The following is a 57671-nucleotide window of genomic DNA, read 5'->3' as shown; positions in this document are numbered from 1 at the left end:
GGCCGGGATTGTCCAAAACAAGTAAACGGATACGTACACTGAGGGACGCGTCTCTCACTTCGATAAACTCCCGGTATCCGCTGTGTTCTAATGCCAGCGCCAGTCCCAGTAAAGACTGATTAAATATAATGGAATCGGACATCACGGGATCTACTGCCAGTACCGAAAGAAAATTCCATAACATCACCAGGGGTGGCAGAATTTTGCCGGATGAAACCGGGGCGAATTTATCTCCCGCCCGGTAGAGTTCTAAATTACGCATTGATTTGCCTCTGAGCACCTGTTTTTATATTTATGTGAACCGGTCATTCAGAGATCCATTCAACATCCGTTGCGGTCTCTGGTTATTATTACCCGTTCGCTATCACCTGTTTTCCCTGATTGAAAAGGGGTGAGTGTTTAGGTACTTCAGAACCACTCTTTCCAAAAAAATAACGTCTTTATAATTGCTTTCTACTATTTCACCGTGTGGCGGGTCATCTTCTGATTAAACGCTGATCTTCTCCCTGACGTCGTGACTGAAATCCTTTGCCAGAAAACACAACATCTCACCCAAGATTTCCCCGGATTTTTCAAAAAGCGGGATATGTGCGGCATTGCGCAGTACAACGAGTTCGCCATGACGAGCGGTTGCCATTTCCTGTGCGGCGGCGGGCGTGGCGACCATATCGTGTTCGCCAACCAGTACCCGTAGCGGCACCTGCGTATTGCGGGGCTGTTTCGGCTCAATCTGAGACAGGACATCCGCGCATTTCGCATACCCTTCATCAGAAGTACGGTTGAGCATCTGCTTCATGCCGAGCGCCGCCGGAGTATCCCGAAATTCCGCCGTGACCCAGCGGCCGAAAATTTCCGGAGCCAGGGAATCTAAACCGTTTTGGCGAATATTGTCGGCCATGGTGCGCCAGAATGACGATGACGCCGGGGCGAGATAAGTGTCGATAAGCACCATTGAGCGCAGGCGCTGAGGTGCGGTATCGGCAATATGCTGTGCGATCAGCCCGCCGATGGACACCCCTGCGACGGAAAACGTACTGATATCAAAATAGTCGGCGATGCGGAGGACATCGTCAGCCAGATCTTCCAGTGAGAAAGGCGCTTGCCCGGTTTCACTCAGACCATGCCCGCGCATATCCAGACGCAGTACGCGATAGTGACGGGTCAGCGCCGGAACCTGCGCATCCCAGATATGAAAGTTCGTTCCCAGAGAATGCAGTAATACCAGAACCGGCGCATCAGTCGGGCCTTGCAAATCTACGTGCATGATCAGGTCGTTGCATTTCACAAACATAATGTAAAAGTCCTTGTTAAACAGATGAATAAATCCCGTGTGTGCAGTAAAAACTCTCAGTTATTGCGCACAGGGACGCCCATGCTTTTCTGTGTGCGATAGCGCAGATAGAGATTGTTGAGGATCAGCGCAGAACCGGTGATACAGGCACCCGCGATTTCCGGGGCGCTGGGTTCGACACCGGTCATAGCGGAGATAGAGAACGCGGTGATCGGGACGATATCCATAAACAACACCCCGTTAAGTGGTGTCAGGATTTTATTGCCGATATTCCAGCACAGGATGCCGATAAAACTGGCCACGAAGGCGGTGTAAAAGACATGCGGGATCACATACACGAAGTCGCTGACGGCGGGCACGGCCACGAAGCCAGTGATATACAGCAGCGCGTTTAATACCAGTACGCTGGTCATCCCGAGAACGCTGGTTAATGCGGTGTATTTAAGCGGCGACCAGGTCGGGAAAAACGACGCGCCCACGGTGTAAAATACCCAACACAGTGCGCCGAAAATAATCAGGGCGTTGGCTTTGTAGCTGGAAGGTGAATCAAACAGGCTGGCATAGTGCCCTTTGGTGATCACGGTCATCACCCCAAAAAAAGACATCATAATCAGGCCAACGGAAACCGCGGGCGGGACGATTTTGCGCAATACGCCGTTTACCAGAATACCCAGCATCGGCATGGTCGCCATCATGATCGACGTGGTTAACGCGCCGTTTTCTCCTGCCATTTGCTGGCCAAGAAAAACAAAAAAACCAAAACCCACAAAAGCCGCTGAACCTAATAACCACGCCAGTCCGACGCGTTCACCTTTCAGGTTCAGCCCCTGTTTTCCTTCGCGTAATCTCAGCGCGATCACTAACGCGATCGCCGCGAAACCATAGCGCAGGGTGGTGAAAGTATAGGGGTCAAGATGTCTCAGCGCGCTGGTCATCATCGGGAATGTCGCGCCCCAGGATAAGGTCGCTATCAGACAGCAGATAACGCCCGCAGAGTAAGAATTTTTCATTTCTCTATTTCTCGGTTAAGTGGCAATCATAATGAAATCATTCAGTCATCCGGCACAGGGAACATGTGCCGGGTGGTCAGTCTTCTTTCGCCTGAGAATTATTCCCCCAGCAGTTTCCCGCCTTTTGCCCAATGCGTTTTAGGGACTTCAGTAATCACCACATCAAGGCTTTCAGGCTTGCAGTTGAGGGTTTCTGCCGCGACACGGGTGACTTCCCGGGCGAAATCGCTTTTTTGCTCAGGCGTACGGCCCGGCACCAGTTCTAAACGGATAATTGGCATCATGGTTCCTTATTTTTCAGCCCCCCGGCTGAGGGGCTGAATCTGATTTTTACTGAAGCGCGTTAAATGATAAATATGTGTTAAGTTGAATGAATTGAAACCTGCAGGTTCATAATCATGAGCAAATTGTCCGGAATGGAAATGTTCGTCAGAGTGGTGGAATGTGGCAGTTTCACCGCGGCAGCAGTGGCCAGCGGCGTCTCACCCACGATGGTGGGCAAGCAGATCCGGGAGATTGAACAACGGCTCGGTGCGCGCTTATTGCACCGCACGACGCGGCGTCAGCAACTGACAGAAGTCGGCCAGCTCTATTTTGACCGCTGTCGCCGGGTGCTGTCGGAAGTGGAGCTGGCGGAGAGCAGCGCCATGGAATTGCAGGCCGCGCCGAAAGGGCTGGTACGAATGATTGCCCCGGTCAGTTTCGGCTGTCAGTGTCTGGTGCCGGAACTGAGTGCCTACATGGCGCAGCATCCCGATGTGGACGTGATGCTGAATCTGGATAACCGCGTGCCGAATCTGAGTCAGGAAAATTACGAATTAGGCATTCAGATCGGGGAAGTGTGTGAGCCGGGCGTGGTGGCGCGTCCGTTACGCCCGTATCGCCGGATACTGGCCGCGTCGCCGGACTATATCCGTCAGCACGGAATGCCGGAACATCCCGATCAGCTCGGCAATTACAGCTGTCTCGGCCTGTCCTACTGGCTGCATCAGGACCGCTGGGATCTGATGGGGCCGGAAGGGGAAACCTTTAAGGCGTTTATCAGTGGCCGGTTCATGTCTAATCAGGGCAATTCCCTCAGGATTGCTGCACTGAATGGCTGCGGGATTGTCCTGCAACCCGACTATGTGTTGATGGACGATATCGCGCAAGGCCGTCTGGTTCCTGTATTACCGGCATGGTCGTATAAGCCAACGCCCTTGTACCTGATATATCATCAGGATAGTCGTCCCTCTGCCAAATTACGCAGTGTCATTGATTTTCTTATGGAACGTCTGGGCGCATGAAATCCCAGAATGAGAATTATGCTTACCAATAATCCTAATCGCGAATGAGGGGCATTTCTTTTTTAACGGAAAGCGTTAATTTATTATTTCCGCCTCCGCTTTGGCCGGTTAAAATTCTGGATGACATAGCACAATTTTGACGCGCTATCGGGTCATCTGACGCAGAAAAAGGTGTTTTTGCAGGCTTGCGGAGACCGGGTTTTGGCACTAAATTTACTTTTTTTATCCTCTAATGCCATGATTAACCGTCTTTTATAAGTTGTTTTGGGTTGGCTACATATTCATTTAAGTGAAAGTGGGTGTTCCACGGGCGATTTTGCTGGGAAAATAATGTGTTCCATCAGTAAAACCCTACAGGATAACTTCCATGAATAAGCCCGGCTTAACGTCTTTGGCACTCCTGGCGTTAATCGCTTTGAGCGCATGCAGTACGAAAAATAATGTGGCGACAACAAAAGAGACACCGACAAATAAAACGTCGAATAATACCTGTGTTAATGAATTCAAAGCATTACAGCGTCTCTCTCCTCACGATTTTGAAATTTACCAGCAACAGTTTAATCAGCTGACGAAATCTTATGATGTGTATAAAGCGAATAATGGTCTGATTAATAAAGATGCTCAGGAAATCCTGAACATCGAGCTGGATTCAAAATTAAAACTTATCTGCGCAAGAGTTAAAGGTGCGACCTTTAAGAGCATGGACGAGCGCTCTCAGGAAGTGAATAAAATATGATGGCGCGAGTGAAGTCTTTCTTCTTAATTCTGCTCCTGATCAATATACAGGGAGCCCATGCTGAAGAGCCGGTGGATGCTAACCTGAGTCTTTTGGATCAGTTGCAAAGTGAAAATTTAATTTCTGCTCCAGAACCTTCTGTTTTTGCGGAAAAAGATAAGACTTCCTCTCCGCTGATCCAGCCTCCAAAAAATATTGTCGTGCCGAAAGCCCCTGTTGAAAAACCCGTCGCTGTCGAAAAACCGGTAGCGCCAAAACCGCGGCCTAAACCGACGCCAGCGCCAGCCAGGAAAACCCCCAAAGCGCCTCAGCCTGCGAGCACTCAATCGGTACCGGCGGTGCCTGCCACTGCGGATGTCAGCGACACCCAGAAAAAGGCCAACGATCAGCTCAAAAAATCCCTTGAGGCAGCAAAATCCACCGCAGAAAAATCCCGTGACCAATACGCGGCGTTGCAAAAATCTTATGCGGATACTCAAAAAGAAAACCAACAGCTACAAACGCAGATTGCGGCGTTAAAAGCCAAACCTGTGGTGACCCCGCCGTCGGCAGACCAGAAACTTGCGCAGAAAAAAGCGCAGGATGAACTGAAACAACTGCAAAATTCGCTGAAAAATACACAACAAGAAAATCAGCAGATCAAATCGCAGTTACAGACGCTGCAGGTCAGCAAGAAACAAGCCGAAAGCCTGACGGAAAAATTGTCCGTTGCGCAGACCGCGTCTAAAAAATCTCAGGACGAAGTGGCCGGTATCCAGCAGTCGTTGAAAAAGACCAAAGCTGAAAATGATCAACTGAAAGCGCAGCTTACCGCGCTGAAAACCAATCAAGTCGGGGTCGCGAAAAAATCCTCTGAGCAGGTGGCGACGTCGCAGCTGGCAGCCAAAAAAGCCCAGAAAGAGATTGCCACCCTTGAGGCGAGCTTTAAGAAATTAACCAGTGAAAATACGCAACTCAAAACACAACTCGATACCGTGAAAAAGCAATCCTCCGTGCGAATTGAGCAGCTCAGCTCATCCGCGCATGCTAACGGTAAATCGCTGGCTGAATTCGCGGTACTGAATGCGACATTGCAGCAGGCGACAGAAGAAAATCATCAGCTCAAAACCCGGCTCGAGACGCTGCAAAAGCAGTCGACGGAACAGGCTGATAAGTTGCAGGCTTTACAAAGCAATGGCTCTAAATCCCAGGCGAATGTCGCTGAGTTGCAGACGACGGCAAAACAAGCCGCCGCTGAAAATGCACAGCTGAAAGCGCAACTGGCCGATCTGCAAAAACAGGGAGACAGCCAGAACGAGAAGATTGCGTTTGCCGTGGCCGCCAATAACAAGTCTCTCGGTGAAAATCAGGTTCTGCAGAAAACCCTTAAACAGGCCACTGATGAGAATGCGCAGTTGAAAACTCAGCTGGCAGGTCTGAAAAAACAGGGCACCGCGCAGAATGGCAAACTGTCCGAATCTGAAGCCGCCAACAAAAAGTCACAGGCTGACTATCTGGCCGTGCAGAAAACCCTTAAACAGGCCGCTGATGAAAATGCACAGCTGAAAACCCAGCTGGCAGATTTACAAAAACAGAGTGCCGCGCAGAACGACAAACTGTCTGTGTCAGAGACGGCCAATAAAAAGTCGCAGGTCGATTATCAGACCTTGCAGAAAACCCTTAAACACGCTGCTGATGAGAATGCACAGCTGAAAACCCAGCTGGCAGACCTGCATAAACAGGGCACCTCGCAGAATGGCAAACTGTCCGACTCTGAAGCTGCCAATAAGAAATCTCAGGCAGATTATCTGGCCTTGCAGAACAGCGTGAAACAGGCTGCGGATGAAAATGCGCAGATGAAAACTCAGCTGGCAGCGTTGCAGAAACAAGGCGCGGCGCAAAATGAAAAGTTGTCTGCGTCTGAAGCCGCCAATAAGAAATCTCAGGCGGATTATCTGGCCTTGCAGAAAACCCTGAAACAAGCCACCGATGATAAAACGCAACTGAATACCCAACTGGCAGCGTTGCAGAAACAAAGCGCCGCGCAGGCTGAAAAACTGTCTGCGTCTGAAGCCGCCAATAAGAAATCTCAGGCGGATTATCTGGCCCTGCAGAAACCCCTGAAACAAGCCACGGATGACAACGCGCAACTGAATACCCAGCTGGCAGCGTTGCAGAAACAAAGCGCCGCGCAGGCTGAAAAACTGGCTGCGTCTGTGGCTGCGAATCAAAAATCGCAGAATGAGTATCAGGCGTCGCAAACGGCATTATCAACCTCTTCTGAGGATGTGAAACGCCTGACCACCCAGCTCAGCGAGAGTCAGCTGGCGGCGACCAAAGTTACGGAAGAAAAAAATAAACTGATAGCCGAACTTGATAAAACGAAGAAAGACCTCGCCTCACACAGTATCGCTGCCGTGACAAAATCTGGCGGAGAGCTGATCAGTGATGCCGAACTGAAAGCGTTGCAGGCGAAAGAAAGCAAGAAAACCGGCCGTTCTTATTCTGTCGGGTATTTGCTGGGGCAGGCCGCGAATTCAAAAATCGAGCAGGTGGTATCCGCCGGTGAGAAAATTGATCGCAATGTGATTATCAAAGGCTTTGTTGACCGCATGAATGAGCTGTCCAGCATGTCGACAGAAGACATGCGGGAGTCGCTGAACAGTCTGGACAGTGATATCCGCTCTCGTCAGGAAAAGCAAAAGACGTCCAATGTAGAGAATAACCAGAAAATTCTCGATAAAGCGGGCAAAACGAAAGGTGCGGTGAAAGCCAAATCGGGCTTCATTTACCAGATCACTAAGCCAGGTTCTGCCCCTAAAGTGACGATGGAGAAAAGCATTCGTCTGCGGATTATTGAGAAACTGGGCGACGGTAAAGTCATTGCCAGCGAAAAAGACGATAATGTGATCAGCGCGGCCGTCACGGAAATCCCGGCAGTGCTTCAGGAAGTCGTGCTGAATCTGGGTTTGCAAGGTGAAGCCACATTGTATATTCCGCCTGAACTGGCGTATGGCAAAGACGGCATTCCGGGTAAAATCCCGCCGAATTCACTTTCGATCATGAATATCAAAATATTAGGTGTGAAAGACAAGTAACAGTGGCCGGATAAAAAAAGGCAGGCGATCGTCAGATCACCTGCCTTTTTTATTTCTGCGCCCTGATTTATTTACCGCTCAGGAACGCCAGTAAATCTTCATTCAGCTGATCCTGATGGGTAACCGCAAACCCGTGCGGTGCGCCTTCATAAACTTTCAGCTCTGAATTCTTAATCATTTCTGCGGCCAGTTTGCCGGTGGCTTCAAACGGCACGATCTGGTCGGCGCTGCCGTGGATCACCAGCGTCGGCACGGTGATTTTCGCCATGTCCGGGCGGAAATCCGTCTCGGAGAATGCGGTCACACAATCAACGGTGCCTTTGAGCGATGCCATCAGCGCGATGTTCAGCGTCTGGGTCATTATGCCGTCAGAAACGGTCATGCCCTGATTGGTGCCGTAGAACGGCGTCGCAAAGTCACTGATAAATTGTGCGCGGTCTTTCAGCAGACCGGTTTTGATGCCGTCGAACACCGATTTATCCACGCCCTGCGGATGATCTTCCGTCTTAATAAACAGCGGCGTCACCGCGCCTAACAACACCAGACTGGTGACACGTTCTGAGCCGTAACGGCTGATATAACGCGTCACATCGCCGCCACCCATTGAGAAACCGACCAGCGTGACATCATGCAGATCGAGATGTTCGATCAGGTCGTTGATATCGGACGCGAAAGTGTCGTAGTTGTAACCTTCCCACGGCTGTTCTGAACGGCCAAACCCGCGACGGTCAAAGGCGATAACGCGATAACCGCGATCAGCCAGGAAATTCATCTGGCTGTCCCACATATCGGCGTCCAGCGGCCAGCCGTGGCTGAATAATACCGGCTTACCTTTGCCCCAGTCTTTAAAATAAATTTGAGTGCCGTCTTGGGTATTGAATGTGCTCATGTTTATTTCCTCAGCGATTGTTTTTGCAGGTTTTGCGTATTGTGTGTTGTGTTGCAATCAACATTAGGCGTGGCGGGGAAATATTGCTAACAGGTTATTTTTGACAAGTCGTTAAAAGATTTTGGTGTTCCTATCATTATGAAAAATAGGCGTATTCATGACTGTTTATATAGGGAATACCCTGTCAAAAAAATCTGAACAAGTTGCCAAATTCTTTCCGCTATCTGCTTTTCGACTCCTGACCTATTGTTAATTCCAGCAGCACAACAACACAACGTTAAATACAAACACACAACCCAACAATGCACTCTGAGAGGAAATGAAAATGTCTAAATTCGATTTGCTGGACCCACAGAATTCCACCCTGATTTTCATCGACCATCAGCCACAAATGTCTTTCGGCGTCGCCAATATCGATCGCCAGCAGCTTAAAAATAATACAGTCGCTCTGGCTAAAGCGGGCAAAGTTTTTAACGTGCAGGTGATTTACACCTCGGTGGAAACGGAAAGCTTCAGCGGCTACATCTGGCCGGAACTGCTGGCGGTTCACCCTGACGTGAAACCGATTGAGCGCACATCAATGAATTCCTGGGAAGACGCGGCATTCGTCAAAGCCGTTGAAGCCACAGGCCGCAAAAAACTGATTATCTCTGCCTTGTGGACAGAAGTCTGTCTGACATTCCCGGCGCTGATGGCGATGAAAGAAGGCTACGAAGTGTATGTGGTGACCGACACTTCCGGCGGCACCAGCGTGGATGCCCACGAACGTTCCATCGACCGTATGGTGCAGGCCGGTGCCATCCCGGTGACCTGGCAGCAGGTTCTGCTTGAGTACCAGCGCGACTGGTCCCGTAAAGAAACCTACGACGCGGTTATGGATCTGGTTCGTGAGCACAGCGGTGCCTACGGTATGGGCGTCGATTATGCCTACACCATGGTTCACAAAGCGCCACAGCGCCAGGGTTAATACCGGCATCCTTCGCTTGCCGCCTTCCTGCCGCGCGAATGATGAGGTATTAAAATTAACAGGCCGGAACCGCGCCTTGAGCAGGTTCCGGCAGGAGAGAAATCATGCGTCACGCCCCTGTTTCCAGTCTGTCGGCTCCGGTTGTCCCTTTCCCGGTTATCCGCTGGTTTGCCCTGCTGGCCCTGTGTGCCGCGTATTTGCAGGGCGGTATCGTCAAGTTGTTCGATTTTTCCGGTGCCATCGCTGAAATGCAGCACTTCGGATTATCGCCTGCCGCGCCAATGGCTGCCGCAGTCATTGTGCTGGAACTGGGAGCCTCTGCGCTGATCCTCTCCGGGCGATATCGGTGGGCTGGCGCGCTGGCGCTGGCACTGTTTACCTTCTGCGCCAATTTTATGGCGAATGCGTACTGGCAGGTTTCCGGCCATGAACGCGCGATGATGATGAACGGATTCTTCGAACATATCGGGCTGGCCGGTGCGTTTGTCTATGTCGCATGGAATGATATTAAGGGGCGGGTATGAGCCAGAACAGTGTCGCGGGCGGGGCGTTTTCACCGCTGAAACAGGGATTATTCGCCACGATCTGGGTGGCGACCATCCCCGGCAATACCGGCAGCTGTCGCGCTGATGCAAACCGCCGCCACGCTGATGGGGCCCGCCTGGCAGGCGATTGTGCCGGAACTGGTGAAGTCCTGGCACGAACATTTGCGTCAGCATCAGCGTGTGTCGCATGCGGATGCCGATCTGCAAAGCGAGGTAACGCGTTATCATCGCGGTGAGAACAAACCGCAGATGCATCACTATCTGTCGGTGCGTTAGCCAGAGTAAAAAGCCGCATGATGCGGCTTTTGTTTTTCAGTCCTGGCTGTACACCGCCGCAATGCCCTCGAAATCCTGCAAATTTTCGCGCCACCACATCGCCGCATTGCCGGTGGCATTTTCGTTCCAGGCCATAAATGCCTGATCGCGGCGGGTTTCGGTATCGAGACGGCGCTCAACCAGCGCACCGCTTGCCAGATGTGGCGCGGCCAGATAACGCGGCAGATAGCCGCAGCCCAGCCCGGCAATCTGTGCATGAACTTTGGCGTTAAAGTCATGAACGCTGAGCATCTTCTGCTCATCCAGCACCCGCAAATCCGCACCTGTCCCGTGACGCGACGTGTCATGAACCACCACGGCGCGGTACTGACGGATTTGCTCGCGCACCAGCGGTTCCGGCATTGCGGCGAGCGGGTGATGCGGCGCAACCGCAAACACATATTCCAGCCAGCCGATCGGGCGGTATTCGATGCCACTGCGGGTGACCGGTTCCTGCACGGCACCGAAAACAATGTCGGCCTCGCCATAACTCAGGGCTTCCCAGCACCCGGCGAGCACGTCGTGGCGGAACAATAACTGTGTGTGCTGATGCTCGGCGTAAAAACGGTCAATCAGCGGCGCCAGCAGGGCGAACGGCACTGAGGCATCGACGCTGATGGTCAGTTTGCTTTCCCAGCCGCTTTCCACGTATTGCGCCTGTTGTTCCAGTTCGCTGACGGCGCGCAGCAGCACGCGGCCCTTTTCCAGCATCAGGCGACCGGTCGGCGTGAAGGTCGCGCGATGTCCGGAGCGGTCCAGCAGTTTAATGCTCAGATCACTTTCCATTTTCTGCACGGTATAACTCAGTGCCGACGCGGTTTTAAACAGTCTGGCGGCGGCTGCGGCAAAGGTGCCGTGTCTGTCCAGCGCATCCAGGATCAGCAGCGCTTCAAGGCTTAATCGCATTATTCTTCCCCACCCCAAAATTGTTTAACAACAACCCAAAATATTTCCGTTATCAATAGCCGTGCGGATTTCGTATCGTTTATGAATATAACGCAACATTCAGTTAACCAGAATACCGGTTACTCAGAAGGAATATCCCATGGCTTATCCACATCAACCTGAACAGATCACCCTGGTGATCACCCACGGCGTACGGCGGGATAAGCTGGCGGAATACGAAAGCTGGCTGGAACAGCTGAAGACGGATGCGGCACGGTTTCCCGGTTATCAGAATGTGAATATCCTGCGTCCGGTGCACGGTGAAACCACCTACACCGTGCTGGTGCGGTTTGATAACGTCGATAATCTGTATCTGTGGATACAATCCGATCAGCGCGACACCCGCGAGGCGGCGTTAGGTAACCTGCTGAGCGGACAGGAATATATCGGGATGCGTACGCAGGCGTGAGTTCCGCCGTGCAATATTTACACACTGATTATTTCGCAAAGGTTGAAGGCTGTATAAAACGCCAGTATTATCTGACCGTTTTCTATACGACATTTATCCGGTTAAAGCAGGTCAGCTATTTTGTGGAATCCCGAAAAAGAGCTTTTTACGGAGCTTTATCAGTACCCTGAACACCTTCGCCATACCTTAGAAAATTTACCCGGCAGCAGCGGCGTCTATATTTTTTACGGCGACGACAACGCCTTTCCGCTGTATATCGGCAAAAGTGTGAATATCCGCAGCCGCGTAATGTCGCACTTCCGCAATCCTGCCGAAGCCAAACTTCTGCACATGACCCGCGATATTGAATTCATCAAAACGATCGGTGAAGTGGGGGCGTTGTTGCTGGAATCGGATCTGATTAAAACCCGGCGACCGCTGTTTAATAAGCGTCTGCGCACCGCCCGCAAACTGTGCTCTATCCGCCTTCAGGCGCTGACGGCCAGCATTGTGTTCAGTGATGACGTGGATTTTTCGCACAGTGAAGATCTGTTTGGCCTGTTCAAAACGAAGATGTCGGCACTGGAAAAGCTCCGTGATATCGCCGATCAGGAAAAACTCTGTTACGGCGCACTGGGGCTGGAAAAAGGGGCAAAAAACCGCGCCTGTTTCCGCTTCTCACTGGGAAAATGTGCCGGAGTCTGTTGCGGTAAAGAATCGCCGGAGGCCCATCAGGCGCGCCTGCGGGAAGCGCTCAGCGCGTTAAAAATCCGCAGCTGGCCGTATCCGGGCCGCATCGCCATCGCCGAAGAAGCCAACGGGCTGACGGATTATCATGTCATCAATCACTGGTTCTATCTGGGCACCGTCAGCACACTGGAAGCCGCTAAAGCATTCGATATCGCCGTGCCCCATTTTGACCGCGACAGTTATAAAATTCTCTGTAAGCCACTGTTCGAGGCGGACAGTTCGAAAGTGATTTTGCTGGACTGAAGGTAATAAAAAAGGCTGCCGGTGGCAGCCTTTCAATTCATCGCGCTTTCAGCGCAATGCCCGCGAATTAACGCATGGTCACAAACTCTTCCGCGCCGGTCGGGTGGATAGCGACGGTGTTGTCGAAGTCTTTCTTGGTTGCGCCCATTTTCAGTGCGACCGCGAAGCCCTGCAACATTTCGTCCATGCCATAACCGATACCGTGGATGCCGACGATTTTCTCTTCAGCACCGACGCACACCAGTTTCATGCGGCATGGCTGGCGGTGCTGCGTGACGGCGGTGTACATGGCGGTGAATGCGGATTTATAGACTTTCACGTTCTCTTCGCCGAATTGCTCTTTCGCCTGCGGTTCGGTCAGGCCGACCGTACCGATTGGCGGGTGGCTGAACACCACAGTGGCGATGTTGCTGTAATCCAGATGCTCATCAGGTTTGTTGTTAAACAGACGCTCAGACAAACGACGGCCTGCGGCAACCGCAACCGGCGTCAGTTCAACGGCACCGGTGTTATCGCCCACCGCGTAAATACCTTTTACGCTGGTGTTCTGGAACTTATCGACGACGATGTAACCTTTATCGTTTGTTTTCACGCCGGTGGCTTTCAGGTTGAAATTGTCCGTTTCCGGTTCGCGGCCAATCGCCCACACCAGACTGTCCACTTCAAATTCCTGGCCGTTTTCCAGTTTCAGCGTCAGGCTGCCATTGGCATTTTTCACCACTTCTTTCGGAATGGATTCTTTATGCAGCGCCGGGCCTTCGGTTTCCATCACTTCCACCAGCGTCTCGACGATCAGTGGATCGAAAGTACGCAGCGGCGCGTGTTTACGCACGAACAGATGCGTTTCGGCACCCAGCGCGTTCATCACACCGGCGATTTCCACCGCGATGTAACCTGCGCCAACGACGGCAACACGTTTTGGCATTTCGGTCAGATCAAAGAAACCGTCTGAATCGATGCCGTATTCCGCACCCGGAATATCCGGATGGCTCGGACGGCCACCGGTGGCGATCAGGATGTGATCCGCTGTGATCTTCTCGCCGTTCACTTCAACGGTATGATCGTCAACGAAACGTGCGAAACCTTTAATCACGTCAACGTTGTTTTTGCCCAGCACGTTGTCGTAAGAAGTGTGGATGCGGTCGATATAGGCGGTACGGTTGGCGACCAGCGTTTTCCAGTTAAAGCTGTTCACGGTGGTGTCAAAGCCGTAATCCGGGCCGTAATTGCGGATCGCTTCCGCGATTTGCGCAGCGTGCCACATCACTTTTTTCGGGACACAACCCACGTTGACGCATGTGCCGCCCAGCTCTTTAGCTTCGATCAGCGCGCATTTTTTCCCATACATGGCTGCACGGTTGATTGATGCGATACCGCCGCTGCCGCCGCCAATTGCCAGATAGTCATAATGTTTGGTCATCGTTTTATCCGTAAGTTGTGAAAAATGGAGACACTGATTCAGCGTCGTTAATCTCAAAATTTGGTTAAGAGTTTAACGTGTTGTGGAAAAGATTGGATCAATGATTGCGATAGGTTTGATAGCTGAGACCTTTGAAAAAGGCCTCAGCGAGGGGAAAAGCTTTACTTACTCAGGCACAACCCAGTTAACCGTAGTATGACCGGTACCGGAAGGCACCAGCACTTTGAGCAACCACGGCAGCACGTTGTTCATCTGCTGCTCGAGTTTCCACGGCGGGTTAATCACGATCATGCCGGAAGCGGTCATGCCGCGCTGATCGCTGTCCGGGCGCACGCCCAGTTCGATTTGCAGGATGCGGCGGATGCCGGTCGCTTCGAGGTCACGCAGCATTTTCTTGATTTGCTGACGCATGACGACCGGATACCACAGCGCGTAAGTGCCGGTGGCAAAACGCTTGTAGCCTTCCTGAATACCTTTTACCACGTCCTGATAATCGGTTTTCATTTCGTACGGCGGGTCCATCAGGATCAGGCCACGGCGTGAAGGCGGTGGCAACTGGGCTTTCAGCTGCTGATAACCGTCAGCGCGCGCAACGCGGGTGCGGTCATCTTTCTGGAATTCACTGCGCAGCAGCGGGAAATCGCTCGGGTGCAGTTCGGTCAGGTGCAGCTTGTCGTCTTCGCGCAGCAACTGACGGGCAATCAGCGGCGAACCCGGGTAATAACGCAGATTTTCATTGCGGTTGAAGTGATTGACGACCGACATGTAGGCCGCCAGTTCTTCAGGAATATCATCACGCTGCCAGATGCGCGCGATGCCTTCCAGATATTCGCCCGTGCGTTCGGCGTGTTCGCCGCTCAGCTGATAGCGCCCGGCACCCGCGTGGGTGTCGAGATAAAGGAAGGGTTTTTCTTTTTCTTTCAGAGATTCAATGATCAGGCTCTGAACGGTGTGTTTCAGGACGTCGGCATGGTTGCCGGCGTGAAAACTGTGGCGGTAACTCAACATAACTTTATTGTTCCGGAGTGGCGTATTGCCGACAGTATAAACTGTTTGCCCCCTTCATACTTCACGTTGCAGGGTTGATCTTACTTTCCCACCCAGCTGTTCTTGATTTTAAATTTGTCTGCGCGGTTATAACCGATTGAGTAGTTGAAGGTTTTTCCGTCTTCCAGTTTGGTAATACCCGACACTTTCAGCATCGGCAGACCGGTTTCAATCTCAAGCAGTGCGGAAAGCGTGTCGTCAAACAGCGAGGCTTCGATCACCGAGTTGTAGAATTTAATTTTCCGGCCGGTTTTATTTTCAATGAATTCATATAAAGAGGCATGTTGTAAAACCGATTCAGGAATAGTGTCGATCACTTTGCAGGGAATATAGGAGTCTTCGATCAGGACCGGCATATTATCCACCAGCCGGATGCGGCGGATATAATGGACCTCATCATTTATATCAATATCTAACTGGCTGGCGATTGCGTCACCGGCTTTGATGGTCTGCAAACTGATTAAGCGGCTGGAGACTTTAACGTTATCTTTAAATTCACGCGAAAAACCGAGAATAGAATCGCTGGTGCCGTTATTGAGCAAATAAACGTTGTCTTCAATCACTTTGGTGACATACATCCCTTTGCCATGAATACGTTCGATAAAGCCTTCCTGCTCCAGCATGTGCATGGCTTTTTGCAGCGTCACGCGTGTCACTTCATAATGGACGGCCAGCTCCCGCTCGGAAGGGATTTTGTCCCCGACCCGATATTCTTTATTGAGGATCGCCTGCTTCAGGCTGTTTTTAATATCAATGTAACGGGCGGCCATGGGCGTAACTTCTTCATGTCAGGGTTTATTTTTGAGCAGTATAGACACATGCCCTGCTGACCGGAAGCTTCCGCTCCCGGCCTGCGGGGTTTTAGCGAAGCCTGATCAGCGCGGGCGCGGGTTGTTCAAATGCCCGGTGCAGAATTTCCATTGTGGTCATTACCTCAGCGGCTGGCACATATGGCGCACGTCCCTGACATATCGTGGCACAGACGGCGTCATAAACGCGGCCATAATCGCCGTTGCCCGCATCGACATGTTCGGTAAGGGTGTGGCCGTTGTCATCAATGTATTTCAGCACGCCATATTCCATTTCCTGACCAAAATCCGGTGTGCCCGGTAATTTCCCGGCTTTCAGACAGGTTTCCTGCTGATCGATATTCAGTTTAATAAAGGAGCCTTTTTCCCCGTGAAGAATAAATTTCGGGTAAGGCTGCATCACCAGATGGCTGCATTTAATTATGGCTTTGGTTTCACCGTAATAAAGTTGCAGTTCAAAAGTATCGTCAGGATTGTTTTTATTTCTCACCGAACGGATGTCGTAATGCACATGTTCTGGCCGTCCGAACAGGCTGACGACCTGATCGACAAGATGCACGCCCAGCCCGTAAAAAGCGCCATGAGTATAATCTGCCGGGGCATCAGGCGCGTCAGGACGGAAGTAATCGAAATGACTTTCGAACTCGACAATGTTACCCAGCACGCCGCTGCTGATGACTTTTTTAGCCGCTAAGAAGCAACTGTCGAAGCGCCGGTTCTGATACGGCGTGACCGTCAGCCCTTTTTCGGCGGCAAGCGCGAATAACGATTGTGCCTCGGCCAGCGTCCGGGTAAAGGGCTTTTCGACAATGACGTTTTTCCCGTGCTCAAGGCACAGTTTTGCGTAATCGTAATGGGTTTGCGGCGGCGTACACAGCGTGACCAGCGTAATGCTTTTATCATGCAGGATATCGTTCAGGTCATCGGTAAACCGGATCCCCTGATAAGCCTCTTCTTTTTCACTCTCCGGGCGACGGGCGATATCGAAAATCGTTTTAACCTGAAACGTCTCGCGTCGCTGCAAAACGTAAGGCAAATGGTAGCGCATCGCGCTTTTTCCAAATCCCACAAAAGCACAGTTTATTTTCATGATGTCTCCTTCCGTTTTTGCCTGCATTTATGCGCTGACCTGCGCAGCATTAACCGGGACTGCGGCTTCTTCCTGAGCCAGCTGTTTCTTTTCCATCAGCCGGAAGAAGGGATAATAAATGATTGTCGAAATAATAATCATGACGCCTGACCACAAAGCCGCCGGAATATTGCCGCCGGTGGCGAAATAACCGTTCAGCAAAGGCGGCATCGTCCAGGGGATTTGTAATACCGGGCGACCGATAATATTAAAGGTCATCAGAAAATATGACATGGTGCATAACAGCATCGGCGTGATAATTAACGGCAACATCATCAGCGGGTTAAATACCATCGGAACGCCGAAAATCACCGGCTCATTGATACAAAACAGCGAAGGCGCAAATGACATCCGGCCCAGCGATTTGTAATAACGACTTTTCGACACCATCATCGCCAGCACCAGTCCCATTGTCGCGCCGGACCCGCCGGTACAGATGAAGAAGTTATAGAAGCCTTCGGCGAAGATATGCGGTATCGGCTGGTGGCTGAGATAGGCCTGGGTATTTTCCACAATAAACTTCAGGAATATCGGCGCGGTAATGCCTGACAGCACGTTGGTGCCGTGAATGCCGCAGCACCAGAGCAGTGAGATCAGAAAGACCAGTATTAACATGCCGGGCAGCGTGCCTAAGCCGATAACCAGCGGGCTGAGGATCAGCGTGAAGAATGCGTTGATATCAAAATGCAAAATTACCCGCACAAACCACACCAGCGCCAGACAGACAATCGCCGGTATGACGCTGACAAAGGATTGCAGCACGGCGGGTGGCACGTTGTCCGGGAGCCGGATATAGATCTTATGCTGGATAAAAAAGCGAATGATATAGACGGTGAGGATGGAAAGAATAATGGCGGAGAATAACCCCGCCGCGCCGAGATTATCGACGTTCAGCGTGTAGTCATCATTTAGTTGCGCCATCAGGAACACGGCGACGGTAATCGCACAGCAGGTCAGCCCGTCGAGCTTATAATGTTTCGCCAGATTATAACTGATACCCATTGCCGAAATTAAACCAATAATTCCGAAGGTGACCAGCACCGGGGCATTTAATGCCTCACCAAAAGTGCCTAAATATTCCGTCCATCCGGGAATAGGCAGGTTGGCGATAATTAAGAAAATACTGCCGGAAATAATAAACGGCAGTGTCAGCGTAATGCCGTTACGCACCGCGACCAGAATAACGTTATCCCCGACCCTGACCAGACACGGCACCAGCCGTGATTCTATGAATTTCATCATAATGATTTATGCCCGTTATTGTGGATATTGCGGCAGAAAAGGCCGGTTAACCGCCAGGTATTCGTCGAGAATTTTTTCGGCGATATTCACCGATGGCATCAGCGGATGCACCGAAAGCGCCATTAATGCCGTGGAATAATCGCCGGTCACGGCGGCTTCGATGGTGAGTTCCTCAAAGGCTTTTACGCTCTGGATCAGGCCACGGATTTTCACCGGCAAACGCCCGTAAGCCAGCGGATGCGCGCCCTGACGGTCAATCATGGCGTTGGTTTCTACCACACTGTTTTCGTCGAGATCCGGCGTTGCACCGCGATTGAGCGTATTGACGACGTGGATCTCCTGCTTGTTGTTATAAATTGCGCTGATGATTGAACAGGCGGTATCCGAGTAATATGCGCCGCCCCGGCTTTCCAGTTCTTTGGGTTTGCTCTCAAGTTGCGGGTTCTTATAGATTTCAAAAAGCTGGCGTTCAATTTCCCGCGTCTGTTCACCGCGGGTGCCGTGCGTCTGACTGTCTTTCACGCTGTGCGCCACCATTTCCCGGCGCAGATAGAAATATTTCAGGTAGGAAAGGGGATAAAGCCCGAGCGCGCGGAGAAAGGCCGGCGGCAGGCCGGTTTCGGGAATGTTTTTCAGTTGATTCTGGCCGTTGCCTTGTGCCAGTTTTTCAATAAATTCGGCCGTGACGTCATGACCGCTGACGGCGATCTGATCGGCAAAAATCAGATGATTCAGCCCCATCACGCGGGCATACACGTCTTCACGCCGGACGTCATACACCTTCGCGATATCCATCATCATGCTGTTCGCACCGCTGCAAATGCCCAGCGTTTTGATGGACGAATATTTTTCGATGGCTTCAGTAACAATCCCTGCCGGATTGGTGAAATTAATCAGCCACGCATCCGGGCACAGTCTTTCCATATCGCGGCACAAATCTAACAGCACGGGGATGGTGCGCTGCGCCTTCATAAAGCCGCCCGCGCCGGTGGTTTCCTGCCCGAGAACGCCGTATTTCAGCGGGATCGCTTCATCGTGAATACGGGCTTCCTGCTGGCCGACGCGCAGCTGAGTGGTGACGAAATCCGCATCACGCAACGCGGCATCACGGTCGGTGGTCAGATGCACCGTCATCGGCAGCCCGGCTTTTTTGACCATCCGCTGTGCCAGCGCACCGACGATTTTCAGCTTTTCCTCTCCGGCGGCGATATCCACCAGCCAGAACTCTGAGACCGGTAATTCGGCGTAGCGGCGGATAAAGCCGTCGATCAGTTCCGGGGTGTAACCTGAGCCGCCGCCCAGCGTGACGATTTTGAGTGTTTTCATTCCCTGCCAACTCCCTGTTTTGTAGAAAAACCATACTGGCGTATGCCAGATGACAGAAAGCTAGCACGAATAACCTTTCTGTAAACAGGGTTTACCGCGCGGGCACAGACAAAGATGAAAATTGCGAGGCAGGTCTTGCTGCAACCTGATAATTCGAGCGTGAGTGATTGATAACGTGAATATCTGTGGCGGCCGGGGGAAATCGCCGTCAGCCATTGATTTCCCCGCAACTTGACCGCATGTTAGAAGTTACGTCATCTTTAAGACGACCCGAATTCACGGCGTGGTGCGCCACCGGCGCATCAGCCCCAAACGCTATTACGAAGGACTGGCCCTATGACTGAACAGCAAAACGCGTCGAATCCGCTCTTACAACCGTTCTCCCTGCCTCCTTTCTCTGCGATCAAGCCTGAACATATTGTCCCTGCGATGAAATCCGCGATCGAAGAAAGCCGTCAGACTATTGAACGTGTGGTCGCGCAGGGCGCGCCTTATACCTGGGAAAATCTGTGTCAGCCGCTGGCCGAAAGCGACGATCGCCTGAGCCGCATCTGGTCGCCAGTCGGGCATCTCAATGCCGTCAAAAACAGCCCGGAACTGCGTGAAGCCTACGAGCAGTGCCTGCCTATTTTGTCTGAATTCAGCACCTGGACCGGGCAGCATGCCGGTTTGTATCAGGCATACCGCGATTTAAAAGACAGCGAACATTTCAGTACGCTGTCCCTGGCGCAGAAAAAAGCCATTGATAACGCGCTGCGTGATTTCGAGTTATCCGGCATTGGTTTGCCGATGGAAAAACAAAAACGCTATGGCGAAATTTCCGCGCGTCTGTCTGAGCTGGGTTCGACCTACAGCAACAACGTGCTCGATGCCACTATGGGTTGGAGCAAATTAATCACTGATGAAAACGACCTGAAAGGTCTGCCGGAAAGCGCACTGGCGGCGGCGAAAGCGCTGGCAGAATCGAAAGAGCAGGAAGGCTGGCTGTTAACGCTGGATATCCCGAGCTATCTGCCGGTGATCACTTACGGCGAAAACCGTGAGCTGCGCGAAGAAATGTACCGCGCGTTTGCGACCCGCGCTTCCGATCAGGGGCCGAATGCCGGTAAGTGGGATAACAGCGAAGTGATGGCCGAAGAACTGGCGCTGCGCCACGAACTGGCCCAGCTGTTAGGTTTTGAATCCTACGCGGATATGTCTCTGGCCACCAAAATGGCCGAAAGCCCGAAACAGGTGATCGACTTCCTGAGCGGTCTGGCAAAACGTGCGCGTCCGCAGGGCGAGCAGGAGCTGGCGCAACTGCGTGCCTTCGCCAAAGAACATTTCGGCGTGGATGAGATGGAAGCCTGGGATTTGCCGTTCTACGGTGAAAAACAGAAACAGCATCTGTTCTCCATCAACGACGAGCAGTTACGCCCTTATTTTCCTGAGCAGCGTGCGCTGGAAGGGTTGTTCGAAGTGGTGAAACGCATTTACGGCATCACCGCCAAAGAACGTAAAGACGTCGAAACCTGGCATAAAGACGTGCGTTTCTTCGACCTGTTCGATGAAACCGGCGACCTGCGCGGCAGCTTCTATCTCGACCTGTACGCCCGCGAACACAAACGCGGTGGCGCATGGATGAACGACTGCGTCGGCAGTATGCGTAAAGCCGACGGCGAACTGCAAAAACCGGTCGCGTACCTGACCTGTAACTTTAACGGCCCGGTGGGCAACAAACCGGCGCTGTTCACGCATAACGAAGTCACCACGCTGTTCCATGAGTTCGGTCACGGCCTGCATCATATGCTGACCCGCATCGACACCCCGGGAGTGGCCGGTATTTCCGGTGTGCCGTGGGATGCCGTCGAACTGCCAAGCCAGTTTATGGAAAACTGGTGCTGGGAGCCGGACGCACTGGCGTTCATCTCCGGTCATTTCGAAACCGGCGAACCGCTGCCGAAAGAAATGCTGGATAAAATGCTGGCGGCGAAAAACTATCAGGCGGCGCTGTTTATCCTGCGTCAGCTGGAGTTCGGCCTGTTCGATTTCCGCATGCACGCGGAATACGATCCGGCGAAAGGCGCGCAAATCCTGCAAACTTTGGCAGAAATCAAGAAACAGGTTGCCGTGGTGCCGTCACCGTCATGGGGACGCTTCCCGCACGCCTTCAGCCACATTTTTGCAGGCGGTTATGCGGCCGGTTACTACAGTTATCTGTGGGCAGAAGTGCTGTCTGCCGACGCCTATTCCCGCTTCGAAGAAGAAGGGATTTTCAACCGCGAAACCGGTCAGTCGTTCCTGGATAACATCCTGTCGCGTGGTGGTTCCGAAGAGCCGATGGCGCTGTTCAAACGCTTCCGCGGGCGTGAGCCGCAGCTGGATGCTATGCTGCGCCACTACGGAATCAAAGGATAACCTCTGCCTGTGAGTGTGTGTTTACTGTGTGAAGAAGGCGCCGATGAAGGCGCCTTATCTGTTCTGGCGCAGCGCTGGAGCCTGACGTCTGACCCGGATGCCGTGATGGCGCTGGTGCTGACGCCTGAACGTCTGGAATTACGCAAACGTGACGAGCCAAAACTCGGCGCGATCTATGTCGATTTCGTCGGCGGCACCATGGCGCACCGCCGAAAATTCGGCGGCGGGCGAGGTGAGGCGGTAGCCAAAGCCGTCGGCATCAAAGGCAGCTATCTGCCGGATGTGGTCGATGCGACCGCCGGACTGGGTCGTGATGCGTTTGTGCTGGCGTCGCTGGGCTGCAAGGTGCGGATGCTGGAACGCAATCCGGTTGTCGCGGCATTGCTCGATGACGGGCTGGCGCGTGGCTATCGTGATGCAGAAATCGGCCCGTGGCTGCGTGAGCGCATGACGCTGCTGCACGCCTCCAGCCTGACCGCGCTGGCGGAACTGTCGCCTAAACCGGAAGTGGTGTATCTCGACCCGATGTATCCGCACAAACAGAAAAGTGCGCTGGTGAAGAAAGAGATGCGGGTATTTCAGGGATTAGTCGGCCCTGACGAAGATGCCGATGGCCTGCTGGAACCGGCACGCCGGTTAGCGACAAAACGCATTGTCGTGAAACGCCCGGACTATGCTCCGCCAATGGCCGACATCGCCGCACAGGCCGCAGTGGTGACCAAGAGCCACCGGTTTGACATCTATACGCCGTTATAGACAGCCGCTGTTGTAAAAATCACAACGAGATGAAACAGAAACCAGAACGCACTGCACATACGTTCTGGTTTCTAATTTTCATGCCTGATTACGCAAATCTTCAATAAACTCAGTGACCGGCACGGTTTTTTCGCGATCACGCTGTGCTTCGTCGATCTTGTTTAGCTGGTCAATCAGGATCTTTTTCATTTCCGCTTCTGCAAAACGCGTAAGCAAATCCCTGACCATTGGCTGGTAGCCAATCTGATGATGTGCCGCGATAGTTTTCAGGTTACTGAGCAGCGATTTTTGCAGCCTGATAGAGATCGCCTGAAGTTCCATCATGTCATCGAACTCAGCCGCAAGAGAGGGGGAGATTGCCTCTGCGTGTTCTTCGGATGCACCCAGATCGCGGTTATCCCACATGTCTGCATTATCCTGAGCGTCGTGGCGGGTTGTCATAATGTCTTCCTCTAAATTATGGGTGTTACTGCCGGTTTTCACAGAGCACCTTTACTGGCGTAAATTCGCCTTTCAATCTCGTTAGGTTCAAAAGCGGACTTCAGCTGTGCCGGAAGCCCGTTGTGGGGTGGGATAAAGCAGATTTTAAGCGTCCTTCCCCTGTTCGTTTCAGCAATAAACCACAAGGTGGGTGGCGTTGTCTGATGCTGCTCGCGGATATCCTTCAGATAATTGCCCTCGCGGTTTGCAAAGCATTCGAAGACTTCTTTTTCCACAACACTGTGTTTTACGAGCAATTTCTCTTTCACTGCCGGTGAAAACTTGATTTTCATAATACATCCTGTATGAAAAGCTTCGTCCGTATATACCCATTATTTTTATTTATTATTCATAATAAACAAATGGATGTGAATTATATCTGAATATAAAAACATACTGTATATACAGGCTACGCGCTTGCTCACAGATTAACCAGTTTTTTGCGGCTAAAAGACAAAAAAAATGCCCGCCGGTTTTCACCTGCGGGCATTTTTATGTCAGCGTTAACGCAATAATACGTCTTACGCTTCTTCTTCCTCATCACGCAAAGGCACGATCAGCATGTCGATATGAACGGTGTTGATCAGCTGGCGTGCGGAAGACATCAGCTTGCTCCAGAAATCCTGGTGATGGCCGCACAGCACTAAGTCCACGCCATATTTGTTGATGGCATCGACCAGCACCTGCGCCAGATCACCGCTGCCGCTCAGGGTTTCTGAAATCGGATAGCCGGCATTTTGCGACAGTTCATTTAACGCGTGATGCGTTTCTTCGGAAATACGTTTCTGCATGTCACCCAGATTAACGTCGATCAGGCCGGTATACAGGTCTGAATAGTTCACATCGACGTGGATCAGGGACACTTTGGCGTTATACGGACGCGCCATGGAAACGGCTTTTTCGACCAGAACTTTGCTCTCCGGCGACAGGTCCACAGCAATAAGTATGTGTTTGTAAGCCATAAGAAAACTCCTTCCATAAGTCAGTAAATAGCAAGATCAGCATCATGCGAATGTCATGACTTCAGTATAGCGCCAAAATGGCCAAATAAATCAAGCATACAGATCCCATTTCCATATCTGAAAATCTATAGATGCAAATAATATGAACAGTTCCGCATTCATTTCCTACACTGAATAATGCAGGCTTCTCCTGCTTTGGCAATCTTCTGTGATACGAAAAGAGGGCGGACGCAGGTTGTCCGGAGGTGTGAAATCGCGGAAAGGCAGGGCGAAACGTCGGGTATGCGCCGGTAAGCAGAGGTGCATTGCGCGGGGTCAGTTCGCCTTGAGGGGGAATCATGATCAGTCCCGTTGCGCTGTTTTGGGCTTTATGTTTTGTGTGTGTAGTGAATATGCTGCGCTATTACTCTTCTTTGCGCGCATTGCTGGTGGTCCTGCGGGGGTGCGATCCGCTGCTGTATCAGTACGTCGATGGCGGGGGATTTTTTACCTCTCACGGTCAGCCCGGCAAGCAAATAAGGTTGGTGCGCTATATTTATGCTCAGCGCTACGTTGAACATCACGATCCTGAGTTTATCCGCCGTTGTGAACGGGTCCGCGGTCAGTTTATCCTGACAACTGCACTGGTCGGATTAATATTGATCAGTATGTTAGCGATGCTGATCTGGTATTAGCATACCCTTCGTACTTGACGCTGCAGCGGCGTTAGCGGCTCTCGTTCACCCGAATCACTGACCTGTGTCAGCTCATCGGGATTCTCTCGCTTGCTGCCTTGCTGCAACTCCAATTACTTTGGTGATGAATTAGGGAGGATGTGTGAAAAAGGAAACAAAAAAGGCGACCTGCTGAGCAGAGTCGCCTTTTTAATGCCGGTCAGATAAGGATCAGATCAGCTTCAGCGCAATCCAGTACAGGACACCGGACAGCACAATCGACACTGGCAGGGTTAAGATCCACGCCATGGCGATGTTTTTCACCGTCTTCGACTGCACACCGCCGCCATCCACAATCATGGTACCTGCAACCGCAGAAGACAGTACGTGCGTGGTGGAAACCGGCATGCCGGTGTAACTGGCCACGCCGATAGACAGCGCCGCCGTCAGCTGGGCAGACAGGCCCTGTGCGTAGGTCATGCCTTTCTTACCAATCTTCTCGCCGATAGTGGTCGCCACACGTTTCCAACCAATCATGGTACCGATGGCCAGTGCGAGCGCCACAGCGATGATGATCCAGATAGGCGCGTATTCAACCGTCTGCAGAATGTCGGTTTTCAGCTCGCCGAGGAAGCGTTTGTCCGCCGCGGAGGTTTCCGGCAGCTTCGCGACTTTATCCGCAGTATCAGAAACACACATCAGCAGACGACGCATATGGCTGCGTTCTTCCGGTGACAGGTCGCTGTAGGACTGCAAATTGGTCAGCAGGGTCTGAGCGCGCCCAATGGCGTCAAGTGCGTGGCTGCTGTCGCAGTGGAACACTTTCGGCTCGTCGGTAGGCGCAATGTTGACGTCCGGTGCAGGCACCAGCGGCGTCAGCGCAACGACGTGTGGGACGGCATCCACATGCTGCTGATAGTACTGACCGAGGTGCGTCACGGCATCGCGGGTACGGGTAATGTCGTATCCGGTCGCGCTCATGTTCACCACGAAACCTGCCGGTGCCACACCGATCAAGACCAGCATGATCAGGCCGATACCTTTCTGGCCGTCGTTTGCGCCGTGAGAGAAACTCACGCCGATAGCCGACAGGATCAGGCCAATACGGGTCCAGAATGGCGGCTTCTTCTTGCCGTCTTTCTTTTCACGTTCAGCAGGCGTCAGGTGGATACGGGCATGTTTCTTGTTGCCACTCCAATAACGGCGCAACAGGAAAATCATGGTGCCTGCCATAATCATCCCGACCAGCGGTGAGATAATCAGAGAGGCAAAAATGCCGATCATTTTCGGGATGTTTAACGCATCGACCACAGACGTGTGGGTCATTAATGCATTGGTCAGCCCGACGCCAATGATGGCACCAATCAGCGTGTGGGAACTGGACGCCGGCAGGCCAAAGTACCAGGTGCCGAGGTTCCAGATGATCGCCGCCAGCAACATAGAGAACACCATGGCGAGGCCATGTGCGGAACCTACGTTAAGCAGTAAATCGGTTGGAAGTAAATGGACGATGGCATAGGCCACACTCAAACCACCGAGCAGGACGCCAAAGAAGTTAAATACCCCTGCCATCACGACCGCTAATTGCGAACGCATTGCCCGGGTATAGATGACGGTTGCTACTGCGTTGGCTGTGTCATGGAAACCATTAATGGCTTCGTAGAACAGAACAAACAGTAACGCGAGAATCAATAAAGAACCGGTATGAATATCCAATCCGGCAAATAGATGCAGCATAATTGTTACGCCAGTTAGTGGTCATGAACGCCGCGCATTATCTGCGAGAACAGGGGGACGGGAAAAGGAAAATATGACATTTTTTTGACTAAAAACAGTTCAATATTTGGCTTTGTTTCAATTAAATTTTTATTTATCAAAACGTTATTCCCTCTTTACTCACAGAAACATTTACTTACGACGTTCAGAAAGCGGACAGTCTGGCTGGTCTAAGCGGCGGCTGTCCCTTACAATCCGCGGCATCATGCGGCCTGAACGCCCATCGGTAAGGGGTAAACCCTATCTAAAACGTAGTTGAATTTTCATAAAGAGAGGCCAAAAGTGGAACAGGTTGATGTGGTAGTCATTGGTGCAGGTGCGGCGGGTATGTTCTGCGCAGCACAGGCCGGACAAGGTGGCTGCCGGGTTCTGCTGCTGGATAACGGGAAAAAAACCGGGCGTAAAATTCTGATGTCAGGCGGCGGACGCTGCAATTTCACTAACCTTTACGCCGAACCCGCTGCCTATCTTTCCGAAAACCCGCATTTTTGTAAATCCGCGCTGGCGCGTTATACCCAGTGGGATTTCATCGATATGGTCAACCGCTACGGCATCGCCTGGCATGAGAAAACCCTCGGTCAGTTGTTCTGTGATGATTCTGCCCAGCAAATTGTGGCAATGCTCGATAAGGAATGCGAACTGGGTCATGTCGATGTGCGTCTGCGCAGCGAGATTTCCGACGTTCAGAAAACCGAAGAGGGCTTTATTATCAAGGTGAACGGCTCAACTGTAAGTACTCACTCACTTGTGATTGCCAGCGGCGGACTTTCCATGCCGGGACTGGGCGCTTCGCCGTTTGGATACCGTCTTGCCGAACAGTTTGGTTTGAAAGTCCTGCCGACCCGCGCCGGTCTGGTGCCTTTTACCCTGCATAAACCGCTGCTGGATCACTTACAGACGCTCTCCGGCGTGTCAGTGCCTGCGGTACTGACGGCGGAAGATGGCACCGTTTTCCGTGAAAGCATCCTGTTCACCCATCGCGGCATGTCCGGCCCGGCGGTTTTACAGCTTTCAAGTTACTGGCTGCCTGGCGAGTTTGTGAGCGTTAACTTACTTCCTGATGTCGATCTGGCGGCGTTTCTGAATGAACAGCGTCAGGCACATCCGAATCAGAGCCTGAAAAATACGCTGGCGATGCAACTGCCAAAACGTCTGGTCGAATGCCTGCAAACCCTCGGTCAGTTACCGGATGTCACGCTGAAGCAACTGAATGTGCCGCAGCAGGCCGAACTGGTTGAACAACTGCAAAACTGGCAGGTGCAACCGAATGGCACCGAAGGCTACCGCACGGCAGAAGTGACGCTTGGCGGCGTCGATACCAAAGAATTATCCTCAAAAACCATGGCTGCCGCTAAGGTGCCGGGTCTGTATTTCATCGGCGAAGTGGTGGACGTCACCGGCTGGCTGGGCGGTTATAACTTCCAGTGGGCCTGGAGTTCGGCGTGGGCATGCGCGCAGGATCTGATGGCGCGATCGTTTGCGGTGAAATGATTTTTAGCGCCTCCCCCTGCGAAGGGGAAGGCAGGGAGGAAATCTGCGTCATATTTATCAGCAACCTACAATCAACAATTCACAAGGAAAGTTATGGACCTCTCACGCCCTAAAGGACTTTATCTGTTCAGCCTCCTGACATTGTCGGGGTTTGCTTCGTCTTCAAATGCGGCTGAACAGGCTGCGGTGGAGACGCCACCGGCCGCGCTCACCGCTCCGGCTGTTGTGGTGCCGGAGAAACCGGTGAAAGCTGATGAGACAGCGCCTGCGCCAGCTCAGGCAGTCAAGCCGGATGCGGTACCGGTTGAGACGTCAGACGCGACAGCGCAAGCAGCTGCGGAACCTGCTGCTGCACCGCCGGTGAAAGCGTCGCCTTCTGAAGAGGTGACCGCAGAAAGTATTAAAGCGGCGGGTATTGAACCTGCACCGGCAAACATGCTGGAAAGTGAAGAGCAAAAGCGGGCGTATGCCAGCGGTGTCATGCTGGCGCACTTTATCGAGGAGCAACTCGCGGTGCAGAAAAATCTGCATATCACCCTGAATAAGAATATTTTGCTGGCCGGTATCGCAGATACGTTTAGTCATCAGGGCAAGATGAGCGACGAAGATATCCGTCTCACCATGTCCACGTTTGATGAGCAGGTCAAAGTGCTGACGCAGGCGCAAAATGCGAAAAAACAGGCGGCAGATAAAGCCTATATTGAGGCTTTTGCAAAACAGGAAGGCGTCAAAAAGACGAAGCAGGGTTTATTATATCTGATTGATAATAAAGGTGAGGGTCCGGCGCTGAAGAATACGGATACCGTGCAGATCAATTATAAAGGCACCCTGGTTGATGGCACCGTCATTGACGGGCCGCAGGTCGATAATGCTTATCAGATTTTCCGCATTTCGGAAATGCCGCCTGTGTTGCGTGACAGCGTGAAATTAATTCGTAAAGGGGGGCAGGTAACGGTGGTGATCCCGCCATCCACACTCGAAAACGCGAAAGACGACAAAGGTGCATCGCCGCTCAATACCGTCGTGATTTACACCATTGCTGTGGCGGATGTGAATAAGCCATAAATGAATGTCTGAGCGGCCGGATGATATTTTCTCGCAGGTTATTGCGCTGAAAATGATTATCTACTTTTTCAATAGCTGGATAATTCTTTCCAGCCGCTCATCATTTTTCGCCTTGCTGTGAATATAGGCATAAATATCCAGCGTATCTTCTTCCATCCAGGGGATTTCTACCCTGCGCAGGGCGAGATGTGCCGGGATATGTTTGAGCAGAAACGCCGGGAAAAACATAACAAAATCACTTTTCTCAATGCAATAAAGCATATTGAGCAACGAGTTAGAGCGATAACGGATATTTCTCTGATGGGACAGGCCATAAAGTTTTTCAGGAAGATAAGCATTGGTCTCGGCAGAGCTGAGTACAATATGTTCTTCGGCCATCCATTGCTCGCTGCTGAGCTTATTTTTAATTCGCGGATGCCCGTCACGGCACAAACCGATGATCCGCGACTGGGCGATTTTGGTCGAAATAAACGAGTGGTTAAGCCTAATGGCGGAACCAATATCAATATCGACTTCCCGGGAGACCAGCGCGGTGACCCGCTGATCTTCGAGCATGATGCGGTTGTTAAATGTAAAATTAAGTTCTTCCGGAAATCTGTTGTTTTCTAATAATTTATCCATCAGATAATATTCAATCATCGTGTTGGTGCGGATAATAACATTAGAGATTTCAGGGGTTACATCCGTCGTGATCATCACGGAATGCGATATTTCTTCGTCAATCTTCTTAAAGGAAGGATAAAGCTGGTTCGCGAGCGGCGTGGCTTTAAGTCCTTTCACGGATTTGAAAAATAACGGATCATTATAATAATCACGCAGTTTATTTAATGCATAGGTCAGTGTGGGCGATGATATGCCCAGCGCCTGTGCGGATTTTGTCATGCTTCTTGTTTCAAAGATCAGGACCAGGGTTTTTATGAGGTTATAGTCAAATTTATTGTTCATATTTTCTTTCTAATCAAAGGCATAAGATGGGTAATGAAAATATTTCAAATCACGACTTCGAAAAAACTCTATTGAGTATCCGGCCAGTGAAATGCCTAATAACACCCATGGCCGAACTGATGAAAAGAAGGTGTGATGAAAGTCCTGACTGATAAATCCAATTTTGAGAAATGGTTTATGGAAGATTTTTTAAATATCAACCATAACCCTTTGAATGCTTCGATCTTCACTGATGAAGAATTAGAAGAGGTTCTCACTGAATCTGTGCCGGACTCCTTTCCCTGCCTGGCTTTTATTGACGAACAAAGCGTATATTCCGGTGGGAATCAGGTGCGGTTTGTCTATAAAGAAGAAATAAGGGTAATGCAAAAATTGCTGGAAGAAAATGGCGTAATTTACTAAACAAGCGAAAAATCATTACAATAAAATAACCAAAATATGCGGAGAGAATATATTGGTTATATATATTGATGCGGTGAATGGTTTGCCATAAAAAGGGCGCAATTTTTTGCGCCCTTTTTGTTTCTGAATCACGCTGCCAGCAGCGTCAGTGATGCACCCCAATATATCGCTCAAATTTGGCCGGTTTTAACTGGCTGAGATCCACCAGCACCAGCCCGTCGATGCAGTGACTGAACTCAGGATCACTGCCGAAATCAATAAACTGCACGCCGCCGGTTTCGCAAAGTTCGGAATACTGTTTATACAGTGCCGGAATACTGCACCCGAGATTCGCCAGCAGGCGTTTCAGGCGCTGTAAATCTTCCTGATAATTATCACCGCAAAACTGCGCCAGCACGTCGGGCAGCGAGGCCGGATAAGGGCGTCGTGAGGTCGCCAGCGGCAGCGTCGGCGGGAAATAAAGCCGGTAGAACGCCACCAGCAGATCGCGAGCCGGCAACGGCATACCGCCGGAAATCGACACCGGTCCGAACAGATAACGGGTCTGCGGATATTTCGCCAGATACGCCCCGATACCAAGCCACAGATAATCCAGCCCGCGCTTGCCCCAGTAGGCGGGCTGAATAAAGCTGCGTCCGAGTTCGATACCCTGCGCCAGGATCGGATCCATCTGATGGCCGTACTGAAACAGGCTCTGGCTGTAGATGCCGTTCAGCCCTTTGCTGGCGACGTGTTCTGCGGTGGGGATAAACCGGTAAGCGCCGACAATTTCCAGCGCCTGCGGATCCCATAACACCAGGTGATAATAATCGTCATCATAGCCGTCGAGATCACGACGGCGGCCGCTGCCTTCGCCTACAGCGCGGAAGGCGATTTCACGTAAACGCCCCAGCTCGCGCAAAATCGGCACGGTGTCTTCGCCGTGGCGGCGGTAGAGATAAATCATCTTGCCGTCGGGCGTCTTGCCCAGCACTTCGCTGGCTTCCAGTGCGTGTTTCAGCACCGCGCGGTCTTCCGCACGGGCAATGGACGTTTCGGTATGGAACAACCCCGGCTTGCCCGCGCCGAGACGGTAAAGATGTTTGCGGAAACGTGCCGCCAGATCGCCCGCCTGCATCTGGCCGTCGTGCCAGCCTGAGTAGGGGATGCGTGCGCCAATTTTGAGTGTCAGGCTGTTGCCGCGCTGACCAAACATCTCATGCACCAGCAGCAGTGTGCTGAGCGGTCGGTAAATCATTGAGCTGAGATAAAACAGCGCGCTGTTGCTGCCGCTGATATGCACCGGGACCACCGGCGCACGGGCTTTGGCGGCGAGACGGATAAAACCGGTGTGCCATTTGCCGTCGCGCACGCCTTTGCTGCTCATTCGTGAGACTTCGCCCGCCGGAAACACAATCAGCACGCCCTGATTTTCCAGATGCTCCTGCATTTGCGTCACCTGATTGCGCCGCGTGCGGTTGCCCATGTTATCCACCGGGATCATCAGACTGCCGAGCGACGAGACCAGCGACAGCAACTGATTTGCCACCACTTTGACGTCCGGACGCACCGACGCCACGGCGTGCAGAAGCGCCAGTCCGTCCAGCGTTCCGATCGGATGGTTCGCCACAATCACCACCGGGCCGTAACTCGGGATTTGTTCCCGGTCGCGTTCGGTCAGTTCACAGCGGATGGCAAAATGCTCAAGCACCTGCTCGGCCATATCAATCCCTTTCAGGTGCCGGTACTGGTCGGCAAAGCGGTGGAACTCTTTTTCGCGGAACAGGATTTTTAACAGACGGCGTTGCCAGGAAGGGGTTTTTTGCTGCGGGTCGAGATCCTGAAACAGGGTATCCATGCTGAACATAGGATGTCCTCCGGTTGAAGTCTCCCGACCATAATCAGGGCGCATGACAGTGATGTGTCACTTTGATGGCAGTACGTCGAAAGCTGAATAAAACAACGGTTCAATTTGTTGCGAAAGTCATCAATTACTAATAAAGTCAAAGACTCATTTACGGCTTCGTAACACGCCTGAACCTTCTTTCGTGAGACGCTGATTTCCATGCCTGAACCTGCTTCGCCCGACCTGACGTCCGCCAGTTCCTCAAAGACCACGCTGCGCATCCTCTCCATTCTGGTGTTTAACTTTGCCAACTATCTGACCATCGGCCTGCCGCTGGCGATCCTGCCGGGTTATGTGCATGAACACCTCGGCTATAGCGCGTTCTGGGCGGGGCTGGTGATCAGCCTGCAATACTTCGCGACGCTGCTGAGCCGTCCGTATGCCGGGCGTTATGCGGATAAAGTCGGGCCAAAAAGGGTGGTGATGTTCGGGCTGAGCGGCTGTCTGCTCAGTGGCGTGTTTTATCTGCTGGCACTGTGGTTTGACGCCTCACCGGCGGTCAGTCTGGCGCTGCTGTGTCTGGGGCGGTTGCTGCTCGGTGCCGGGCAAAGTTTTGCCGGCACCGGGTCGACGCTGTGGGGCATCAGCGTGGTCGGATCCCTGCATATCGGCAAGGTGATTTCGTGGAGCGGGGTGGTGACGTACGGCGCGATGGCGATGGGTGCGCCGCTCGGCGTGCTGATTTTCAGCGCCGGTGGCCTGAGCCTGCTGTCACTGTGCATCATTCTGGTGGCGCTGGCAGCATTGATCACGGCGTGGCGCAAACCGCCGGTGACCGGCAAAGCCTCGACGCAAATCCCGTTCCGTCAGGTGTTAGGAAAAATACTGCCCTACGGCATGATGCTGGCGCTGGCTTCCACCGGTTTTGGCGTGATCGCCACCTTCATCACGTTGTTTTACGCCGCCAAAGGCTGGTCGGGCGCGGCGTTCTCCCTGACATTCTTCAGCGTGGCGTTTGTCGGTATGCGGCTGTTATTGCCCAACAGCATCAACCGTTTTGGCGGATTGCGCGTGGCGCTGGCCTGTTTTGTGGTGGAAATCGCCGGGCTGATGATAGTGTTTTTCGCGCCGACGGCGTGGGCGGCAATGGCGGGGGCGTTCATCACCGGCGTCGGGTTCTCGCTGGTTTATCCGGCGCTGGGCGTGGTGGCAGTCAAAAAATTGCCGCAGGAAAATCAGGGCAGCGCGCTGGCGACCTATTCGGCCTTTCTCGATTTATCGCTGGGGATCACCGGGCCGCTGGCCGGGGTGTTGATGACGCAGGCGGGAATCGATGCGATTTATCCCGGCTCGGCGCTGCTGGTGTTAATCGCGATGGCGCTGGTGGTGCGGTTGCTGTTACGTCAGCCCGCGCAGGACACCCGCGCCACGGTCAGTACAGATTAGGCCGGTGAGCGGACGCCGTGGATGCGCCCCATATGCAGCGTATCCACCAGTTCGCCGTCGCGCATCGCGTAGCACGGGCTGAGGCCTTCAACGCTGAATCCGAACTTTTTATACAGCCCGATCGCCACGTCATTATCGGCATAGACCGTCAGCTCGACGCGGGTCACATGCAGCCATTTGTCGCACAGCTCCAGGGCGGCGGCGATAAGCGCGCTGCCGACGCCTCTTCCCTGAAATTGCGTATCCACACCAATACCGAATGTGGCCACATGGCGGCGTCGCCAGGGCTGCTCGACCATCAGGGTCAGATTGCCCACCAGTTTGCCGTCGATACAGGCCACCAGCGCGAACCGGCCGGGCGCGGCATTGGCGAGCCGGTCTTCCCATAGCGTGGCAGGCGGGTAAGGGAGTTGCAGGGTGTCGCTGAAAACAGGAACCTGAGCGTATAGGTGTTGAAGCGCCTCTGCATCCCGGGCTTCAGCGTGACGAATGACTATTTCGCTCATGGCGACACTCCTCTTTTTGTGGTTACTGTTTGAATATCCTCTACATTTATCAGGAAAAGGAAAACTGTCAATCGAATGTTCGGTGAAAAATAATGCTTTACAAGTGCGAATGATAATGATTATTATTGCCATGCGTTCCGGGGATGGCCTCACACCAAGGTCAAACGGGTCCCCAATGAGCGCACGACATTGCTCACATTGCTTCCAGTATTACTTAGCCAGCCTACGCTGGCTTTTTTTTTCTTCATATTTTGAGCTGTGGATGCGTTGGCTGCGTTCGCTCACCCCGGTCACATACTTGTGTATGCTCCCGGGGATTCGCTTACTTGCCGCCTTTCCACAACTCAAACTATTTCGAAAAAATTTCCTTTCATATTATGGGGTCGCTCGCTGGCCGCGTTCCTGCGACTCACATTCTTTCGAAAAATCCTGCTTCAGGGAAAACTCATATTCTGCTGCCATATCACCCGATCTCCGGCTTGCGGTTGGGCGATGACGGTGCTGCCGGATAGGCGGTTGTTGAGAAACATCAGTGAGCTGGCGGGTTGGGCGGTGACGTCGGTGAAATCCAATGTTGCCTGTGTCAGTGTTGAGGAAAGAATATCGATTTGCTTCGGCGCGGTGCCGGAGAGGGTGAAGCCAACCTGATTAAACTGTGACGCCTGAACCGACAGCGTGGCGGATTTCAGGATGAGCGGGGCAAATTCCGGGGTGGCATTGAAGATACAGCGGACAAAATTCAGCGGCGCGGTGCTGTCAAATGAATGCCCGTTGATGTCGTTAAACACCGTATCGGTAAAGGTGATCGCAGCGGTCACGTTGCTCTGCACCACTGGCGCACCGTCCTCTTGCAGGGAAAACTGACACTGACGGATAACGTTCGGGCGCGCCGCGCGTTGTGATGCCTGACTGATGATCAGCGTGCGATCGGCGGTGCAGCCGGTCATCTGCAACCCGTCGGCATTCACCCACAACATCCCGGATTGCGGGATCGTCTCATTGGCGATCACCACCAGATCTTCCAGCGTCAGTTCGCTGACGGCAGAACGCGCGACAAACCACGGGCAGACGTGCTTGCGTACATTGATACGTTTGGCGCTGCCTCCCCAGGTGGCCCCGGAGTTGGCGAAGGTCATCAGGCCGGAGTTGCCGGTATAGGTGAGATCATGTTCGTACTGACCGTGCGTGACGAACGGGCCTTTTTCCGCGCTCTGTCCGCTGGCGTGACAGTTTTCGACCAGGCAGTACGCCGACGCGGTGAAATCATTTAAATGCCGCGCGTTTGCGACGCTGCAATCACTGACATGACCGTACAGGCAATAGATTTGCTGCGTCAGATAACCGGCACCGCCAAAAGCGGTATTTGGCGGATTGATAAGGGAACATTGCTGCGTCAGATAATGGGTATTCCAGCGGCGCATCACCACCGGCCAGAAAGAACCTGTTGAATGAATGCCTGCCACATTGGCGTACACCGCGTATTCAAATGCCAACGGATGACTGCCGGTCAACTGATCCTCTCCCGCGCCGGAGAACTGCATATTTTTGATGGTGACGAATTCCACCGGCTCGACTTTTTGCCAGCTGATCACCCTGCCTGCCCGCAGTTCCCAGCCGTTGTAATAGCCAGTCTGAATATGCGTGCTGTCAGGAATGGCGATGATTTCCACCAGCTTTTGCAGCTCGCGTTCCGCCGCGCCTTTCACCGGTGCCACCTGAACCGCATACCAGTCGCCCACACTGAACAGTGACGAGTCGGCGACCGGGAAAATATCCGTCTGCTCCTGCAACGTTTCTGTCAGCGTGAAGGTGACGGGGGCGCCGGTGACGCTGCCCTGGAAAAACAGCACGGCAGCAAACGGATCATTGGCCGGTGCGCTGGCAATGCCGGTGGTGAAAACGCGGTTGTTCTGAAAATCCAGCGTGATATCTGAACGGGAGAAACGATGGCGGCGCTGAAAGAGCAAATCCGTGAACGCAAGAATCTGTGTAATTGCCGGATCATTCACTAACGCATCCAGCGCATCGTCGGCGGGTTGATCGGCATTGAGAATGCCGAAAGTACGGAAATCGCCCACGCCCTGATGAATAAGCCGCCAGCGCCCGTTGGCCGAATGGTCAGAACTGATCACGGTGCCGTTATTGGCGGGCAGATCGCAGTTATTGTCCCAGTGATAATGGCCGCCGCCGCCGTCACCGGCCTGAAAATAACCATTAACAAAAATATTATGATCCAGATGATTTTTGAGATTCTTCAATGCGGAGACAGAATTGACTGTTTTCATGAGGGGATCCTTTTGAGGCTCAGGGGTGAGCCACTTTATTTTGTTATATCTCCGTGTTTTCAACCACAATATGCGGCCCTGTACGGGCTGGCACAACGGATGCTGTATTTATCAGGTTGTTATTCTGCTCGATATTTTCCCTAAATCCTTTGGAATGCGTCACCTGCATTTGTTCATATTTTTTGAACAGAGGAGTGAAGTTTTTACGCTTTCTTATTCTCAGTCGTTGACTAGACTAGAGAAAACATTGAGGAGAGTTGAACATGATCTACTTACGTCAGGCACAAGAACGCGGTCACGCAAGTCACGGCTGGCTGGAAAGCTGGCATACCTTCTCTTTCGCCGATTACTACGATGCCCAGTTTATGGGGTTCTCCGCGCTGCGGGTGATCAATGAAGATTTCATCGACACGGGGCAGGGTTTTGGTAAGCATCCGCACAAAGACATGGAAATTCTGACCTACGTGCTGGAAGGCACCGTGGAACATCAGGACAGCATGGGCAACAAAGAGCAGATTCAGGCCGGTGAATTCCAGATTATGAGCGCCGGTACCGGCGTGACGCACTCTGAGTACAACGGCAACAGCGACCGTAAACTGCACCTGTATCAGATCTGGATTATCCCGAACCAGAAAGGGCTGGAACCGCGTTATGAACAACGCATGTTCGATGCGCCGCAGGGCCGCCAGCTGGTGCTTTCACCGGATGCCCGTGATGGCTCGCTGAAAGTGTTCCAGGATATGGAATTGTCCCGCTGGGCGCTGAAAAAAGACGAACAGTCTGTTTATCAGATCCAGGCTGACCGCCGCGTGTGGATCCAGGTGGTGAAAGGCACGGTTTCCATTAACGGCCAGAAAGCCGAGGCGAGCGATGCGCTGGCGATCTGGGATGAAACGGCACTGTCGGTTCACGCCGATGAGGACAGCGAAATCCTGCTGTTTGACCTGCCGCCGGTCTGATCACAGGTGATTCAAAACGTAAGGCGATGCAATGGCATCGCCTTTTTTGCGTCCTGAATTCATTATTTAAAGCTGACATTAATGCCGATATTGCCCCGGTAACCTTCCTGTTTACCGTCAAAGCCCCGCGTATAACTCACACTGGTATAAAACGTGGCGTTTTTGCTCACCGGCGCGGTGATCCCGCCGCCCGCCTTCCAGGTGCTTTGCGTGAAATCAGGCGAAATGCGGGTACTGCCGATGGTGACGGCCGGCGCATCGCTGAATGTCGATACCGCATCAAGGTTCAGGTACGGCGTTATGTTGGGCTGACCGGCCTGTGGCTGATGCGAAAGCCGCAAGCCGCCCCGCGCCTGAACGCTGTTGTCCGTGGTTTTGTTTACCGTGGCAATGCCGTCATTAAACCCTTTCATATGCAAATACTGATAAATCACCTGCACCTGCGGTTCGAGTCGCCAGCTTTGAGTTATCGCCAACGGAATGCCGCTCTCGGCTGACAACGCCACGCCGTACCCGTCCTGTTTGGCATCGTTTTCACTGTGGAAATCGGTGTGGTAATCGGTAATCTGTCCGACAAAATCCAGATACGCGCCGTCGTTGGTTTTCAGGGTGTAATAGCCCCCGACGCCGTAAGCATCGGTCGACACATCTCCGGTATCGGCGGATTCCCCGACCAGCCTGCGTGCGCTGTCTGAACTGCCGGTTTTCTGGTCGCCCAGCGAAATCATCACCCCGGCATGCACCGTGTTGCCGCGCGGCGTGTCATCCTGATACAAATCCTTGCCGATCTGGATATAGCGAATGTCGCTGTCAAAACTGAAACGACCGACATCATAATTATCATGCGACCCGCCGACGCGCCCCCAGGTCCCGTCCTGACTGCGTTTCACACTGTCGCCGGTACGTTCATGGTAAGACCCCATCGAGTTAAAACCGTACTGCCGGTTAAGGAAGGGCGAAGCAATATATCCGACGACATCCGTCCGGTAGGCGATCACCGGCTTAGGCGTGGGCTGCGGTGTCGGGTCGGGCGTCGGATCCGGGTCAGGTGTCGGATCAGGCACCGGTTCCGGCGGCGGCACCGGCTCGAGATAAGTGCGTAAATACCAGTCTTTCGACGAGGTCGGGCTGCCTTTATACAGGTAATAATCAAACGCCCCTGCGCTGACTTTTTTCAGCAGTTTCAGCGAGGACGTATCAGCGCCATCGACCTGCACCAGCCGGATGCCGTCGCCCTGCGTCAGCGCACCGCTGCCGCCGGTATTGCGGACCAGCACGCCAAATTGTCCGCTGGCGTTGCCGGTAATGTGCAGTAAATCGGTCGGGGAATCATCACTGCCAAGCCGGGTATTCAGGTTCAATGCCCCGTTGCCGGACAGCGTATTCGCGGTCAGCGTGCGAAAACTGTCCTGCTGAGGCTGAGTGAAATTCAGCAGGCTGTTATCCATCGAGACATTACCCAGCACGGAATCGCCGGTCAGATTCCACACCGACTGATTATTCAGCGACAGCGAACTGAGGTTTTGCACCGCGCCGGTCAGTACGGAGGCGTCCAGCGTCATGTCCGTGGTCGCGGTGGTGGCATTGATGATGTTGCCGATAATCTGGCTTTGATCACTGACATTCACCGTGCTGTTGCCGTTGCCGGCAAAGGTCATTGCCGCGTTAATGCCTGAAATACGGGTGGCGTTATCGATGACCAATTGAGCATTACCGTCGTAAATCTTGCTGATGCCGACATTGCCGCTGGTGATGGTTGAATTATCAAGGCGAAGTTTTTGTAATTCATTCTCCGTCATCGGAGCGGCTTGCAGGTCGATACCCTTAGAAGTATCACCTGGCGTAGAAATACGCATTCCATTTTCCAGTATCAGATCATTGGCACCGATCACGGTTATCCCGTTAGTCATGGGGGCCTGAGTGGTGATGGAGCCACCGCTGATCTGCACATTACTGCCGTTTTCTACCATCATGCCGTTGGCATATTGCCCGGATGTTTCGATATCGACATCGCTCATTTTCAGGTTACCGAAGTCCACTATCACGGCATTGCTTTGATCACTCTTTGTGATGATGGTGCCGCGCTCATAAGTGACATTTGAAAAACGTTCATTGGAACCTTCGATCGTTATTCCCTGACGAACCTGAGACAAAAGTGACGTATTCAGTAATGTTGCATCAGAATTACTGATAACAATGGCCGAACTATTGGACGTTCCCCCCAGATGATTCACCGTTAAACCAACGGCATTCAGTGTGGACTCATTATTCACTTCCAAGGCATTGTCCGCATTACGGGCATTAACGGTGGCATTAATCATATTCGCCGTGGCGTTACTATTAATCACCACTGCCGCACTGTTAGAATTAAGGGTCGCGTCGTTGATATTTAAAACACTGCCTGCATCTTGTATCGTTACCGCATGGGAAATTTCCCCGGACTGACTGTTGTGATTAATCACGGAATCTTTTCCGATATTAATGACACCGCTATTTTGCGCGACAAGCGAGGAGCCAAGCTGGCTGCCGGACGCGTTGAACGTGTTAGCCAGGAACGTCAGTTGTGCACCGTTATTGACCATGATCCCGTATTTTATCAGCGGGTTATCAGCAACGATGTTTTCGTTATCCTTGGTGGAAAAGGTCAGCTTTTGATTGTTCGTCAGCAGCAATGGCAGGGTGTAATTTGCCGCACTGGCGCTCATGACGGCAATATTGGGCAGGCAACACGCCAGCAGAATACATCGTGTTATTTTACAGGTATTAAACGCCGGCATCAGGCATTCCTTAAAGATAATAAGCGGTGAATGCCGGACAATGTATTCATTAATCCTCAGGGCATAAAATCATTCAATATCAATTTTTCATTGTTTTTCGCCGGTGAGATTAATAGGGTTTTATGTTGTTTATTGGCGGAATAAATCAGAGGGATGATACCCGGTGTGAGAGTGCGGTGATAATTGTGAGGCGGCTTTTTCCCTTAGCTGCTCTTTTTCTCTCTGCGAAAGACATTTACGCAAAATGTGAAACATTTCACATCGCCGGGCAACCGGCATGAAATTTTATGAACAGGCTCGCACATTTCCCCTGAAGGCATGGAAACCGGTTTCCATAACGCCTTAAATACCCTCAGCAAGAAGAAATGGGCAGAACATAAATCATCTGGGAGTGAAGCAAAATGAAAAGAATCATGCTTTGTTGTTCGGCGGGGATGTCGACCAGTTTGTTGGTGCGCAAAATGAAAGAAGTGGCGGCAGAGCGCGGCGAAGACGTGCAGATCGATGCCTTCGGTGCCAGCGAATTTGACGAAAAATTCCGCGACTATCAGGTCGTGCTGCTCGGGCCACAGGTGCGCTACATGCAGGCTGATTTATCCGCCAGAGCGGCTGAATTCAATATCCCGGTCGAGACCATCAACATGATGGATTACGGCATGCAGCGCGGCGACAACGTGCTGGACTTCGCTTACGGCCTGATCGCACGGGAAGGAAGCCGCGTATGAGTGGTCTCTATCAGGCGATGGTTAACGTCATCGAAAAACACATCACGCCACTGGCGGGCAGCGTCGGCCAACAGCGGCATGTCATTGCCATCCGCGACGGCTTTATCGCCGCGCTGCCGTTTATGATTATCGGCTCGTTCATGCTGGTGTTTATCTTCCCGCCTTTCTCGCCGGACACCACCTGGGGCTTCGCGCGCGGCTGGCTGGACCTGTCGCTGAAATACCGCGAACAGCTGATGCTGCCGTGGTATCTGAGCATGGGCGTGATGACCTTCTTCATCTCCGTTGGCATCGGGGCGAGTCTCGGCAAGCATTACAAACTCGACCCGATCATGACCGGTTTGCTGGCCTTTATGGCGTTTCTGCTGGTCGCCGCGCCGTACCATGACAAGCAAATCTCCACCCAATATTTTTCCGGCGAAGGCATCTTTACCGCCATTCTGACGGCGATTTATGCCGCCGAAGTGTATGCGCTGCTCAAACGCCGCAACATCACCATCCGCCTGCCGAAAGAAGTGCCGACCGGCGTGGCGCGTTCGTTTGAAATCCTGATCCCGGTGGTGGTGATTGTCGCCACATTACATCCGCTGAACCTGTTTATTCAGTCGACAACCGGCATGATTATTCCTGAAGCGATCATGCATTTGCTGGCACCGCTGGTGTCCGCCTCGGATTCCCTGCCGGCGATTTTGATCTCGGTATTTATCTGCCAGGTGCTGTGGTTTGCCGGTATTCACGGTGCGCTGATTGTCACCGGCATCATGAACCCGTTCTGGATGACCAATCTGGCGCTGAATCAGACCGCATTGCAGGCCGGCGCGCCGCTGCCACACATTTATCTGCAAGGATTCTGGGATCACTATCTGCTGATTGGCGGCGTCGGTTCGACCCTGCCGCTGGCGATTTTACTGCTGTGCAGCAAAGCTGTGCACCTGCGCACTATTGGCCGCATGGGCGTGGTGCCAAGCTTCTTTAACATCAACGAACCGATCCTGTTCGGCACGCCGATTATCATGAATCCGGTGTTCTTCCTGCCGTTCACGCTGGTGCCGATGCTTAACGCTGTCTTTGCCTACACCGCCACCAAACTGGGCTGGGTTGCACAAGTGGTCTCGCTCACACCCTGGACAACACCTGCGCCGATTGGTGCGTCATGGGCCGCAAACTGGGCATTCAGTCCGGTAATTATGTGCCTGTTCTGTATGGTGTTATCAGCCGTAATGTATTACCCGTTCCTGAAAGCCTATGAACGTACGTTGCTGAAACAGGAAGCGGAAAAAGCCACGGCACAGACGGCGGGCAATGCCGTGCCGGCGAATTCTTAACCATTCACAGTTAAAAACGTAAAGCTAACGGACAGCGAGGATGACGATGAAATACGCATTTCCAAAAGAATTCTGGTGGGGCAGTGCCAGCTCAGCGCCGCAGACGGAAGGTGAAACACTGAGCCACGGCAAAAGCGCGACGGTATGGGATCACTGGTATTCACAGCAGCCAACACGTTTTCACAACGACGTCGGCCCGCAGGAGACCTCCACGTTTTACAAGAACTGGCGTGAAGATATCGCCCTGCTGAAACAGCTGAATCACAACACGTTTCGCACCTCGATTTCCTGGGCGCGTTTGATCCCCAACGGAAGGGGTGACGTGAATCAGGAAGCGGTGACATTTTATAATCAGGTGATCGACGAAATGCTGGCGCAGGGCGTGCAGCCGTTTATCAATCTGTTCCACTTCGATATGCCGATGGCGATGCAGGAAATCGGCGGCTGGGAAAACCGCGACGTGGTGCAGGCGTATGAAAAATATGCCGATACCTGTTTTGAACTGTTCGGCGACCGCGTGAAGCACTGGTTTACCTTCAACGAACCGGTCGTGCCGGTGGAAGGTGGCTATCTGTATGATTTCCATTACCCGAACGTGGTGGATTTCAAACGGGCGGCCACCGTGGCGTATCACACCATGTTGGCGCATTCGCTGGCGGTGAAAGCTTATCGCGCCCGTCATCTCAGCGGCGAAATCGGCATTATCCTCAACCTGACGCCGTCTTATCCGCGTTCGCAAAACCCGGCTGACCTGAAAGCCGCCAACATTGCAGACCTGATGTTTAACCGCAGTTTCCTCGATCCGGCGCTGCGCGGTGAATATCCGCAGGAACTGGTGGAATTGCTGAAAAAACACGATCAGCTTCCGGCGTGTCAGCAGGGCGATAAAGAACTGCTGCAGCAGGGCGTGGTAGATTTACTCGGCATCAACTATTACCAGCCGCGCCGCATTCAGTGTCGCGACAGTATGGTGAATCCGGAAAGTCCGTTTATGCCGGAATGGTTCTTCGATAACTACGTGATGCCGGGCCGTAAAATGAACCCGCACCGTGGCTGGGAAATCTACGAGCAGGGCATTTACGATATCCTCACCAATCTGCGCGAAAACTACGGCAATCCGCGCTGTTTCATTTCCGAAAATGGCATGGGCGTGGAGCATGAATTGCGCTTTGAAAAGGATGGCCGCATTGAGGATGATTACCGCATTGAGTTCGTCAGCGGGCATCTGAAATGGCTGCATCGTGCTTTACAGGAAGGCAGCGGCTGTCTGGGTTATCACATGTGGACATTTATTGATTGCTGGTCATGGATGAATGCCTATAAAAACCGGTATGGTTTCATTCAGCTGGATCTGGAAACGCAGAAACGTACCGTGAAGAAAAGCGGCGAATGGTTTGCGGCGGTGTCTAAAAATAACGGTTTCGATTAACACAAGGAAAGACATGGCAAACATTAACGACGTTTCGCGGCTGGCGAAGGTGTCGAAAGCGACGGTGTCCCGTGTCCTGAGTGGCAGCCGCGGTGTGAAAGAGGAAAGCCGCCTGGCCGTAATGCAGGCGGTGGAAACGCTGCAATACAAACCGAGCGTGATCGCGCAGTCGCTGTCCACGCAATCCACCGGCTGTATCGGGGTGATTTGTGCGACGGAAAACATTAACCAGTCCACCGGTTATCTGCACGCGCTGGAAAAAGAATTACGGCTGAACCAGAAGTATCTGTTGCTGCGCTTTGCCACCGACGCGGCGAGCCTGACGCACTCTGTGGATGAAATTGGCCGCGGCCTGTGCGATGCGATGATTGTGATCGGCGCGCGTTTTGCGTTGCCAAAACTGCCCGAAAACGTCATCACCATTGACTGTCTCGATGCGGATTCAGAGCGCAGCATTCATTTTGACCGCAGCTTCGCGGCCGAAACTGCCTGTCAGTATGTGCTGAAACAAGGGCGCAGACAGATTGCCCTGATCAATCCGGAAAGTCAGGAAGCGGCAGGGCAGATCCTTCAGGGTTATCATCTGGCGCTGGAGAAATTTCTGCTGCCTTATGACCGGCGGCTGGTGCACAGCGGCGCGCAGGCGCTGACGCAGTTGCTGGCGCAGAACGTGCCGTTCAACGCGCTGCTGGTGCCGGACGACGCCACCGCGCAGGATGCGCTTCGTCAGCTGATGCAGCACGGGCGCAGCGTTCCCGAAAACGTGATGGTCTTCAGCCTCGGCAGTACGTTGCCACCGGGGGGTTCGGCGGTTCCGGCGATTGCGTATCCGCTGGAGACACTGGCGCAACGTGCCATGGCGCTGCTGGCCGGGCAGTTTTCTGCCGGCCTCAGCGCACCGGTTCGCGGCCAGCTTTCTCTCCCTTCCTGACAAACCTCTCATGTCGCGCAGCAACGGATATCCGCCTGCGCGATTGTTTGCTAACATCACACTCTGATCCCTTAACCTTTCAGCGGCACCATCTCATTGATGAATATCAAGAAAAAAAGACCCGTACTCCAGGATGTTGCCGATAAAGTGGGCGTCACCAAAATGACGGTCAGCCGTTATTTGCGCAATCCTGAACAGGTTTCCGGCGCGTTGCAGGAAAAGATTTCTGCGGCGCTCGATGAGCTGGGTTACATCCCCAACCGCGCACCGGACATTCTTTCTAACGCCAAAAGCCGCGCCATCGGCGTGCTGCTGCCGTCGCTGACTAACCAGGTGTTCGCGGAAGTGCTGCGCGGCATCGAAAGCGTGACCGATATTCACGGCTACCAGACCATGCTGGCACACTACGGCTACAGTCAGGAGCGCGAAGAACAGCGTCTGACCTCGCTGCTTTCCTACAATATTGACGGGCTTATTCTTTCCGAACGCCATCACACGGCGCGAACGCTGAAGATGATTGAAGTGGCCGGTATTCCGGTGGTGGAAATGATGGACTGCGTGTCGCCGTGTGTGGATCTGGCGGTGGGTTTTAATAACTTCGAAGCGGCACGGCAGATGACCCAGCAAATTATCGCGCACGGGCACCGCCATGTGGTGTACTTCGGCGCCCGTCAGGACGAACGAACCATTATCAAACAGCAGGGGTACGAGCAGGCGATGCGCGAATCCGGGCTGGAGCCGTACAGCGTGATGACCAGCCGTTCCTCAAGTTACAGCGGTGGCGCGGAATTACTGCGTCAGGCTCAAAAAGACTGGCCGCAAATCGACAGTATTTTCTGCACCAACGATGACCTCGCGGCGGGCGCGTTCTTTGAATGCCAGCGTCAGGGGCTGAAAATCCCGTCCCAAATGGCGATTGCCGGTTTCCACGGACACAACATGGGACAGGCGATGGAGCCGCCGCTGGCCAGCGTACTCACGCCGCGCGAAAGAATGGGGCAGATTTCTGCTGAACGCCTGCTGGCAAGATTACGTGGCGAAGAAGTAGTACCGAGGATGGTAGATGTCGGATTTACGATATCTGCGGGTGGAAGTATCTGATCTTTTACTCCTTCCCCTCTCACGAGGGGAAGGCTGGGATGGGGTGTGGGTTTTGCAGAAGACAGCGCTGCCATTAAAACCCCCTCCCGACCTCCCCCTTCGCAGGGGGAGGAGAAAGTCTTACTTCTGTACCGTCTTCAAAGCCGCGATACAACGATCCACCACACCATCGAGTTTGTGATCGATATTCACCCGCAACACATCCGGCTCATCTTCGCCCGGTTCTTCGAGGGCATCGAACTGGCTGCGCAGTAAATCGGTCGGCATGAAATGTCCGGCGCGGGCTTTCAGGCGCTCGGCAATCACATCAAAACTGCCTTTCATGTAGATGAACACCATGCCTTCGTTGTCTTTACGCAGCGCGTCGCGGTAGCGGCGTTTCAGCGCAGAACAGACAATAATGCCGGTTTCATTTTTATGGCGCAGGCTGTAGGCCGCGTCATTCAGGCGCAATAACCACGGCGCACGGTCGTCGTCGTTGAGTGGCGTGCCGCTGGCCATTTTCTGAATATTGGCGCGGGGATGAAGATCATCGCCGTCGATAAATTTCGCGTTAATTTCACGGGCCAGTGCCGCGCCGACGGTGGATTTACCGCTGCCTGACACGCCCATCAGAATGATGCTTTGTCCTGCCATAAGTATGATCTCTATCCCAAAATGAACATTTTGACTGCGTAGTGAGTCCTAATATTAGCATGTTACCGGTATCATGATACCGGTAACAAATGGAGATGTGACTAATATCACAAAGGAATGCACTGCTGTTTTAGCGGTCGCGGTCTGTACCCGTTGCACTGTTAATTCCTACAACATCTTGAAAATTAAAAACAATGCGTCACCCGGTTTTTTGACATACCGCCGTGACAGCATGAGGGGAAAAATATGCCATTAGTTATTGTAGCGGTGGGTGTCGCACTGCTGTTGTTACTTATGATCCGATTTAAGCTTAATGGCTTCATTGCACTGATTCTCGTCGCGCTGGCGGTGGGGATCATGCAGGGAATGCCGGTCGATAAAGTCATCACCTCGATCAAAAACGGGGTGGGCGGCACGCTGGGCAGTCTGGCGCTGATCATGGGCTTCGGGGCCATGCTCGGTAAAATGCTGGCGGATTGCGGGGGCGCTCAACGTATCGCCACCACGCTTATCGAAAAATTTGGTCGCGAACACATTCAGTGGGCGATTGTGCTGACCGGTTTCATCGTCGGTTTTGCGCTGTTCTATGAAGTCGGGTTCGTGCTGATGCTGCCGCTGGTCTTCACCGTGGCAGCGGCGGCGCGTTTGCCACTGCTGTACGTCGGTGTGCCGATGGCCGCGGCGTTATCCGTCACCCACGGTTTCCTGCCTCCGCACCCTGGCCCGACGGCGATTGCCACCATTTTCCATGCCGATATGGGTAAAACCCTGCTGTTCGGTTCACTGCTGGCGGTGCCGACCGTGATCCTGGCCGGTCCGGTTTATGCACGCTTCCTGAAAGGTATCGACAAACCGGTGCCGGAAGGTCTGTTCAATCCGAAAACCTTCACGGAAGAAGAGATGCCGGGCTTTGGCGTCAGCGTGGCGACGTCACTGGTGCCGGTTATCCTGATGGCATTCCGCGCGGTCTGCGAAATGATCCTGCCGAAAGGCCATCCGGTGCTGGCGTATGCTGAGTTCTTCGGCGACCCGGTAATGGCCACGTTGATTGCGGTGCTGATCGCTATCTTCACCTTCGGCCTCAACCGTGGCCGTAAGATGGATGAAGTGATGGCGACCGTGAGCGATTCCATCAAAATCATCGCGATGATGTTGTTAATCATTGGCGGTGGCGGGGCGTTCAAACAGGTGCTGGTAGACAGCGGGATTGAAAAATATATCGCTGCCCTGATGCACGGCAGCAACCTGTCGCCGATCCTGCTGGCCTGGTCCATTGCCGCTGTGCTGCGTATCGCACTGGGTTCCGCCACCGTGGCGGCCATTACCGCAGGCGGTATCGCCGCGCCACTGATCGCCACCACCGGCGTCAGTCCTGAGCTGATGGTGATCGCCGTCGGTTCAGGCAGCGTGATTTTCTCGCACGTCAACGATCCGGGTTTCTGGCTGTTCAAGGAGTACTTCAACCTGAGCATCGTCGAAACCTTCAAATCCTGGTCGGTGCTGGAAACCATCATCTCCCTGTGTGGTCTGGGCGGATGCCTGCTGCTGTCGATGGTCGTCTGACGGCATATTGTTAGCATAAAAAAGGCGAGCCAGATGGCTCGCCTTTTTCGTTTCCTGTTGTCGCTAAATCTTCAAATACGCCCTGATCCCGTCGAGGAACATTTGCGTTGAGAGCATGACCAGAATCAGGCCCATCAGGCGTTCGAGGGCGCTGACGCCTTTGTCGCCGAGCAGGCGCAGGAACAGGTTGGACAGCAACAGGATGGCCATCGACAGTCCCCAGGCGATAAACAGGGCCAGCGTCAGGTGGCTCATCTGATTCGGGTACTGGTGCGAAAGCAACATCAGCGTGGCGAGGATCGACGGACCGGCGACCAGCGGGATCGCCATCGGCACCAGGAAGGGTTCTTCACCGGCAGGCAGGCCGCTGCTGCTTTTCTCTTCCGACGGGAAAATCATTTTGATGGCAATCAGGAACAGAATAATACCGCCGGAAATCGACACGGTTTCGGTGCGCAGATTCAGGAACGACAGGATTTTTTCCCCGGCGAACAGAAAAATCAGCATCAGGATCAGGGCGATCAGCATTTCGCGGATCAACACCACACGGCGGCGTTTCGGGTCGAGATGTTTTAATACCGACATGAAAATCGGTAAGTTGCCCAGCGGATCCATAATTAAAAACAGCAATATGGTTGCTGAAATCATTTCGGTCATGACTACCTCAGAATAATTCGGCTTAAAACGCCTGTTATAAGTCGTGCTGCTATTAAAGGCTGCACTATTGATTAAATTCACTTGCCACTTTTGGTGCATTTTGTAAGGTGGTAGACCCGCGCGTTAACGGGGCACAGTGCAGCAAAACAGGCACTCTCTTAGTGCAGGCGCGCGTTCGAGCCGTTTTAAGCAGTTATCACCCTCAGGGCAGGACAGATATTATGAAAAATGTAGGTTTCGTTGGCTGGCGTGGAATGGTCGGTTCTGTACTCATGCAACGCATGATTGAAGAACGCGATTTCGACGCTATCCGTCCGGTATTCTTCTCCACCTCTCAGCACGGTCAGGCCGCGCCTTCTTTCACGGGTCAGTCTGGAACCTTGCAGGATGCCTATGATCTGGACGCTCTGAGCGCACTGGACATTATCATCACCTGTCAGGGCGGCGATTATACCAATGAAATCTATCCGAAGCTGCGTGAAATCGGTTGGTCCGGCTACTGGATTGACGCAGCATCCTCTCTGAGAATGGAAGATGACGCGATAATCATCCTCGACCCGGTGAACAGCGCCGTGATCCACCAGGGTATCGACAAAGGCATTAAAACCTTTGTGGGCGGTAACTGTACCGTCAGCCTGATGCTGATGTCGCTCGGCGGCCTGTTTGCCAATGACCTGATCGAGTGGGCGTCTGTTGCCACCTATCAGGCGGCGTCCGGCGGCGGTGCGCGTCACATGCGTGAACTGCTGACCCAGATGGGCATGCTGCATAACAGCGTGGCGAAAGAGCTGCAAAACCCGGCCTCCGCCATTCTGGATATCGAACGTAACGTGACGGCGCTGACCCGCAGCGGCACGTTGCCGACCGATAACTTCGGTGTTCCGCTGGCGGGCGGTCTGATCCCGTGGATCGACAAACAGCTCGATAACGGCCAGACCAAAGAAGAATGGAAAGGTCAGGCGGAAACCAACAAAATCCTCGGCACTTCCGACATTATTCCGGTGGATGGCCTGTGTGTGCGCATCGGCGCGCTGCGTTGCCACAGCCAGGCCTTCACGCTGAAACTGAAAAAAGACGTGTCGATCCCGGAAATCGAACAGATGCTGGCATCGCACAATGACTGGGTTCGCGTGATCCCGAATGACCGTGAACTGTCGATGCGTGAACTGACACCGGCAGCAGTCACCGGCACCATGAACACCCCGGTGGGCCGTCTGCGTAAACTGAATATGGGCCCGCAATATCTGTCTGCGTTCACCGTCGGTGACCAGCTGCTGTGGGGCGCGGCAGAGCCGTTGCGCCGCATGTTAAGGATCTTACTCTGACGGGAAAACTGCCCTGTTTTCTTTGAGATGATTTCCCACGGGACACCAGCACGGTGTCCCGTTTTTGTATCTGCCATCCCTCACTTCACCCTTTATCCGCCTTTTTCCAGCGCAACTCTCTGAATTTCATTTTGCGAAAAATTCCTCGGTTTCTTCACGCTGATTTTTCGAACCTTTGTCTATGCTTAGTAGAAGAGCTCTGCCTCTTTGAGAAGCTGAAATAAGCACTTATTTGGAAATTGTGAGCGTAAGCGTCATCGCGCACCTTTTGGCAAAACTGAAACATAGCCGGATCACAAAGCGGCAATAAAAAGGGGAGCACACTGGGATCACGTTTCGTATTGAATACCTGAATGATTTTATTGGATTTATTGATTTAATTAATCATAGGACGAAATACATGTCTGTACTTCCCGATCAGCACGTTATTAATCAAATTATATCTGGCCACTACGCTGATCCTTTTTCTCTTTTGGGCATGCATTCTGTGGCCGCCGGGCTGGAAGTGCGTGCCCTGTTGCCGGATGCCGATCAGGTCTGGGTCATCGATGTAGAAAAGGGTAAGCAGGTGGCGGAACTGCGTCGTTATGACGATCGCGGTTTCTTCGTCGGCCTGATCCCGCGCCGTAAAAATGCGTTTCGCTACAAACTGGAAGTCCGCTGGGGCGAAAATCTCCATGTGATTGACGACCCGTACCGCTTCGGCACGCTGTTGCAGGAGCTGGATATCTGGCTGCTGGCGGAAGGCACGCACCTGCGCCCCTACGAAAAACTCGGCGCGCATCTGCAAACGCTGGATGACGTCGATGGCGTCAGTTTTGCGGTCTGGGCACCGAACGCCACGCGGGTTTCCGTGGTCGGTGAATTCAACTTCTGGGACGGCCGCCGCCATCCGATGCGTCAGCGCCGCGAAAACGGCATCTGGGAATTGTTCATTCCTGCCGTCAGCGAAGGTCAGCTGTATAAATTCGAAATTATCGACTGCCGCGGGCATGTCAGCCTGCGCGCCGACCCTTATGCCTTTGAGGCGCAGATGCGTCCGGACACCGCCTCGTGCGTGCGTAAATTACCGGACGTTGTGCCGCATTCAGAAAGCAGAAAGAAAGCCAATGCGCTGAATCAGCCGGTTTCTGTCTATGAAGTGCATCTGGGATCCTGGCGTCGTCATACCGACGACAATTTCTGGCTCAGTTATGGCGAGCTGGCCGAACAACTGGTGTCGTACGCCAAATGGATGGGCTTCACGCATATCGAACTGATGCCGGTTAACGAACATCCGTTCGACGGCAGCTGGGGTTATCAGCCGCTCGGCATGTATGCGCCGACCCGCCGATTTGGCACGCCGATGGAGTTCAAGGCGTTTGTCGATGCCGCGCATAACGCCGGTCTGAATGTCATTCTCGACTGGGTGCCGGGGCATTTCCCGAGCGATGCCTACGGGCTGGCCCAGTTCGACGGCACCGCGCTGTACGAATATGCCGATCCGCGCGAAGGCTACCATCAGGACTGGAATACCCTGATCTACAACTATGGCCGTCATGAGGTACGAAACTATCTGGCGGGCAACGGCTTTTACTGGATAGAACGCTTCGGCATCGACGGTCTGCGCGTGGACGCGGTGGCGTCGATGATTTACCGCGATTACAGCCGCAAAGCCGGCGAGTGGATCCCCAATTATTACGGTGGCCGCGAAAACCTCGAAGCCATTTCCTTCCTGAAATACACCAACCATACGATTGGCCGTGAACTCGGCGGCGCAGTGACGTTAGCGGAAGAATCCACTGATTATCCGGGCGTCACCATGCCGCCGGATGCCAACGGGCTGGGTTTCCATTACAAATGGAATCTGGGCTGGATGCATGATTCGCTGGCGTATATGCAGCTCGATCCGGTTCACCGCAAATACCATCACAATCTCATGACGTTCGGCGTGCTTTACGCCTACAGCGAGAACTTCATGCTGCCGCTTTCGCACGATGAAGTGGTGCATGGCAAAAAATCCCTGCTGGATAAAATGCCCGGCGACGTCTGGCAGAAGTTTGCCAACCTGCGCGCCTATTACGGCTTTATGTGGGCGCATCCGGGCAAAAAACTGCTGTTTATGGGCGGAGAATTTGCGCAGGGGCGAGAGTGGAATTTTGACGCCAGCCTCGACTGGCATCTGCTCGATGACCCGGCAGGTTGGCACAGCGGCGTGCAACATCTGGTGCGCGACCTGAATCTGACCTATCAGGCCAATGCGCCGCTGTATGAACTGGATTACAACCCGCGCGGCTTTGAATGGCTGGTGGTCGACGACCACGAAAACTCGATTTTCGCCTTTGCTCGTCGCGACGAAAACGGCGGTGAAATCATCGTTATCAGCAATTTCACGCCGGTGCCGCGTGAGCACTACCGCATCGGCATCAGTCAGCCGGGCCGTTATCGTGAAATTCTCAACACCGATTCGCATTACTACCGTGGCAGCAATGTCGGCAACGGCGGCGATGTTTACAGTGAAAATATTGGCCACCATCAGCGCGATCACTCCATCAGCGTGGTGATCCCGCCGCTGGCCACTGTGTATCTGCGAAGGGAGGCGTAATGAAACAACCCGGGCCCGGTCTGCCTGCACCTTTTGGTGCGCATCTCAGAGATAACGGCGTCAATTTTTGCCTGTATTCCGCCCATGCGGAAAAAGTCGATTTGTGCCTTTTTGATGAGAGCGGCAGCGAGCAGCATCTGCCTTTAACCGGCCGCACCGGCAATCTGTGGCACGGGTTTGTGCCGGATCTGAAAGCCGGACAACGCTATGGTTACCGGGTTTACGGACCGTTCGATGCGAAAAACGGCCATCGTTTTAACCCGAAAAAAGTGCTGATCGACCCCAGCGCCCGGGCGATAGACGGCGTGCTGCTTGATAACGCACGTTTTACCGGCGGCACCGATGCGCCGGACGATAAAGACAGCGCCGTGGTTGCGCCAAAATCCGTGGTGGTCGCCGGGAATTTCGACTGGGGCGATGATAAACCGCCCGCCAGACCGTGGGGCGAAACGGTGATTTACGAGGCGCATGTGCGCGGGCTGACCCGTCAGCATCCGCATATTCCCGCCGCCCTGCGCGGCACCTACGCCGGGCTGGCGCATCCGGTCATGCTGGAGTATTTGCAGCATCTGGGTGTGACGGCGATAGAGCTTTTGCCGGTACAACATCATGCCGACGAGCCGCGTCTGCAACGACTCGGACTGAGCAATTACTGGGGCTACAACGTGCTGGCACCCTGCGCCGTGGAACCGCGTTACGCCAGCGGACAGGGCGGCGTGTCGGCGCTGAATGAGTTTAAATCGGCGGTCAAAGCGCTGCATCAGGCGGGCATTGAAGTGATCCTCGACGTGGTGTTCAACCACAGCGCGGAACTGGATATCGACGGGCCGTTTATTTCGTTTCGCGGCATCGATAACGCCAGCTGGTACTGGCTCAACGATGACGGCTCAGACAACAACATGACCGGCTGCGGCAACACGATGAGGCTGGTGGATGAAGAGGTGATCGCCTGGACACTCGACTGCCTGCATTACTGGGTTCGCGAATGTCACGTCGATGGCTTCCGCTTTGATCTGGCGTCTGTTCTCGGCAGAACGCCGGAGTTCACTGCGCAATCGCCGCTGTTTGAAGCCATTAAAAACGATGAAATCCTGTCAAAAACCAAACTGATTGCCGAGCCGTGGGATATCGGCACCGGCGGCTATCAGCTCGGGAATTTCCCGGCACCTTTTGCCGAATGGAGCGATATCTGGCGCGACGATATGCGTCAGTTCTGGCTGCATGGCGACACCTCCCTCGGTCAGTTTGCCGGACGTTTTGCCGCTTCTGCGGACAAATTCAATCCCGCACAGCGCGAACCTTACGCCAGCATCAACATGCTGACGGCACACGACGGCTTTACGCTGCGCGATCTCGTGAGTTTTAACCAGAAACACAACCAGGCCAACGGCGAAGAAAACCGCGACGGCCATAACGAAAATTTCAGCCAAAACCACGGCGAAGAAGGGCTGGAGGCGTCTGCGGAGGTCTTACAGCAGCGGCGTCTCAGCCAGCGGGCCTTACTGGCGACGCTGTTTCTGTCACAAGGCACGCCGATGTTGCTGGCCGGTGACGAACTCGGTAACAGCCAGTCAGGCAACAACAACGCCTATTGTCAGGACAATCCGCTGACCTGGCTCGACTGGGAAAATGCCGATGACAGCCTGATGGCCTACACCAGCGCGCTGATTGCCCTGCGCCGGAAAATTCCGGCACTGACGCAAAACCGCAGGTGGCAGGCAGGCAGCGACGACGTGCAATGGCTGAATCAACAGGGGCAACCGATGAGCCCCGGCGACTGGGAGCAGGGGCCGCAGCAATGGCTGCAAATCTGTCTCTCCCGGCGCTGGCTGCTGATCGTGAATGCCTCGCTGCACGAGGTGGATATGCACCTGCCGCCGGGAAACTGGCAGCCGGTCGCACCGTTCAATAGTGTGCTTTTTGATGAGGAACCCCGGCGTGTCATGGACGGCTCGCAATGGCGGGCAGCAGCAAAAACCCTCTGTGTCCTACAAGATTTCACTCCACAGAGCCGGTAATAATAAAAACGAAGGAGTCAGATATGGCGACATTAGATAACCGGGACCCGGTCATGCTGGCACGACAGTTGCCGCTCAAATCCGTGGCATTGATCCTTGCCGGTGGCCGGGGTTCCAGGCTGAAAGATTTGACCGCAACCCGGGCAAAACCCGCCGTTCACTTTGGCGGTAAATTTCGCATCATTGATTTCGCCCTGTCGAATTGCCTGAATTCCGGCATTCGCCGCATCGGTGTGATCACGCAATATCAGTCGCACACGCTGGTTCAGCACATTCAGCGCGGCTGGTCTTTCCTTAACGAAGAAATGAACGAGTTCGTGGATTTGCTCCCGGCGCAGCAACGCCACAGTACCGAGCACTGGTACAAAGGCACCGCCGATGCGGTCTATCAGAATCTGGATATTATCCGCCGCTATGACGCCGAGTTTGTGGTGATCCTGGCCGGGGATCATATCTACAAGATGGACTACTCGCGCATGCTGATCGACCACGTGCAGAAGGGCGGTGAATGTACCGTCGCCTGTCTGGAAGTCCCGCGCGCCGAGGCCAGTGAATTCGGGGTTATCGGCGTGACTGAGGATTATCACATCACCAGTTTTGTCGAAAAACCGCAAGATCCGCCAGCCATGCCCGGCAATCCTGATATGGCGCTGGCGAGCATGGGCATCTACATTTTTAATGCAGACTATCTGTTTCGCATGCTCGAAGAAGACATGGCAAGTGAGGAATCCAGTCATGATTTCGGCAAAGACCTGATCCCAAAACTGACCCGTCAGGGCGTCGCCCGCGCGCATCCGTTTGGTCTTTCCTGCGTGACACAAAATGATGAATTGCCGCCGTACTGGCGTGATGTCGGGACGCTGGATGCCTACTGGCGCGCCAATCTGGATCTGGCATCGGTCACGCCGGAACTGGATATGTACGACCGCGACTGGCCAATCCGCACCCACATGGAGCCGTTGCCGCCAGCCAAATTTGTGCAGGACCGCTCAGGCAGCCACGGCATGACCATGAACTCGCTGGTGGCGGGCGGTGTGATTGTCTCGGGTTCCGTGGTGGTGCACTCCGTATTGTTCCCGCGGGTGCGCATCAATTCTTTCTGCAATATCGACTCAACGATTATTTTGCCGGATGTGAACGTGGGGCGTTCATGCCGCTTACGCAAATGTGTCATTGACCGCGCCTGCCAAATCCCCGAAGGGATGGTGATTGGCGAGAATGCGGATGAAGACAGCCGCCGGTTCTACCGCTCGGAAGGGGGCGTGGTACTGGTGACGCGCGCGATGCTGGCGAAACTATAAACAGACGTTAGAAAGCACGACTTTTCGTCATCCCGCTGAACGCCGGGATGACCGGGATAATCAGGAGCGCGAATGCAGGTTTTACATGTTTGTTCCGAGCTGTTTCCGCTGTTAAAAACGGGCGGCCTTGCTGACGTCGCCGGAGCACTTCCCGCCGCACAAATTGCGGAGGGCGCGGATGTCCGCGTGCTCATTCCGGCGTTCCCAGATGTCAAAAAAGGACTGGGGGAAACGCAGGTGATCGGTACGCTGGCGACCTTTGCCGGACACGTCACCCTTTCACTGGGGTACTTTGATGGCGTGGGTATTTATCTGATTGATGTGCCGGGTTTGTACGATCGTCCCGGCAGTCCGTATCACGATCAATCGTCTTTTGCCTATCCGGATAACCATCTGCGCTTTGCGCTGCTGAGCTGGATGGCCTGCGAGCTGGCGCTGAATTTCGACCCGCACTGGAAGCCGGATATTGTCCATTCTCATGACTGGCACGCCGGGCTATGTTCTGCCTATATCCGCGCCCGCAACGCGCCGGTGAAGACCGTTTTCACGGTGCATAATCTGGCATTTCAGGGATTGTTCTTCGCGCATCATCTCGATGAGCTGTACATCCCGCGCGAATTCTTCCAGATGCACGGGCTGGAATTCTACGGCCAGATTTCTTTCCTGAAAGCCGGTCTGTTCTATTCCGACCATGTGACGACGGTCAGCCCGACCTACGCGAAAGAAATCACCCGGCCGGAATTTGGTTACGGCATGGAATCTCTGCTGCTGGAACGCGAAATGCAGGGACGGCTGACGGGGATCCTCAACGGTGTCGATGAAGCTATCTGGCAGCCGCGTGATGACGTCTTGTTGTCGGCGCGTTACGACGCTGATGATTTGCGTTCGAAAGCGGTCAACAAAGCTTATCTGCAACGGGCGATGGGGCTGGATGTGGATGACTCGCGTCTGGTGTTCGCGGTGGTCAGCCGCCTGACCAGCCAGAAAGGGCTGGATCTGGTGCTGGAAGCCTTGCCGGACCTGCTCGAACGTGGCGGCCAGCTGGCGCTGTTAGGCGCAGGTGACGCTGTGCTGCAACAGGCATTTCTGGCGGCGGCGGCGGACAATCCGGGGCAGGTCGGCGTACAGCTGGGTTATCACGAAGCGTTTTCCCACCGCATCATCGGCGGGGCGGACGTCATCATGGTGCCGAGCCGTTTCGAGCCGTGCGGATTAACCCAGTTGTATGGCCTGAAATACGGCACCCTGCCGCTGGTGCGCCGTACCGGCGGGCTGGCCGACACGGTGGTCGACTGTGCGCTGGAAAATCTGGCTGACGGAACCGCCAGCGGGTTTGTCTTTGAAGACGCAACGGGGAAATCGCTCGGAAGTGCGATCCGCCGGGCATTTGTTTTGTGGAGCCGACCGAAACACTGGCGACACGTCCAACAACACGCCATGGGTATTGATTTCGGCTGGAAGGTGGCTGCACAGGAATATCTCGTCCTGTACAACCGCCTGCTGTCCTGACCCTGAACGTAGCTAACTTGATCGGGAATGTAACGTTATGACTTCACCGTTTAATTACAACTCACCGACAGTCAGTGTCGAAGCGCTTAAGCATTCTATTGCCTATAAACTGATGTTTATCATCGGCAAAGATCCGTCTATTGCGACACAACATGACTGGCTTAATGCCACATTGTTTGCGGTGCGCGATCGCATGGTGGAACGCTGGCTGCGTTCTAACCGGGCGCAAACCTCACAGGATGTCCGGCAGGTGTATTACCTGTCGATGGAGTTTCTGATTGGACGGACACTCTCCAACGCGCTGCTGGCGATGGGGATTTATGACGACCTGAAAAGCGCCCTCGATGAAATGGGCTTTGACCTCGAAGAACTGATCGGCGAAGAAAATGACCCCGGTTTAGGCAACGGCGGCCTTGGACGACTGGCG

Annotated in this window: 51 protein-coding genes (2 of these 51 cut by a window edge); 28 read left to right on the top strand and 23 right to left on the bottom strand. The window is 53.3% G+C overall.

Annotation, left to right across the window (positions count from 1 at the left end; genetic code table 11):
- The 4 genes from EYY67_RS12930 to EYY67_RS12915 form a co-directional block, all read right to left on the bottom strand.
- Nucleotides 1–262: the beginning of a helix-turn-helix domain-containing protein gene (locus EYY67_RS12930; protein WP_131693680.1), read on the bottom strand. 323 nt of this gene lie to the left of the window's left edge; 262 of the gene's 585 nt are visible here — the first part of the coding sequence; the start codon lies at nt 260–262; the stop codon falls past the left edge of the window.
- Nucleotides 263–487: 225 nt separating this feature from the next.
- Nucleotides 488–1291: an alpha/beta fold hydrolase gene (locus EYY67_RS12925; protein WP_131693679.1), complete on the bottom strand. Its 804-nt coding sequence runs from the start codon at nt 1289–1291 to the stop codon at nt 488–490.
- Between the two features lie 56 nt (nt 1292–1347).
- The gene (locus EYY67_RS12920; protein ID WP_131693678.1) at nt 1348–2301 is read right to left on the bottom strand and encodes a DMT family transporter; all 954 of its coding nucleotides are present in this window, start codon (nt 2299–2301) and stop codon (nt 1348–1350) included.
- Nucleotides 2302–2399: 98 nt separating this feature from the next.
- The gene (locus EYY67_RS12915; protein WP_119825416.1) at nt 2400–2582 is read right to left on the bottom strand and encodes a 4-oxalocrotonate tautomerase; all 183 of its coding nucleotides are present in this window, start codon (nt 2580–2582) and stop codon (nt 2400–2402) included.
- Between the two features lie 117 nt (nt 2583–2699).
- On the opposite strand from EYY67_RS12915, the gene EYY67_RS12910 reads away from it, so the two are divergent.
- From EYY67_RS12910 to EYY67_RS12900, 3 genes are all read left to right on the top strand, one after another.
- Complete coding sequence (locus tag EYY67_RS12910; protein ID WP_119825414.1) at nt 2700–3587, top strand: LysR family transcriptional regulator; 888 nt, start codon at nt 2700–2702, stop codon at nt 3585–3587.
- Nucleotides 3588–3954: 367 nt separating this feature from the next.
- The gene (locus tag EYY67_RS12905) at nt 3955–4323 is read left to right on the top strand and encodes a hypothetical protein (protein WP_131693677.1); all 369 of its coding nucleotides are present in this window, start codon (nt 3955–3957) and stop codon (nt 4321–4323) included.
- Entirely contained in the window at nt 4320–7400 is a 3081-nt protein-coding gene (locus EYY67_RS12900; RefSeq protein ID WP_131693676.1) for an FKBP-type peptidyl-prolyl cis-trans isomerase N-terminal domain-containing protein, read from the top strand. Before EYY67_RS12905 ends, EYY67_RS12900 begins: the two co-directional genes overlap by 4 nt.
- Nucleotides 7401–7467: 67 nt before the next feature.
- Here the strand turns inward: EYY67_RS12900 and EYY67_RS12895 are convergent, their stop codons facing one another.
- The gene (locus EYY67_RS12895) at nt 7468–8289 is read right to left on the bottom strand and encodes an alpha/beta fold hydrolase (protein WP_095923898.1); all 822 of its coding nucleotides are present in this window, start codon (nt 8287–8289) and stop codon (nt 7468–7470) included.
- Nucleotides 8290–8614: 325 nt separating this feature from the next.
- Here EYY67_RS12895 and EYY67_RS12890 point away from each other — a divergent pair, with 325 nt between their 5' ends.
- The 3 genes from EYY67_RS12890 (at nt 8615) to EYY67_RS12880 (ending at nt 10077) form a co-directional block, all read left to right on the top strand.
- Nucleotides 8615–9256, top strand: a complete 642-nt coding sequence (locus EYY67_RS12890) for a hydrolase (protein WP_131693675.1) — start codon at nt 8615–8617, stop codon at nt 9254–9256.
- 104 nt (nt 9257–9360) lie between these two features.
- A complete protein-coding gene (locus tag EYY67_RS12885; protein WP_095923896.1) occupies nt 9361–9780 on the top strand; it encodes a DoxX family protein in 420 nt (139 codons plus the stop codon).
- Nucleotides 9781–9885: 105 nt separating this feature from the next.
- The gene (locus EYY67_RS12880) at nt 9886–10077 is read left to right on the top strand and encodes an MFS transporter (protein ID WP_232770324.1); all 192 of its coding nucleotides are present in this window, start codon (nt 9886–9888) and stop codon (nt 10075–10077) included.
- Between the two features lie 36 nt (nt 10078–10113).
- Here the strand turns inward: EYY67_RS12880 and EYY67_RS12875 are convergent, their stop codons facing one another.
- Nucleotides 10114–11022 carry a LysR family transcriptional regulator gene (locus EYY67_RS12875; RefSeq protein ID WP_131693674.1) on the bottom strand — a complete coding sequence of 303 codons (909 nt, stop codon included), beginning with the start codon at nt 11020–11022 and terminating at the stop codon, nt 10114–10116.
- A gap of 139 nt (nt 11023–11161) precedes the next feature.
- On the opposite strand from EYY67_RS12875, the gene EYY67_RS12870 reads away from it, so the two are divergent.
- Both EYY67_RS12870 and cho read left to right on the top strand, forming a co-directional pair.
- A complete protein-coding gene (locus EYY67_RS12870; protein WP_095923893.1) occupies nt 11162–11470 on the top strand; it encodes an antibiotic biosynthesis monooxygenase in 309 nt (102 codons plus the stop codon).
- A gap of 120 nt (nt 11471–11590) precedes the next feature.
- Complete coding sequence (gene cho, locus EYY67_RS12865) at nt 11591–12442, top strand: excinuclease Cho (protein WP_119825404.1); 852 nt, start codon at nt 11591–11593, stop codon at nt 12440–12442.
- A 67-nt stretch (nt 12443–12509) separates the two neighbouring features.
- Here the strand turns inward: cho and gorA are convergent, their stop codons facing one another.
- The 6 genes from gorA to EYY67_RS12835 form a co-directional block, all read right to left on the bottom strand.
- Nucleotides 12510–13862, bottom strand: coding sequence for a glutathione-disulfide reductase (gene gorA / locus EYY67_RS12860; protein ID WP_095923891.1), 1353 nt, complete (start codon nt 13860–13862; stop codon nt 12510–12512).
- Nucleotides 13863–14027: 165 nt separating this feature from the next.
- Nucleotides 14028–14870: a 23S rRNA (adenine(2030)-N(6))-methyltransferase RlmJ gene (locus tag EYY67_RS12855; protein WP_013573521.1), complete on the bottom strand. Its 843-nt coding sequence runs from the start codon at nt 14868–14870 to the stop codon at nt 14028–14030.
- Nucleotides 14871–14950: 80 nt separating this feature from the next.
- The gene (locus EYY67_RS12850; protein ID WP_131693673.1) at nt 14951–15679 is read right to left on the bottom strand and encodes a GntR family transcriptional regulator; all 729 of its coding nucleotides are present in this window, start codon (nt 15677–15679) and stop codon (nt 14951–14953) included.
- Between the two features lie 91 nt (nt 15680–15770).
- Nucleotides 15771–16808: an oxidoreductase gene (locus tag EYY67_RS12845; RefSeq protein WP_131693672.1), complete on the bottom strand. Its 1038-nt coding sequence runs from the start codon at nt 16806–16808 to the stop codon at nt 15771–15773.
- A gap of 27 nt (nt 16809–16835) precedes the next feature.
- Nucleotides 16836–18089, bottom strand: coding sequence for a PTS sugar transporter subunit IIC (locus EYY67_RS12840; RefSeq protein ID WP_131693671.1), 1254 nt, complete (start codon nt 18087–18089; stop codon nt 16836–16838).
- 15 nt (nt 18090–18104) lie between these two features.
- Nucleotides 18105–19415, bottom strand: coding sequence for a 6-phospho-beta-glucosidase (locus EYY67_RS12835; protein WP_131693670.1), 1311 nt, complete (start codon nt 19413–19415; stop codon nt 18105–18107).
- A 336-nt stretch (nt 19416–19751) separates the two neighbouring features.
- Between EYY67_RS12835 and prlC the strand changes: the two genes are divergently transcribed.
- Both prlC and rsmJ read left to right on the top strand, forming a co-directional pair.
- Nucleotides 19752–21812, top strand: a complete 2061-nt coding sequence (prlC, locus tag EYY67_RS12830) for an oligopeptidase A (RefSeq protein WP_131693669.1) — start codon at nt 19752–19754, stop codon at nt 21810–21812.
- Between the two features lie 9 nt (nt 21813–21821).
- Complete coding sequence (gene rsmJ / locus EYY67_RS12825; protein ID WP_095923886.1) at nt 21822–22568, top strand: 16S rRNA (guanine(1516)-N(2))-methyltransferase RsmJ; 747 nt, start codon at nt 21822–21824, stop codon at nt 22566–22568.
- Between the two features lie 78 nt (nt 22569–22646).
- On the opposite strand, the gene EYY67_RS12820 is transcribed toward rsmJ, so the two are convergent.
- From EYY67_RS12820 to uspA, 3 genes are all read right to left on the bottom strand, one after another.
- Complete coding sequence (locus EYY67_RS12820; RefSeq protein ID WP_014333459.1) at nt 22647–23009, bottom strand: hypothetical protein; 363 nt, start codon at nt 23007–23009, stop codon at nt 22647–22649.
- Nucleotides 23010–23047: 38 nt separating this feature from the next.
- Complete coding sequence (locus tag EYY67_RS12815) at nt 23048–23341, bottom strand: ADP-ribosyl-(dinitrogen reductase) hydrolase (RefSeq protein ID WP_131693668.1); 294 nt, start codon at nt 23339–23341, stop codon at nt 23048–23050.
- 228 nt (nt 23342–23569) lie between these two features.
- Nucleotides 23570–24010 carry a universal stress protein UspA gene (uspA, locus tag EYY67_RS12810; RefSeq protein ID WP_014333460.1) on the bottom strand — a complete coding sequence of 147 codons (441 nt, stop codon included), beginning with the start codon at nt 24008–24010 and terminating at the stop codon, nt 23570–23572.
- A gap of 338 nt (nt 24011–24348) precedes the next feature.
- On the opposite strand from uspA, the gene uspB reads away from it, so the two are divergent.
- A complete protein-coding gene (uspB, locus tag EYY67_RS12805) occupies nt 24349–24684 on the top strand; it encodes a universal stress protein UspB (RefSeq protein WP_095923883.1) in 336 nt (111 codons plus the stop codon).
- A gap of 210 nt (nt 24685–24894) precedes the next feature.
- Here the strand turns inward: uspB and pitA are convergent, their stop codons facing one another.
- Nucleotides 24895–26400, bottom strand: coding sequence for an inorganic phosphate transporter PitA (gene pitA, locus EYY67_RS12800; RefSeq protein WP_131693667.1), 1506 nt, complete (start codon nt 26398–26400; stop codon nt 24895–24897).
- 321 nt (nt 26401–26721) lie between these two features.
- On the opposite strand from pitA, the gene EYY67_RS12795 reads away from it, so the two are divergent.
- Both EYY67_RS12795 and EYY67_RS12790 read left to right on the top strand, forming a co-directional pair.
- Nucleotides 26722–27930 carry a BaiN/RdsA family NAD(P)/FAD-dependent oxidoreductase gene (locus tag EYY67_RS12795; protein WP_119825392.1) on the top strand — a complete coding sequence of 403 codons (1209 nt, stop codon included), beginning with the start codon at nt 26722–26724 and terminating at the stop codon, nt 27928–27930.
- Between the two features lie 93 nt (nt 27931–28023).
- The gene (locus EYY67_RS12790; RefSeq protein ID WP_131693666.1) at nt 28024–28995 is read left to right on the top strand and encodes an FKBP-type peptidyl-prolyl cis-trans isomerase N-terminal domain-containing protein; all 972 of its coding nucleotides are present in this window, start codon (nt 28024–28026) and stop codon (nt 28993–28995) included.
- 60 nt (nt 28996–29055) lie between these two features.
- Here the strand turns inward: EYY67_RS12790 and EYY67_RS12785 are convergent, their stop codons facing one another.
- The gene (locus EYY67_RS12785; protein ID WP_119825388.1) at nt 29056–29940 is read right to left on the bottom strand and encodes a LysR substrate-binding domain-containing protein; all 885 of its coding nucleotides are present in this window, start codon (nt 29938–29940) and stop codon (nt 29056–29058) included.
- 135 nt (nt 29941–30075) lie between these two features.
- Here EYY67_RS12785 and EYY67_RS12780 point away from each other — a divergent pair, with 135 nt between their 5' ends.
- A complete protein-coding gene (locus tag EYY67_RS12780; RefSeq protein WP_095923878.1) occupies nt 30076–30342 on the top strand; it encodes a hypothetical protein in 267 nt (88 codons plus the stop codon).
- Nucleotides 30343–30487: 145 nt separating this feature from the next.
- On the opposite strand, the gene olsF is transcribed toward EYY67_RS12780, so the two are convergent.
- Nucleotides 30488–32188, bottom strand: coding sequence for a bifunctional ornithine lipid synthase OlsF (gene olsF, locus EYY67_RS12775; protein ID WP_131693665.1), 1701 nt, complete (start codon nt 32186–32188; stop codon nt 30488–30490).
- A 198-nt stretch (nt 32189–32386) separates the two neighbouring features.
- On the opposite strand from olsF, the gene EYY67_RS12770 reads away from it, so the two are divergent.
- Nucleotides 32387–33613 (top strand): MFS transporter, encoded by a 1227-nt coding sequence (locus tag EYY67_RS12770; RefSeq protein WP_131693664.1) that lies wholly within the window; start codon nt 32387–32389, stop codon nt 33611–33613.
- On the opposite strand, the gene EYY67_RS12765 is transcribed toward EYY67_RS12770, so the two are convergent.
- Together EYY67_RS12765 and EYY67_RS12760 are read right to left on the bottom strand one after the other, a co-directional pair.
- The gene (locus tag EYY67_RS12765) at nt 33610–34119 is read right to left on the bottom strand and encodes a GNAT family N-acetyltransferase (protein ID WP_095923875.1); all 510 of its coding nucleotides are present in this window, start codon (nt 34117–34119) and stop codon (nt 33610–33612) included. The two genes, EYY67_RS12770 and EYY67_RS12765, sit on opposite strands and share 4 nt — an antisense overlap.
- Before the next feature lie 434 nt (nt 34120–34553).
- On the bottom strand, nt 34554–36404 hold the full coding sequence (locus EYY67_RS12760; protein ID WP_131693663.1) for a hypothetical protein: 1851 nt from the start codon (nt 36402–36404) through the stop codon (nt 34554–34556).
- Nucleotides 36405–36667: 263 nt separating this feature from the next.
- On the opposite strand from EYY67_RS12760, the gene EYY67_RS12755 reads away from it, so the two are divergent.
- Nucleotides 36668–37363 (top strand): pirin family protein, encoded by a 696-nt coding sequence (locus EYY67_RS12755; RefSeq protein ID WP_131693662.1) that lies wholly within the window; start codon nt 36668–36670, stop codon nt 37361–37363.
- 62 nt (nt 37364–37425) lie between these two features.
- On the opposite strand, the gene EYY67_RS12750 is transcribed toward EYY67_RS12755, so the two are convergent.
- Nucleotides 37426–40140 (bottom strand): autotransporter family protein, encoded by a 2715-nt coding sequence (locus tag EYY67_RS12750; protein ID WP_131693661.1) that lies wholly within the window; start codon nt 40138–40140, stop codon nt 37426–37428.
- A 401-nt stretch (nt 40141–40541) separates the two neighbouring features.
- On the opposite strand from EYY67_RS12750, the gene EYY67_RS12745 reads away from it, so the two are divergent.
- From EYY67_RS12745 to gntR, 5 genes are all read left to right on the top strand, one after another.
- On the top strand, nt 40542–40865 hold the full coding sequence (locus EYY67_RS12745; RefSeq protein WP_095923870.1) for a PTS sugar transporter subunit IIB: 324 nt from the start codon (nt 40542–40544) through the stop codon (nt 40863–40865).
- Nucleotides 40862–42190, top strand: coding sequence for a PTS sugar transporter subunit IIC (locus EYY67_RS12740; RefSeq protein WP_095923869.1), 1329 nt, complete (start codon nt 40862–40864; stop codon nt 42188–42190). The genes EYY67_RS12745 and EYY67_RS12740 overlap by 4 nt, the downstream gene beginning before the upstream one ends.
- 46 nt (nt 42191–42236) lie before the next feature.
- On the top strand, nt 42237–43619 hold the full coding sequence (locus tag EYY67_RS12735; RefSeq protein WP_095923868.1) for a glycoside hydrolase family 1 protein: 1383 nt from the start codon (nt 42237–42239) through the stop codon (nt 43617–43619).
- Between the two features lie 13 nt (nt 43620–43632).
- A complete protein-coding gene (locus tag EYY67_RS12730; protein ID WP_131693660.1) occupies nt 43633–44550 on the top strand; it encodes a LacI family DNA-binding transcriptional regulator in 918 nt (305 codons plus the stop codon).
- A 105-nt stretch (nt 44551–44655) separates the two neighbouring features.
- A complete protein-coding gene (gene gntR / locus EYY67_RS12725; protein ID WP_131693701.1) occupies nt 44656–45651 on the top strand; it encodes a gluconate operon transcriptional repressor GntR in 996 nt (331 codons plus the stop codon).
- 120 nt (nt 45652–45771) lie between these two features.
- Here the strand turns inward: gntR and EYY67_RS12720 are convergent, their stop codons facing one another.
- Nucleotides 45772–46287, bottom strand: coding sequence for a gluconokinase (locus EYY67_RS12720; RefSeq protein WP_119825365.1), 516 nt, complete (start codon nt 46285–46287; stop codon nt 45772–45774).
- 246 nt (nt 46288–46533) lie between these two features.
- On the opposite strand from EYY67_RS12720, the gene gntT reads away from it, so the two are divergent.
- Complete coding sequence (gene gntT, locus EYY67_RS12715; protein ID WP_095923865.1) at nt 46534–47850, top strand: gluconate transporter; 1317 nt, start codon at nt 46534–46536, stop codon at nt 47848–47850.
- Between the two features lie 63 nt (nt 47851–47913).
- Here gntT and EYY67_RS12710 read toward each other — a convergent pair whose 3' ends face one another.
- Nucleotides 47914–48507 carry a YhgN family NAAT transporter gene (locus EYY67_RS12710; protein WP_095923864.1) on the bottom strand — a complete coding sequence of 198 codons (594 nt, stop codon included), beginning with the start codon at nt 48505–48507 and terminating at the stop codon, nt 47914–47916.
- 221 nt (nt 48508–48728) lie between these two features.
- On the opposite strand from EYY67_RS12710, the gene asd reads away from it, so the two are divergent.
- The 6 genes from asd to glgP all read left to right on the top strand — a co-directional run.
- Nucleotides 48729–49832, top strand: a complete 1104-nt coding sequence (asd, locus tag EYY67_RS12705; RefSeq protein WP_095923863.1) for an aspartate-semialdehyde dehydrogenase — start codon at nt 48729–48731, stop codon at nt 49830–49832.
- 400 nt (nt 49833–50232) lie between these two features.
- Entirely contained in the window at nt 50233–52416 is a 2184-nt protein-coding gene (gene glgB, locus EYY67_RS12700) for a 1,4-alpha-glucan branching protein GlgB (RefSeq protein WP_119825363.1), read from the top strand.
- Nucleotides 52416–54434 carry a glycogen debranching protein GlgX gene (gene glgX / locus EYY67_RS12695; protein WP_119825361.1) on the top strand — a complete coding sequence of 673 codons (2019 nt, stop codon included), beginning with the start codon at nt 52416–52418 and terminating at the stop codon, nt 54432–54434. The genes glgB and glgX overlap by 1 nt, the downstream gene beginning before the upstream one ends.
- Nucleotides 54435–54457: 23 nt before the next feature.
- Nucleotides 54458–55735 carry a glucose-1-phosphate adenylyltransferase gene (gene glgC, locus EYY67_RS12690; protein ID WP_095923860.1) on the top strand — a complete coding sequence of 426 codons (1278 nt, stop codon included), beginning with the start codon at nt 54458–54460 and terminating at the stop codon, nt 55733–55735.
- A 72-nt stretch (nt 55736–55807) separates the two neighbouring features.
- A complete protein-coding gene (gene glgA / locus EYY67_RS12685; RefSeq protein ID WP_119825359.1) occupies nt 55808–57244 on the top strand; it encodes a glycogen synthase GlgA in 1437 nt (478 codons plus the stop codon).
- Between the two features lie 37 nt (nt 57245–57281).
- Nucleotides 57282–57671: the 5' end (the start) of a glycogen phosphorylase gene (gene glgP, locus EYY67_RS12680; protein WP_131693659.1), read on the top strand. It continues 2058 nt past the right edge of the window; the window shows 390 of its 2448 coding nt (coding positions 1–390); it begins with the start codon at nt 57282–57284; its stop codon lies beyond the right edge, outside the window.

Origin of the sequence: Rahnella victoriana, from assembly GCF_004330295.1 — a bacterium.
Lineage (GTDB): Bacteria > Pseudomonadota > Gammaproteobacteria > Enterobacterales > Enterobacteriaceae > Rahnella > Rahnella victoriana.
This window is presented reverse-complemented; position numbering and strand designations above follow the sequence as displayed.

What these genes read in the sequence shown, in the direction of transcription:
- glgA (WP_119825359.1), top strand. Translation starts at nt 55,808, where the DNA reads ATGCAGGTTTTACATGTTTGTTCCGAGCTGTTTCCGCTGTTAAAAACG.
- EYY67_RS12710 (WP_095923864.1), bottom strand. Translation starts at nt 48,507, where the DNA reads ATGACCGAAATGATTTCAGCAACCATATTGCTGTTTTTAATTATGGAT.
- EYY67_RS12780 (WP_095923878.1), top strand. Translation starts at nt 30,076, where the DNA reads ATGAAAGTCCTGACTGATAAATCCAATTTTGAGAAATGGTTTATGGAA.
- EYY67_RS12745 (WP_095923870.1), top strand. Translation starts at nt 40,542, where the DNA reads ATGAAAAGAATCATGCTTTGTTGTTCGGCGGGGATGTCGACCAGTTTG.
- glgX (WP_119825361.1), top strand. Translation starts at nt 52,416, where the DNA reads ATGAAACAACCCGGGCCCGGTCTGCCTGCACCTTTTGGTGCGCATCTC.
- EYY67_RS12900 (WP_131693676.1), top strand. Translation starts at nt 4,320, where the DNA reads ATGATGGCGCGAGTGAAGTCTTTCTTCTTAATTCTGCTCCTGATCAAT.
- gntT (WP_095923865.1), top strand. Translation starts at nt 46,534, where the DNA reads ATGCCATTAGTTATTGTAGCGGTGGGTGTCGCACTGCTGTTGTTACTT.
- EYY67_RS12840 (WP_131693671.1), bottom strand. Translation starts at nt 18,089, where the DNA reads ATGATGAAATTCATAGAATCACGGCTGGTGCCGTGTCTGGTCAGGGTC.
- EYY67_RS12730 (WP_131693660.1), top strand. Translation starts at nt 43,633, where the DNA reads ATGGCAAACATTAACGACGTTTCGCGGCTGGCGAAGGTGTCGAAAGCG.
- pitA (WP_131693667.1), bottom strand. Translation starts at nt 26,400, where the DNA reads ATGCTGCATCTATTTGCCGGATTGGATATTCATACCGGTTCTTTATTG.
- EYY67_RS12890 (WP_131693675.1), top strand. Translation starts at nt 8,615, where the DNA reads ATGTCTAAATTCGATTTGCTGGACCCACAGAATTCCACCCTGATTTTC.
- EYY67_RS12765 (WP_095923875.1), bottom strand. Translation starts at nt 34,119, where the DNA reads ATGAGCGAAATAGTCATTCGTCACGCTGAAGCCCGGGATGCAGAGGCG.
- EYY67_RS12720 (WP_119825365.1), bottom strand. Translation starts at nt 46,287, where the DNA reads ATGGCAGGACAAAGCATCATTCTGATGGGCGTGTCAGGCAGCGGTAAA.
- olsF (WP_131693665.1), bottom strand. Translation starts at nt 32,188, where the DNA reads ATGTTCAGCATGGATACCCTGTTTCAGGATCTCGACCCGCAGCAAAAA.
- EYY67_RS12905 (WP_131693677.1), top strand. Translation starts at nt 3,955, where the DNA reads ATGAATAAGCCCGGCTTAACGTCTTTGGCACTCCTGGCGTTAATCGCT.
- EYY67_RS12740 (WP_095923869.1), top strand. Translation starts at nt 40,862, where the DNA reads ATGAGTGGTCTCTATCAGGCGATGGTTAACGTCATCGAAAAACACATC.
- EYY67_RS12770 (WP_131693664.1), top strand. Translation starts at nt 32,387, where the DNA reads ATGCCTGAACCTGCTTCGCCCGACCTGACGTCCGCCAGTTCCTCAAAG.
- EYY67_RS12735 (WP_095923868.1), top strand. Translation starts at nt 42,237, where the DNA reads ATGAAATACGCATTTCCAAAAGAATTCTGGTGGGGCAGTGCCAGCTCA.
- EYY67_RS12895 (WP_095923898.1), bottom strand. Translation starts at nt 8,289, where the DNA reads ATGAGCACATTCAATACCCAAGACGGCACTCAAATTTATTTTAAAGAC.
- EYY67_RS12910 (WP_119825414.1), top strand. Translation starts at nt 2,700, where the DNA reads ATGAGCAAATTGTCCGGAATGGAAATGTTCGTCAGAGTGGTGGAATGT.
- EYY67_RS12785 (WP_119825388.1), bottom strand. Translation starts at nt 29,940, where the DNA reads ATGAACAATAAATTTGACTATAACCTCATAAAAACCCTGGTCCTGATC.
- EYY67_RS12885 (WP_095923896.1), top strand. Translation starts at nt 9,361, where the DNA reads ATGCGTCACGCCCCTGTTTCCAGTCTGTCGGCTCCGGTTGTCCCTTTC.
- EYY67_RS12850 (WP_131693673.1), bottom strand. Translation starts at nt 15,679, where the DNA reads ATGGCCGCCCGTTACATTGATATTAAAAACAGCCTGAAGCAGGCGATC.
- EYY67_RS12755 (WP_131693662.1), top strand. Translation starts at nt 36,668, where the DNA reads ATGATCTACTTACGTCAGGCACAAGAACGCGGTCACGCAAGTCACGGC.
- EYY67_RS12875 (WP_131693674.1), bottom strand. Translation starts at nt 11,022, where the DNA reads ATGCGATTAAGCCTTGAAGCGCTGCTGATCCTGGATGCGCTGGACAGA.
- asd (WP_095923863.1), top strand. Translation starts at nt 48,729, where the DNA reads ATGAAAAATGTAGGTTTCGTTGGCTGGCGTGGAATGGTCGGTTCTGTA.
- EYY67_RS12760 (WP_131693663.1), bottom strand. Translation starts at nt 36,404, where the DNA reads ATGAAAACAGTCAATTCTGTCTCCGCATTGAAGAATCTCAAAAATCAT.
- glgB (WP_119825363.1), top strand. Translation starts at nt 50,233, where the DNA reads ATGTCTGTACTTCCCGATCAGCACGTTATTAATCAAATTATATCTGGC.
- EYY67_RS12845 (WP_131693672.1), bottom strand. Translation starts at nt 16,808, where the DNA reads ATGAAAATAAACTGTGCTTTTGTGGGATTTGGAAAAAGCGCGATGCGC.
- uspB (WP_095923883.1), top strand. Translation starts at nt 24,349, where the DNA reads ATGATCAGTCCCGTTGCGCTGTTTTGGGCTTTATGTTTTGTGTGTGTA.
- EYY67_RS12790 (WP_131693666.1), top strand. Translation starts at nt 28,024, where the DNA reads ATGGACCTCTCACGCCCTAAAGGACTTTATCTGTTCAGCCTCCTGACA.
- EYY67_RS12815 (WP_131693668.1), bottom strand. Translation starts at nt 23,341, where the DNA reads ATGAAAATCAAGTTTTCACCGGCAGTGAAAGAGAAATTGCTCGTAAAA.
- prlC (WP_131693669.1), top strand. Translation starts at nt 19,752, where the DNA reads ATGACTGAACAGCAAAACGCGTCGAATCCGCTCTTACAACCGTTCTCC.
- EYY67_RS12920 (WP_131693678.1), bottom strand. Translation starts at nt 2,301, where the DNA reads ATGAAAAATTCTTACTCTGCGGGCGTTATCTGCTGTCTGATAGCGACC.
- gorA (WP_095923891.1), bottom strand. Translation starts at nt 13,862, where the DNA reads ATGACCAAACATTATGACTATCTGGCAATTGGCGGCGGCAGCGGCGGT.
- EYY67_RS12880 (WP_232770324.1), top strand. Translation starts at nt 9,886, where the DNA reads ATGCAAACCGCCGCCACGCTGATGGGGCCCGCCTGGCAGGCGATTGTG.
- EYY67_RS12870 (WP_095923893.1), top strand. Translation starts at nt 11,162, where the DNA reads ATGGCTTATCCACATCAACCTGAACAGATCACCCTGGTGATCACCCAC.
- EYY67_RS12915 (WP_119825416.1), bottom strand. Translation starts at nt 2,582, where the DNA reads ATGCCAATTATCCGTTTAGAACTGGTGCCGGGCCGTACGCCTGAGCAA.
- EYY67_RS12925 (WP_131693679.1), bottom strand. Translation starts at nt 1,291, where the DNA reads ATGTTTGTGAAATGCAACGACCTGATCATGCACGTAGATTTGCAAGGC.
- EYY67_RS12855 (WP_013573521.1), bottom strand. Translation starts at nt 14,870, where the DNA reads ATGTTGAGTTACCGCCACAGTTTTCACGCCGGCAACCATGCCGACGTC.
- uspA (WP_014333460.1), bottom strand. Translation starts at nt 24,010, where the DNA reads ATGGCTTACAAACACATACTTATTGCTGTGGACCTGTCGCCGGAGAGC.
- glgC (WP_095923860.1), top strand. Translation starts at nt 54,458, where the DNA reads ATGGCGACATTAGATAACCGGGACCCGGTCATGCTGGCACGACAGTTG.
- EYY67_RS12820 (WP_014333459.1), bottom strand. Translation starts at nt 23,009, where the DNA reads ATGACAACCCGCCACGACGCTCAGGATAATGCAGACATGTGGGATAAC.
- EYY67_RS12750 (WP_131693661.1), bottom strand. Translation starts at nt 40,140, where the DNA reads ATGCCGGCGTTTAATACCTGTAAAATAACACGATGTATTCTGCTGGCG.
- EYY67_RS12835 (WP_131693670.1), bottom strand. Translation starts at nt 19,415, where the DNA reads ATGAAAACACTCAAAATCGTCACGCTGGGCGGCGGCTCAGGTTACACC.